The organism is Deinococcus planocerae (genome assembly GCF_002869765.1).
Lineage (GTDB): Bacteria > Deinococcota > Deinococci > Deinococcales > Deinococcaceae > Deinococcus > Deinococcus planocerae.
In genome coordinates this window covers 55,676-110,612 of record NZ_PNOR01000004.1, presented here as the reverse complement: position 1 = coordinate 110,612, position 54,937 = coordinate 55,676, and the positions used below count along the sequence as shown (strand labels likewise).

At 71.4% G+C, this 54,937-nt stretch carries 54 protein-coding genes and 1 pseudogene (2 of these 55 cut by a window edge); 35 read left to right on the top strand and 20 right to left on the bottom strand.

What is annotated here, in order from left to right; genetic code table 11:
• Positions 1-1,207: the 3' portion of a tetratricopeptide repeat protein gene (locus tag A7B18_RS03405; protein WP_102125250.1), read on the top strand. Its footprint begins 194 nt before the window's first position; only the last 1,207 of its 1,401 coding nucleotides appear in the window; its start codon lies beyond the left edge, outside the window; the stop codon is at positions 1,205-1,207.
• A 70-nt stretch (positions 1,208-1,277) separates the two neighbouring features.
• On the opposite strand, the gene A7B18_RS03400 is transcribed toward A7B18_RS03405, so the two are convergent.
• Together A7B18_RS03400 and A7B18_RS03395 are read right to left on the bottom strand one after the other, a co-directional pair.
• Positions 1,278-2,084, bottom strand: a complete 807-nt coding sequence (locus tag A7B18_RS03400) for a hypothetical protein (protein WP_102125249.1) — start codon at positions 2,082-2,084, stop codon at positions 1,278-1,280.
• Positions 2,085-2,342: 258 nt separating this feature from the next.
• Entirely contained in the window at positions 2,343-2,915 is a 573-nt protein-coding gene (locus tag A7B18_RS03395) for a hypothetical protein (protein ID WP_102125248.1), read from the bottom strand.
• Between the two features lie 119 nt (positions 2,916-3,034).
• Between A7B18_RS03395 and A7B18_RS21835 the strand changes: the two genes are divergently transcribed.
• Positions 3,035-3,490, top strand: a complete 456-nt coding sequence (locus A7B18_RS21835) for a hypothetical protein (RefSeq protein WP_180969998.1) — start codon at positions 3,035-3,037, stop codon at positions 3,488-3,490.
• 8 nt (positions 3,491-3,498) lie between these two features.
• On the opposite strand, the gene A7B18_RS03385 is transcribed toward A7B18_RS21835, so the two are convergent.
• The gene (locus tag A7B18_RS03385; protein ID WP_102125247.1) at positions 3,499-5,913 is read right to left on the bottom strand and encodes a glutamine--tRNA ligase/YqeY domain fusion protein; all 2,415 of its coding nucleotides are present in this window, start codon (positions 5,911-5,913) and stop codon (positions 3,499-3,501) included.
• Between the two features lie 71 nt (positions 5,914-5,984).
• Between A7B18_RS03385 and A7B18_RS03380 the strand changes: the two genes are divergently transcribed.
• The 6 genes from A7B18_RS03380 (at position 5,985) to A7B18_RS03355 (ending at position 10,875) form a co-directional block, all read left to right on the top strand.
• Positions 5,985-6,734, top strand: a complete 750-nt coding sequence (locus tag A7B18_RS03380; protein WP_102125246.1) for a GNAT family N-acetyltransferase — start codon at positions 5,985-5,987, stop codon at positions 6,732-6,734.
• Between the two features lie 372 nt (positions 6,735-7,106).
• On the top strand, positions 7,107-8,651 hold the full coding sequence (locus tag A7B18_RS03375) for an ABC transporter permease (protein WP_102125245.1): 1,545 nt from the start codon (positions 7,107-7,109) through the stop codon (positions 8,649-8,651).
• A 37-nt stretch (positions 8,652-8,688) separates the two neighbouring features.
• Entirely contained in the window at positions 8,689-8,946 is a 258-nt protein-coding gene (locus A7B18_RS03370) for an AbrB/MazE/SpoVT family DNA-binding domain-containing protein (protein WP_102125244.1), read from the top strand.
• Positions 8,943-9,275 (top strand): type II toxin-antitoxin system PemK/MazF family toxin, encoded by a 333-nt coding sequence (locus A7B18_RS03365; RefSeq protein ID WP_102125316.1) that lies wholly within the window; start codon positions 8,943-8,945, stop codon positions 9,273-9,275. The genes A7B18_RS03370 and A7B18_RS03365 overlap by 4 nt, the downstream gene beginning before the upstream one ends.
• The gene (locus A7B18_RS03360; RefSeq protein ID WP_102125243.1) at positions 9,272-10,252 is read left to right on the top strand and encodes an ABC transporter ATP-binding protein; all 981 of its coding nucleotides are present in this window, start codon (positions 9,272-9,274) and stop codon (positions 10,250-10,252) included. The genes A7B18_RS03365 and A7B18_RS03360 overlap by 4 nt, the downstream gene beginning before the upstream one ends.
• Positions 10,249-10,875, top strand: a complete 627-nt coding sequence (locus A7B18_RS03355; RefSeq protein ID WP_102125242.1) for a thiamine diphosphokinase — start codon at positions 10,249-10,251, stop codon at positions 10,873-10,875. Before A7B18_RS03360 ends, A7B18_RS03355 begins: the two co-directional genes overlap by 4 nt.
• Before the next feature lie 55 nt (positions 10,876-10,930).
• On the opposite strand, the gene A7B18_RS03350 is transcribed toward A7B18_RS03355, so the two are convergent.
• A complete protein-coding gene (locus A7B18_RS03350) occupies positions 10,931-12,319 on the bottom strand; it encodes an alpha/beta hydrolase family protein (protein WP_102125241.1) in 1,389 nt (462 codons plus the stop codon).
• Between the two features lie 226 nt (positions 12,320-12,545).
• Between A7B18_RS03350 and A7B18_RS03345 the strand changes: the two genes are divergently transcribed.
• The 4 genes from A7B18_RS03345 (at position 12,546) to A7B18_RS03330 (ending at position 16,641) form a co-directional block, all read left to right on the top strand.
• Positions 12,546-13,247: a hypothetical protein gene (locus A7B18_RS03345; protein WP_102125240.1), complete on the top strand. Its 702-nt coding sequence runs from the start codon at positions 12,546-12,548 to the stop codon at positions 13,245-13,247.
• 508 nt (positions 13,248-13,755) lie between these two features.
• The gene (hemL, locus tag A7B18_RS03340) at positions 13,756-15,099 is read left to right on the top strand and encodes a glutamate-1-semialdehyde 2,1-aminomutase (RefSeq protein ID WP_102125239.1); all 1,344 of its coding nucleotides are present in this window, start codon (positions 13,756-13,758) and stop codon (positions 15,097-15,099) included.
• The gene (locus tag A7B18_RS03335) at positions 15,096-15,524 is read left to right on the top strand and encodes a CoA-binding protein (protein WP_102125238.1); all 429 of its coding nucleotides are present in this window, start codon (positions 15,096-15,098) and stop codon (positions 15,522-15,524) included. Before hemL ends, A7B18_RS03335 begins: the two co-directional genes overlap by 4 nt.
• 40 nt (positions 15,525-15,564) lie before the next feature.
• Positions 15,565-16,641, top strand: coding sequence for an NAD(P)/FAD-dependent oxidoreductase (locus A7B18_RS03330; RefSeq protein ID WP_102125237.1), 1,077 nt, complete (start codon positions 15,565-15,567; stop codon positions 16,639-16,641).
• Positions 16,642-16,718: 77 nt separating this feature from the next.
• Here A7B18_RS03330 and A7B18_RS03325 read toward each other — a convergent pair whose 3' ends face one another.
• The gene (locus A7B18_RS03325) at positions 16,719-17,915 is read right to left on the bottom strand and encodes a molybdopterin molybdotransferase MoeA (protein ID WP_102125236.1); all 1,197 of its coding nucleotides are present in this window, start codon (positions 17,913-17,915) and stop codon (positions 16,719-16,721) included.
• 151 nt (positions 17,916-18,066) lie between these two features.
• Here A7B18_RS03325 and A7B18_RS03320 point away from each other — a divergent pair, with 151 nt between their 5' ends.
• Positions 18,067-18,546, top strand: coding sequence for an FKBP-type peptidyl-prolyl cis-trans isomerase (locus A7B18_RS03320; RefSeq protein WP_102125235.1), 480 nt, complete (start codon positions 18,067-18,069; stop codon positions 18,544-18,546).
• 182 nt (positions 18,547-18,728) lie between these two features.
• On the opposite strand, the gene A7B18_RS03315 is transcribed toward A7B18_RS03320, so the two are convergent.
• The 3 genes from A7B18_RS03315 to A7B18_RS03305 all read right to left on the bottom strand — a co-directional run bounded on the left by A7B18_RS03315 (position 18,729) and on the right by A7B18_RS03305 (position 22,657).
• Positions 18,729-19,520, bottom strand: coding sequence for an FAD binding domain-containing protein (locus A7B18_RS03315; protein ID WP_102125234.1), 792 nt, complete (start codon positions 19,518-19,520; stop codon positions 18,729-18,731).
• 119 nt (positions 19,521-19,639) lie between these two features.
• Positions 19,640-22,033 (bottom strand): xanthine dehydrogenase family protein molybdopterin-binding subunit, encoded by a 2,394-nt coding sequence (locus A7B18_RS03310; protein WP_102125233.1) that lies wholly within the window; start codon positions 22,031-22,033, stop codon positions 19,640-19,642.
• A gap of 123 nt (positions 22,034-22,156) precedes the next feature.
• Positions 22,157-22,657: a (2Fe-2S)-binding protein gene (locus A7B18_RS03305; protein WP_102125232.1), complete on the bottom strand. Its 501-nt coding sequence runs from the start codon at positions 22,655-22,657 to the stop codon at positions 22,157-22,159.
• A 310-nt stretch (positions 22,658-22,967) separates the two neighbouring features.
• On the opposite strand from A7B18_RS03305, the gene A7B18_RS03300 reads away from it, so the two are divergent.
• The 6 genes from A7B18_RS03300 (at position 22,968) to A7B18_RS03275 (ending at position 30,616) form a co-directional block, all read left to right on the top strand.
• The gene (locus A7B18_RS03300) at positions 22,968-24,107 is read left to right on the top strand and encodes an NAD(P)/FAD-dependent oxidoreductase (protein WP_102125231.1); all 1,140 of its coding nucleotides are present in this window, start codon (positions 22,968-22,970) and stop codon (positions 24,105-24,107) included.
• A gap of 113 nt (positions 24,108-24,220) precedes the next feature.
• The gene (locus A7B18_RS03295; protein ID WP_102125230.1) at positions 24,221-24,742 is read left to right on the top strand and encodes a DUF4388 domain-containing protein; all 522 of its coding nucleotides are present in this window, start codon (positions 24,221-24,223) and stop codon (positions 24,740-24,742) included.
• 370 nt (positions 24,743-25,112) lie between these two features.
• Positions 25,113-25,625, top strand: a complete 513-nt coding sequence (locus A7B18_RS22405; protein WP_245872722.1) for an NUDIX hydrolase — start codon at positions 25,113-25,115, stop codon at positions 25,623-25,625.
• A complete protein-coding gene (locus A7B18_RS03285) occupies positions 25,618-28,392 on the top strand; it encodes a valine--tRNA ligase (RefSeq protein ID WP_102125228.1) in 2,775 nt (924 codons plus the stop codon). Before A7B18_RS22405 ends, A7B18_RS03285 begins: the two co-directional genes overlap by 8 nt.
• Before the next feature lie 91 nt (positions 28,393-28,483).
• Positions 28,484-28,981 (top strand): hypothetical protein, encoded by a 498-nt coding sequence (locus tag A7B18_RS03280; protein WP_102125227.1) that lies wholly within the window; start codon positions 28,484-28,486, stop codon positions 28,979-28,981.
• A 219-nt stretch (positions 28,982-29,200) separates the two neighbouring features.
• On the top strand, positions 29,201-30,616 hold the full coding sequence (locus A7B18_RS03275) for a S1C family serine protease (protein WP_102125226.1): 1,416 nt from the start codon (positions 29,201-29,203) through the stop codon (positions 30,614-30,616).
• 267 nt (positions 30,617-30,883) lie between these two features.
• Here the strand turns inward: A7B18_RS03275 and A7B18_RS03270 are convergent, their stop codons facing one another.
• From A7B18_RS03270 to A7B18_RS03235, 7 genes are all read right to left on the bottom strand, one after another.
• Positions 30,884-32,017: a cysteine desulfurase family protein gene (locus A7B18_RS03270; RefSeq protein WP_102125225.1), complete on the bottom strand. Its 1,134-nt coding sequence runs from the start codon at positions 32,015-32,017 to the stop codon at positions 30,884-30,886.
• A 272-nt stretch (positions 32,018-32,289) separates the two neighbouring features.
• Complete coding sequence (locus A7B18_RS03265; RefSeq protein WP_102125224.1) at positions 32,290-33,951, bottom strand: PASTA domain-containing protein; 1,662 nt, start codon at positions 33,949-33,951, stop codon at positions 32,290-32,292.
• A gap of 427 nt (positions 33,952-34,378) precedes the next feature.
• Positions 34,379-34,675, bottom strand: coding sequence for an AzlD domain-containing protein (locus tag A7B18_RS03255; protein WP_102125222.1), 297 nt, complete (start codon positions 34,673-34,675; stop codon positions 34,379-34,381).
• Positions 34,672-35,334, bottom strand: coding sequence for an AzlC family ABC transporter permease (locus A7B18_RS03250; RefSeq protein ID WP_102125315.1), 663 nt, complete (start codon positions 35,332-35,334; stop codon positions 34,672-34,674). Before A7B18_RS03250 ends, A7B18_RS03255 begins: the two co-directional genes overlap by 4 nt.
• 47 nt (positions 35,335-35,381) lie before the next feature.
• A complete protein-coding gene (locus A7B18_RS03245) occupies positions 35,382-36,239 on the bottom strand; it encodes a zinc-dependent alcohol dehydrogenase (RefSeq protein WP_245872726.1) in 858 nt (285 codons plus the stop codon).
• A 53-nt stretch (positions 36,240-36,292) separates the two neighbouring features.
• Entirely contained in the window at positions 36,293-36,988 is a 696-nt protein-coding gene (locus A7B18_RS03240) for an amino acid ABC transporter permease (protein WP_102125220.1), read from the bottom strand.
• Between the two features lie 432 nt (positions 36,989-37,420).
• Positions 37,421-38,182, bottom strand: coding sequence for an ABC transporter substrate-binding protein (locus tag A7B18_RS03235; RefSeq protein WP_102125219.1), 762 nt, complete (start codon positions 38,180-38,182; stop codon positions 37,421-37,423).
• A 34-nt stretch (positions 38,183-38,216) separates the two neighbouring features.
• On the opposite strand from A7B18_RS03235, the gene A7B18_RS03230 reads away from it, so the two are divergent.
• From A7B18_RS03230 to A7B18_RS03215, 4 genes are read left to right on the top strand one after another with little or no spacing between them, the layout of a single operon-like run.
• A complete protein-coding gene (locus A7B18_RS03230; RefSeq protein WP_102125218.1) occupies positions 38,217-38,666 on the top strand; it encodes a peroxiredoxin family protein in 450 nt (149 codons plus the stop codon).
• Between the two features lie 15 nt (positions 38,667-38,681).
• The gene (locus A7B18_RS03225; protein WP_245872721.1) at positions 38,682-39,299 is read left to right on the top strand and encodes a hypothetical protein; all 618 of its coding nucleotides are present in this window, start codon (positions 38,682-38,684) and stop codon (positions 39,297-39,299) included.
• Positions 39,300-39,353: 54 nt separating this feature from the next.
• The gene (locus A7B18_RS03220; protein ID WP_102125217.1) at positions 39,354-40,346 is read left to right on the top strand and encodes an ADP-ribosylglycohydrolase family protein; all 993 of its coding nucleotides are present in this window, start codon (positions 39,354-39,356) and stop codon (positions 40,344-40,346) included.
• The gene (locus A7B18_RS03215) at positions 40,343-40,897 is read left to right on the top strand and encodes a nucleotidyltransferase family protein (RefSeq protein WP_102125216.1); all 555 of its coding nucleotides are present in this window, start codon (positions 40,343-40,345) and stop codon (positions 40,895-40,897) included. The genes A7B18_RS03220 and A7B18_RS03215 overlap by 4 nt, the downstream gene beginning before the upstream one ends.
• Before the next feature lie 386 nt (positions 40,898-41,283).
• Here A7B18_RS03215 and A7B18_RS21830 read toward each other — a convergent pair whose 3' ends face one another.
• The gene (locus tag A7B18_RS21830) at positions 41,284-41,679 is read right to left on the bottom strand and encodes a hypothetical protein (protein WP_180969997.1); all 396 of its coding nucleotides are present in this window, start codon (positions 41,677-41,679) and stop codon (positions 41,284-41,286) included.
• Positions 41,676-42,176, bottom strand: coding sequence for a hypothetical protein (locus A7B18_RS03210; protein ID WP_102125215.1), 501 nt, complete (start codon positions 42,174-42,176; stop codon positions 41,676-41,678). Before A7B18_RS03210 ends, A7B18_RS21830 begins: the two co-directional genes overlap by 4 nt.
• Before the next feature lie 77 nt (positions 42,177-42,253).
• Here A7B18_RS03210 and A7B18_RS03205 point away from each other — a divergent pair, with 77 nt between their 5' ends.
• The 5 genes from A7B18_RS03205 to glmU all read left to right on the top strand — a co-directional run bounded on the left by A7B18_RS03205 (position 42,254) and on the right by glmU (position 46,839).
• Positions 42,254-42,991: an SDR family oxidoreductase gene (locus A7B18_RS03205; RefSeq protein WP_102125214.1), complete on the top strand. Its 738-nt coding sequence runs from the start codon at positions 42,254-42,256 to the stop codon at positions 42,989-42,991.
• A gap of 186 nt (positions 42,992-43,177) precedes the next feature.
• Positions 43,178-43,435, top strand: a complete 258-nt coding sequence (locus A7B18_RS03200) for a twin-arginine translocase TatA/TatE family subunit (protein ID WP_102125213.1) — start codon at positions 43,178-43,180, stop codon at positions 43,433-43,435.
• An 18-nt stretch (positions 43,436-43,453) separates the two neighbouring features.
• Positions 43,454-44,239, top strand: coding sequence for a twin-arginine translocase subunit TatC (gene tatC / locus A7B18_RS03195; RefSeq protein WP_102125212.1), 786 nt, complete (start codon positions 43,454-43,456; stop codon positions 44,237-44,239).
• A gap of 98 nt (positions 44,240-44,337) precedes the next feature.
• The gene (gene lgt / locus A7B18_RS03190; protein ID WP_102125211.1) at positions 44,338-45,231 is read left to right on the top strand and encodes a prolipoprotein diacylglyceryl transferase; all 894 of its coding nucleotides are present in this window, start codon (positions 44,338-44,340) and stop codon (positions 45,229-45,231) included.
• Between the two features lie 147 nt (positions 45,232-45,378).
• Entirely contained in the window at positions 45,379-46,839 is a 1,461-nt protein-coding gene (glmU, locus tag A7B18_RS03185) for a bifunctional UDP-N-acetylglucosamine diphosphorylase/glucosamine-1-phosphate N-acetyltransferase GlmU (protein ID WP_102125210.1), read from the top strand.
• Positions 46,840-46,890: 51 nt separating this feature from the next.
• On the opposite strand, the pseudogene A7B18_RS22965 reads toward glmU, so the two are convergent.
• Positions 46,891-47,318 (bottom strand): annotated as a pseudogene (locus tag A7B18_RS22965) (DUF6756 family protein).
• A gap of 105 nt (positions 47,319-47,423) precedes the next feature.
• Positions 47,424-48,797 (bottom strand): MFS transporter, encoded by a 1,374-nt coding sequence (locus A7B18_RS03175; RefSeq protein ID WP_102125208.1) that lies wholly within the window; start codon positions 48,795-48,797, stop codon positions 47,424-47,426.
• A gap of 215 nt (positions 48,798-49,012) precedes the next feature.
• Between A7B18_RS03175 and A7B18_RS03170 the strand changes: the two genes are divergently transcribed.
• Positions 49,013-49,393 (top strand): GNAT family N-acetyltransferase, encoded by a 381-nt coding sequence (locus A7B18_RS03170; protein ID WP_102125207.1) that lies wholly within the window; start codon positions 49,013-49,015, stop codon positions 49,391-49,393.
• Here the strand turns inward: A7B18_RS03170 and rnhA are convergent.
• Complete coding sequence (gene rnhA / locus A7B18_RS03165) at positions 49,380-49,940, bottom strand: ribonuclease HI (RefSeq protein WP_102125206.1); 561 nt, start codon at positions 49,938-49,940, stop codon at positions 49,380-49,382. The two genes, A7B18_RS03170 and rnhA, sit on opposite strands and share 14 nt — an antisense overlap.
• Positions 49,941-50,163: 223 nt before the next feature.
• On the opposite strand from rnhA, the gene A7B18_RS03160 reads away from it, so the two are divergent.
• From A7B18_RS03160 to zwf, 6 genes are all read left to right on the top strand, one after another.
• Positions 50,164-50,646, top strand: a complete 483-nt coding sequence (locus A7B18_RS03160) for a DUF4870 domain-containing protein (protein WP_102125205.1) — start codon at positions 50,164-50,166, stop codon at positions 50,644-50,646.
• 79 nt (positions 50,647-50,725) lie between these two features.
• Positions 50,726-51,481 carry a PIG-L deacetylase family protein gene (locus A7B18_RS03155; RefSeq protein ID WP_102125314.1) on the top strand — a complete coding sequence of 252 codons (756 nt, stop codon included), beginning with the start codon at positions 50,726-50,728 and terminating at the stop codon, positions 51,479-51,481.
• 169 nt (positions 51,482-51,650) lie between these two features.
• Positions 51,651-52,202: an SRPBCC family protein gene (locus A7B18_RS03150; protein ID WP_102125204.1), complete on the top strand. Its 552-nt coding sequence runs from the start codon at positions 51,651-51,653 to the stop codon at positions 52,200-52,202.
• A gap of 17 nt (positions 52,203-52,219) precedes the next feature.
• A complete protein-coding gene (locus A7B18_RS03145) occupies positions 52,220-52,474 on the top strand; it encodes a hypothetical protein (RefSeq protein WP_102125203.1) in 255 nt (84 codons plus the stop codon).
• A gap of 151 nt (positions 52,475-52,625) precedes the next feature.
• Positions 52,626-53,705: a phosphogluconate dehydrogenase (NAD(+)-dependent, decarboxylating) gene (gnd, locus tag A7B18_RS03140; protein WP_102125202.1), complete on the top strand. Its 1,080-nt coding sequence runs from the start codon at positions 52,626-52,628 to the stop codon at positions 53,703-53,705.
• Positions 53,702-54,937 carry the 5' portion of a glucose-6-phosphate dehydrogenase gene (zwf, locus tag A7B18_RS03135; RefSeq protein WP_102125201.1) on the top strand. Its footprint extends 456 nt past the window's final position, so the window shows 1,236 of its 1,692 coding nt (coding positions 1-1,236); the start codon lies at positions 53,702-53,704; its stop codon lies off the right edge, out of view. The genes gnd and zwf overlap by 4 nt, the downstream gene beginning before the upstream one ends.

The following is a 54,937-nucleotide window of genomic DNA, read 5'->3' as shown; positions in this document are numbered from 1 at the left end:
GCGGGAGGCGCGCACCCTCGACCCCTCGCTTCGGGGGGACCCCCTCTACCTCGCCCTGAGCGCCGAACTCGACGCCCGCTCGCGGGGCCCGGACGCCACCCTGCCCGCCGCGCCCGTGCGTGAGGCCAGTGACCCTCTCGCCCGCTTCCACGCCCTGAGTGCCCTGGCCCTCGCCGAGCGGCCCGCGGAGGCGCAGCATATCCACCTGCCGCTCTCGGAGTTGCCGCCCCACCTGCGCTGGCGGCTGCGGAGCTGGCAGGCCGACTGCGAGGAACAGCTCGGGCACCTTCAGGAGGCCGCGCACCTGTACGCGGAGGCGGCGCACCACGCTTTTGGTCTCAACCGCGCGATCATGCTCCAGGAGGGCGCGGCGACCCTGCTGCAACTCGGGCACGCGGCGGAGGCGAATGCGGCCCTCGAACAGGCCCGCCCCCTCTACACGGGCCGCGACCCCGAGGAGGGCCTGAACCTCGCCACCTGGCATTATCTGAGCGCTCAGGCCCTCCTCGCCCTGGGCAAGCCGGAGGCCGCGCTGGAGGCGATCCGCGAGGCCGACCGCCTGGAGCGCGAGCACGGGGACCCCAGCTACGGGGTGGCGCTGGTGTGGGGACAGGTCATGACCCACCTCGGCCAGCACGAGAAGGCCCTGACCCATTTCGAGGGCGCGCTCGGCGCCGCCACCGAGGCCGACCGCCCCTACGCGCTGCACGAGCTGGGGGTGGCCCTGCTCGATCTCGACCGACCCGTGGAGGCGCGCGAGAAGTTGGAGGCCGTGCTCGCCGACCCCGACTATCCCTACCAGCCGGAGGTGCTCGCCGACCTCGCCGAGTGCGACTACCGGCTGGGGCGGCTTCAGGAGGCGCAGCAGACCGCCGAGCAGGCGCTGGCGCAGGGGGCGGTGGTGCCCGCGAGCCTGGTGCTGGGCAGCGTGGCGCTCGACTACTACCACCTCGACGACGCGCTGGAGCACTACGAGCGGGTGGTGCGCGAGGCCGCGCCCGACAGCCGCGACTGGATCACCGGGCACCAGATGGCCGCCGACGTGATGGCCCAGCAGGGCTTCAAGGACCCCGCCGCCGCCTACGCCCACGCCCAGCAGGCGCTGGAGCACACCCCCGAAAGCGACGACTGGCACGGCACCCTGCAAGACCACCTGAAAAAAGCCGCCGCCCTGATGGGGCAGAGCGGCGGGCGGATGCTGAATTGACGCAGGGGACGAGAGGGAGCGGGGCAGCGATTTACTCCGCTGCCCCGCTTTCAGGTGTGGGCCCGGCGGGTCAGTCCAGGAACGCCACGAAGCGGGCACCGGGCGCCTCGTTCTCGGTGTTCATCAGGACGCGGTGCCAGCCGGGCAGGCGCAGGGTCGCGTGGTCAGGGTGGCGGACCTCCCCGCGCACGTAGAGTTCCGGGTCACGGACCCTCGTCTCCCAGGCCCAGGTGCGGGCGCGCGGGTTGCGGTCGAGCAGGCGCGCGTGCTGGGCAGGGGTGAGGGGGCTGCGGTGGCGGCGCGACACGTACACGACCTCCCCGCCCAGCCGGGCGGCCTGCGCGCAGCGGTGCGGCTTGCTGCGGGGACCCCGCGAGAGGGGTTCGTCGTGTCGGATGCGCTCGGCGGGCACCACGAGGTCGGGGACAGGCACGAAAAACCACTCGCCCTGTCGCCACGAGGCGGGGTTGTGGCGGCGCAAGCGGTCACGGGAACGCACCCCCAGCCGCTCCTCATGCGTGCGGACGGCGGCGGGCTTGAGCGCCCGCATGGCGGTGATCACGTCGCGCACGCCCGCGCCGGGCACGGCGGCGGTGAAGAGGTGCCGTTCGTCGAGGCCACACAGGAACTTGTCCTTGCGTTCCTCCGCACGGGCGAGCAGCAGCAGTTGTCCCAACTCCGGGCGCACGTCCAGCACGCTCAGTTCGGGTGGGTCGGGCGGCAGCCGCACCAGGAAGTGCTCACCCTGTCGGTCACTCGCTACATCGATGGCAAAGGCGACGGTTCGGAGAAACCCTCGCTCGGGAAGGGCCGGGGCGACCCGGACGCGCTGATCAAGCCGCGCGAAGGAACGCTCCAGGCCGGGGAGCATGTCCATCAGAACCTCGAAGAATCGGGGAGAAGGCAAGGGGTCGGGCGGACGCGGGCGAGGTTCTTCGGGACACGGGGACACCTCCGGGCTGGATTTCCTGCGCCTTCAGGGTAGAAAGGGGCCGGTCGCCCCACATGCGCCGGATGGCGGGGCGACCGACTGGGTGAATTGGCGGAGGGGGCGGCCTGTTGGCGGCGGCTCGTCTCCGGCAAAAGGCAGGGGAGGCAGAACCTCACGCTCTGCCTCCCCCTTTTGCTCAGCGGTTTAGACGAACTGCCCGCCGTGCCGCGCCGCCACTTCCGCCACGATGTCGGCGGGAACGGAGTCGTCCACGGCGATGGCCCGGCCACCCGAGGACGTGCCGCTGCTGAGGCGGTCGTGCTGATCATCGCTGATGTCGTAGCTGCTCTGGTAGCCGCGGGTCGTGCCCGCCGTGTCGTCCGAGCCCGCCGCGCCGCCCACCGCGCCCACTCCGGCACCCACGCCCGAGCCGAGGGCGGCCATGCCCAGGATCACCGGGACCGCCGCAAGGCCGCCCGTCGCCACCGTGGCGATGGCGCCCGCGACCGTGCCCACCGCCGCGCCGACGCCCGTGCCCTTGATCGCGCCGTCGCCCGCGTCCTCGGCCACGCCGCCCTCGACGTACTGGGTGCCGCCTTCTTGCACCGTGGTCGTGGTCGTCGTGGACATGCCGCCCGTGCTGTTCATGCCGCCGCTCATCCCTCCGCTGCGGTTGAGCGAGGTCTGCCCCACCTCGGGCTGGATGACCCCGCGGGACTGGAGTTCTTGCACGAAGGCGTCGGCCTGGGCCACCGTCGGGAAAAGCAGATGTTTCATGCGTCCCAGTCTGTGGTTGGGTAGACAGCTCGGGATGAGAGGAATACCAACTCCGGTTGCGGGTCGGGAGGGCGGGGCGGGGGCTGCCGCCCCGCCTCCTCTGAGGCACACTGGCTTCCATGCCCGACCTCACAGGTCACCTTCACGGCCTCGGGCGGCGTTCCGGCCTGAGGCTGAGCGGCGGGCCGGACCACCTGACCGGGCGCCTCGGTGGCGCGAGTGGCAAGGACCTCACGCTGAGGGTGGAGGGGAAGCGGGTGACCGGGCGTGTGGGAGGCCACCTCATCGGAACCGACGTGCGGGCGACCCTGAGGGGTCACACCCTCGTCGCGCGGGTCGGCGGGAGGTTCATGAGCGTGGACCTGACGCTGACCTCCGGCTCAGGCCGCGTCACCGGGCGCTGGGGGGGCCTTTTGGGTTTCGACGTGGACCTCGCCGTGACCGGGGATGGGGTGCGCGGAAGGCTGGGCGGGCGGCACGTCGGGGCGGACGCGGCCCTGGAGGGCGACGCCCGGCCCCTGCTGCTGGCCCTCGTCGCCGCGCTGGCCTACGCGGAGCTGCGGCAGGACGACTGATGAGCTCTTCAGCCGTTCAGACGCTCGGCGAGAAGCTGCGCGACCACCCCCGGGTCCGCCTGGCCGCCCGTCGCGCGCATGACCTGACCCGTGAAAAAGCCCATCAGCCCGGTCTTGCCGCCCCGGTACGCCTCCACCTTGTCGGGATTGGCGCCGAGCACCTCGCGGACCGCGGCCTCGATGGCGCCCGTGTCGGTCACCACCCGCAGGCCCTCGCGCTCCACGAGGGCGGCGGGCGCCTCGCCGGAGACGGCGGCGCGGGCGAGCACGTCCCGGGCGATGCGGGTGCTGATCTGCCCCCTCACCAGGAGGGCCGCCAGGGCGGGCAGGCTGGCGGCCCCGAGGCGGCTCTCCCCCGAGCGCAGGGCGGGCGCGAGGTCGTTGACCGTCCACGCGGCGACCTGCGCGGCGTGTTCGCCCGCCTCCGCCCCGGCAAAGAAAGCGCCCAGCACCGGGTCGCGCACCAGGGTCCGCGCGTCGGCCTGCGCGACCCCCTGCGAGGTCAGGCGGGCGACCTCCGCCTCCTGCCCGGCGGTGAGGGGCTGAGGGGTGTGAGACGTGGACTGCGTGACCTCGGCTTTCGGCGTCGGCCTCTCGGCCTTCGGCCTTGCGCCTTCCGCCTTCTGCTCCTTGCCCCAGGTGTCCTTGAGGGTCATGATCCGCCCGAAGACGAGCGCACCCTCCCGGCTGTCCACCGGATCGCGCCAGAAGTAGCCCTGCCGCTCGAACTGGTAGCGCGTGTCCGCCGGGTCGTGCGCCACGCTGGGCTCCACGTAGCCGCGCGTGACCCGCAGGCTGTCGCGGTTCAGGAAGCGCAGGAAGCCCGTGTCCACCGGCACGGCCTCGGTCTCGTGGCTCATCCGCTCGGGGTCGAAGGGCGGGAGGATGTCGTCGGGGTTCTCGCCCTCGGGGTGGGGCACCCGGAAGAGGCGGTCGTACAGGCGGAACTCGGCGGGGAGGGCGTGCGTCACACTCACCCAGTGGATGACCCCGGCGGCCTTCGCCTCCTCGCCGAGGAGGGTGGCGTGGATGAGCGTAACGCTCCCCTCCGCGTCGGTCTCCACCCCGTCCGCGCGGATAATTCCAGCCCCGCGCAGCCGCACGGTGCCGCCCCTGGTCAGTCGCTTGTACCCTTTCGGCGGGTCGAGGGAGAAGTCCTCGCGCTCGATGTACAGCTCGCGGCCCAGGGGCACGTCGCGCACGGCCCGCTCGGGGGGAACCCGCGCTCCGGTCGGCAGGGCGACGAGGCCGTCCGGCGAATCGCGGATCACGTCGTGGGGCCAGTACGGCAGCGAAAGGGGGCGCGTCTCCCCCGCCGGGAGGTTCTGAAGCACCACGCGCACGGGGTCGAGGACCGCCATCACCCGCGGCGCCGTGTGGTTGAGGTCGTCGCGCACGGCGTGCTCGTACAGGCCGATGTCCACCGTGCGGTTCGTGCGGCTCACCCCGATCTGGGCGGCGAAGGCGCGCACGGCCCCCGGCGTCACGCCCCGGCGCCGCTGGGCCGCGATGGTGGGCATCCGCGGGTCGTCCCAGCCTTGCACCAGCCCTTCCTCGACGAGGCGGCGCAGCTTGCGTTTGCTCACGACGGTGTACTCCAGGCTGCGGCGCCCGAACTCGTACTGGTGCGGGCGCGGCCCCCCGGCGAAGAGCTGCTCCATCAGCCAGTCGTAGATCGCGCGGTTGTCGACGTACTCCAGGCTGCACAGGCTGTGGGTCACGCCCTCCATCGCGTCCTGGAGGGGGTGCTGGAAGTCGTACATCGGGTAGATGCACCACTCGTTGCCCGTCCGGTAGTGCTCGGCGTACATGATCCGGTAGAGCACCGGGTCGCGCAGCTTCATGTTGGGGTTCGAGAGGTCGATCTTCGCGCGCAGGACGTGCTCGCCTTCCCGGAATTCCCCCGCGCGCATCCGGCGGAAGAGGTCGAGGTTCGCTGAAGGGGTGCGGTCCCGGTAGGGGCTGGGCGTGCCCGGCGTCTCCACCGTGCCGCGCAGCCGCGACATCTCCTCCTGGCTCACGCTGTCGACGTAGGCGAGTCCGCGGCGGATGAGTTCCTCGGCGTACGCGTAGTAGCGCCCGTAGTGGTCCGAGGCGAAGTAGAGGTGGTCGTTCCAGTCCCAGCCCAGCCAGCGCACGTCCCGCATGAGCCCCTCGGCGAACTCCATGCTCTCGGCTTCGGGGTTGGTGTCGTCCATGCGCAGGTGGCAGCGCCCGCCGAAACCCTGCGCCGTGCCGAAGTCGAGCGAGCACGCGAAGGCGTGGCCGAGGTGCATGTAGCCGTTGGGCTCGGGCGGAAAGCGGGTCACGATCTGCGTGTGCTTCCCGCTTTCCAGGTCGCGCTCCATGATCTCGGTGATGAAATTGGGGGCCAGACGGGGAGCGTCGCCCCCGCCCGCGGTGTGGTCGTCCAGGCCGGTCATTGGTGCCAGGATACCGCCCGGTCCCCGCCCGTCACGGTTGCCCCGGCCCCCTCGGCGCTACGTTGCCGGGCATGACCTCGACCACGACCCCCTCCGCCGTGACCGTCCGCCGCGTCACCGACCCCCACGACCCGGCGCTGGAGGCCTTCGGGCGTATTCAGGAGGAGAGCTACTACGCCCCCGACATGCTCATCCCGCCCGGGGTCTTTCCCCACCTCGTCGCGGGGGAGGGCCGGGGCGAGCGGCGCGACCGCATCCTCGTCGCCGAGGACGCCGCGGGCGCCGTGCTGGGCGGCACGGTCTTCCACCTGCTGCCGGAGGCGGGCTTCAACTCCTTCCTGGCCGTGGCGCGGGAGGCGCGGGGCCGGGGCGTGGGCCGCGCCCTGCACGGGGCGACCCTGGGGGAAGTGCGCGCGCACCACCTGCCGGGTATCTTCGCCGACAGCGTGTTCCCGGATCGGCAAGACCCCGCGGACCGCGAGGCCGAGGCCCGCACGGGCGTGGACCCCCGCGACCGCCGCCGCGCCCTGCACGCCCTGGGCCTGCGCACCGTGGACGTGGCCTACTGGCAACCCGTGGGCGGCCCGGACGGCGGCCCGCTGACCGACCTCGACCTGCTCTTTCACCCCCTCGGCACAAGCGACACGGTGGCGACCGACCTCGTGGCCGCAACGATGCGGGCATACTGGGGCGCGTGGCTGGGCCAGAAACGGGCCGCCCGAGAGGCCGCCGGGCTCGCCGAGCGTGCGGGGGGGCCGGAGATTGCGCTGCTGCCCGCGACGGCGACGCCACGCTTCTGGCGGGGGCGCACAGAGGGTTGAGGGGCGCTGGGGGGCGGTTGCGGTTCACCCCCTCCCAGCCTCCCCCGCTGCTGCACGGCTCCACGAGTCAAGGTGGAGGAGCAAAAGAAGCTATGGCTTTCGCTCTTTTCAAAACGTCTCTCCAAATGCCCTCCGAGTGCCAGAGACCGAACGCCCCTGGCCCCCACGGCCCCGCCCTGCTCGCGCAGCGAGACGGTGGGCACGCAGACGGGAGGGGACAAGATCAGACCTTGCGTCTCGAAAGACACGACCACCCACTCCCCCCTGCCCCCTCCGGGGGTAGGGGGGCTGGGGGGGTGGGGGTAACCCGTGGCAAGCTCCCCTGCCCCTCCACCGCCAGCCCCGCTTCCAACCGCACCCCAGGACCCCACCATGACCTCCCGCCCCCTCGGCTGGCTCCTCGCCCTCCCTCCCCTCCTCTTCCTCCTCTTCCTCCTCGCCCTCCCCCTGGGCCGCACCCTCGCCGAGGGAGGCGTCAACCTGGGCGTCTGGCGCGACCCCTACTTCGCGGCCCGCCTCGCCTGGACCCTCGGGCAGGCCACCGTCTCCGCCCTGATCGCCCTCGCGGTCGGCGCCCCCCTCGCCTTCCTCCTCTCGCGGTACGCCCTCCCCGGCAAGGCCCTCCTGCTGCGCCTGCTGCTGCTGCCCTTCGTGACCCCGACCCTGGTGGCAGTGCTGGGCCTGAGCGCCCTCCTCGGCCCGGGCGGCTGGCTGACGGCGCCGCTGGGCCTCGACCTCAGCGAGACGCCCGCCCTCTTGATTCTCGGCAACCTGTTTTTCAACCTGCCGGTGATGATCCGGCTCGCCTACGGGGGCTTTTCCCGCGTGCCGCGGACGCTGACGGGCGCGGCGCGGACACTGGGGGCCTCGGGGCTGCGGGCGGCGCTGACGGTGGCGCTGCCCCTCGCGCTGCCGGGGCTGAGCGCGGGCTTCATCCTGGTCTTTCTGTACTCGGCGCTGAGCTTCGGGCTGCCGCTGGCCCTCGGCGGGGAGCGGTACGCGACGCTGGAGGTCGAGATCTACACCCTAACGGCCTACCAGCTCCGCCTCTCGGAGGCGAGCGCATTGATCGCCGGGCAACTCGCCCTGACGCTGGCGGCGACCTGGGCCTACGTGCGCCTGTCACGCGGGGGGGTGGGGGTGCCCGCCTCCGGCCTTCCCGCCGCACGGGGCGGCGTGAGGATGGTGCTCTGGGCGCTCGTGACGCTCGTGGGGCTGCTGTGCTTCGGGCCGCTCGTGGCCGTGGCGGCGCGGGGGGTGATCGGGTCGGACGGCCCCACCCTGAATTCCTGGCGCGGCGTGCTGAGCGACCCGGACACGCCGCTGCTCGTCGGAAACACGCTGCGTTTCGGGGGGATGGCGCTGCTGGGGGCGGCGGTGCTCGGCGGGCTGCACGCCCTCGCCGCGTGGCAGGCCCGCTCGCGCGCGCTCGACCTGCTCTCGCTGCTGCCGCTGATGGTCTCGCCCGTCAGCCTGGCGGTGGGTTACCTCCTCGCCTACCCGGCCCTCTCGGCGACGCTGCCCCTTTTGATCGCGGCGTACACGTTGCTGGGCTTTCCGCTTGTCACCCGCAGCGTGCTCCCCGCCCTGCGGGCCCTGCCGCCGCGCACGCTGGAGGCCGCCCGCACCCTGGGCGCGGGGCGGTGGGCGGCGCACCGGACCGTCACGCTCCCCCTCACCCTCCCGGCGCTGCGGGGCGGCGCGGCCCTCGCCCTCGCCACCGTCCTCGGCGAGTTCGGCGCGACCCTGGTGCTCACCCGGCCAGAGTGGGCCACCCTCAGCACCGGGCTCTATGAGCGGCTGGGCCGCCCCGGCGAGCGCAACCTGGGAGAGGCGTGCGCCCTCGCCACCGTGCTTCTCCTGCTGGCCGCGCTGAGCTTCACCCTGCTCGACGGCGGAGAAGGAGAGGTCACGTGACCGCAAACGTCTTACACTGTCAGACGGGAGGTGGAGGATGCGCGTGAAATTGAGCAGGCACGGGAACAGCCTCGGGATCGTGGTGCCCGCGAGCGTGGTGCGGGAGGGGGGGCTGGAGGCGGGGCAGGAGTATGAACTGGAGGTGACGGCGGGGGGTGAGCTTCGCCTGATTCCGGCCCGGCGGCGGCGGAGTCGGTACACGTCGGAAGAACTGCTGGCCGGTGTGCCCGAGGAACCGCTGCGGTATGAGGACGTTCCCGAATACAGCCCGGTGGGCCGGGAGTTGGAGTGGTGAGCACGCCTGAACGGGGCCAACTCGTCTGGACCGACTTCGACCCCAGGCGGGGCCATGAGCAAGGAGGCCGCCGCCCGGGCCTCGTGATCAGCAGCAGCCACTACAACCGGGTGACCGGCCTGATGGTCTGCCTGGCGGTGACCAGCCGCGCGAAGGGCTATCCCACCGAATTGCCGCTTCCCGACGGGTTGAAGACGCGGGGAGTTATCCTCACCTCGCACGTCTACACGCTGGACTGGCGGGTGCGGGGCGTGGAGACCATCGAACGTGTGCCCGAGGATGTGCTGGAGGAGGCGGTCGACCGCCTGATGGGACTGGTTAGCGGGTGAACGTCCCGCCCGCCCTCGCCCTCCACCACCTCTCCAAACGCTTCGGGCAGACAGTCGCGGTGGATGACCTGAGCCTCACCGTCGGGGTGGGCGAGACGGTCGCCCTGCTGGGCCCGAGCGGCTGCGGCAAGAGCACCGCCCTGCGCTGCGTGGCCGGACTGGAGCGCCCGGACGCGGGCCGGGTGGAGGTCGGCGGGCGGGACGTGACGAATCTGCCCCCGGAGGCGCGGCACGTCGGGCTCGTCTTTCAGGACTACGCGCTCTTTCCCCATCTCACGGTGCTCGGCAACGTCGCCTACGGCCCCCGGATGCGCGGCGCGGGGCGGGCGGAGGCCGAGGGCCGGGCGCGGGAGGCCCTCGCGCTCGTCGGGCTGGAAGACCTCGCCGGGCGCCGGATCACGGAACTCTCGGGCGGGCAGGCCCAGCGGGTGGCGCTGGCGCGGGCGGTGGCGACGGGCTCTCCCCTGCTGCTCCTCGACGAGCCGCTCTCGAACCTCGACGAGCAACTGCGCGCCCGGCTGAGAAGCGACCTGCGCGACCTGTTCCGGCGGCTGCGGGCGGGCGTCCTCCTCGTCACCCACGACCAGCGGGAGGCGCTGGCGGTGGCGGACCGGGTGGCCGTCATGCGCGCGGGCAGGCTCGTGCAGGTGGGCGCGGCCCCGGAGGTCTTCGCCCGCCCCGCGACCGCCTGGGTGGCCGCCTTCCTCGGGCACGCGAACGTCTTGCCGTGCGGGAACGGCGCGGCCCGCCTGACTCCCGGGGACGCCGTGCGGCTGGGAGAGGGTGACCCCCTCCCCGTCACGGCGCGGCGGCAGACGGACACGGGCAGCGAGGTCACCGTGGCGCACCCGCTCGGGCCGCTCACCCTGCACCTCAGCGCGCGGGAGGCGGGCGGGGTGGAGGGGGACCGGCTGCGGCTGCGGGTGGACGAGGGCCGGGTGCTCACCCTCCCCGACGACCGGGAGCCTCCCGCGTGACCGCCTGGATTCTGGTCGGCGGGCGGCTCGTGCCCACGGACGCGCTGCGCAGCCTCCCCCGCCCCGACCTCGTGATCGCGGCGGACGGGGGCGCCCGGCACGCCCTCGCTCTGGGCCTCGCCGTGGACGCCTGGGTGGGCGACTTCGACTCCTCGGACGGGCTGAGGCTGGACGCGCCGCGCGAGGTCCACCCGGCGGCCAAAGACGAGACGGACGCCGAACTCGCCGTGCGGGTGGCGCGGGAACGGGGGGCCACCGACCTCGTGTTCCTGGGGGCCTTCGGCGGGCGCTTCGACCATGCGGCGGCCCTGGTGCTCGGCGGCGTGCGGCTCGCGCGGGAGGGCCTGCGGGTGACGCTGCACAGCGGCGACGAGAGCGGCCACCCCCTCCTCCCCGGGGCAGGGGTGCGCCTGCGCCTGCCCCCCGGCGCGACGCTGAGCGTCCTCGCCCTGAGCGACCTGCGCGGGCTGAGGCTGGGCGGGGTCCGCTGGCCCCTGAGCGGAGCGGACGTGCCCCTCGGCAGCGGGTGGACGGTCAGCAACGAGGCGGCGGGCGGCGAGGTGCGGGCGAGCCTGGAGGGGGGGCTGGCCCTGGTGACGGTGCTGTGGGCCGGGGCCAAATGAGGACGGAGGGGCCCGAACCGCTCGCCCCTCCGTCCTCCCGACGGCCCGCTGTAGGTCAGGGGGTCGCGGGGCAGGCCTCGACGCCCGCTCGCACCCCGCGCGTGAAGCGGCAGCCGTAGGCCGGGTCGGCGACCACGGCGGGGGTGAGCACGTCGTCCCCGGCGGGCTTTTGCCCGGTCTGCTCCCACCGCACGAGGTCGCCAAAGGCCTCGACGATCTCCGGGCCGGTGAAGTCGCAGTGTCCGGGGGCGCGGATGGCCCGCTGGACGAGGCGGTCGCCGTTGCCGCTCGCCTGCGCCGCGAGGCGGTACCTCTGCTCGTGGGCGAAGGGCACGTAGAAGTCGCCCAGCGTGTGCAGGGTCAGGACCGGCACGCTGAACTCGCCGTTCACGCGCGGCAGCCAGCGCAGACCGCCTTGGCGGGCGCGGTTGGCCTCCGGGTCGGCCTTCACCCGCAGGATGGAGGCGTTGAAGGCGACCTCGGCGGGGGTGATGTCGCCCGTCGTCCAGCGGTAGGTCACGCCCTCGTTGCCGTAGAGGTTCTTGTTCAGGATGCCGCTCAACGTGCCGTCCGAGCCGCCCGTGCCGAACACCGCGTTTTGCAGGCTGCCCACCCGGAACCCGAGGTTGAAAACGGGACGGTCCCCACCCGTGAGGTTGCGGGCGATCTCGCGCAGCTTTGCCCCCTGCACCGCGTTCTCCTGCCAGAGCGTGCCCGAGGTGCTGTCGAAGAGCGCCGCCTTGATGTCGGGGAGCAGCGTCTGGTAGTCGCTCTGCGGGAAGGTCCGGGGCCCGAAGCCCGCGAGCTGCGCGGCGGCGAGGGTGTAGTCGCCGAGCCAGCGGAACTCGTACTCCTCGTCCATCACCCCGCACATGGGCAGGGCGGCGGCGTAGCTCACCTTGTTGCGCGCGGTGGCGAGCGTCTCCTTCTCGACGGCGGCCCCGGCCACGTGCCCGCCCATCGAGAAGCCCATAATCAGGTACTTGCCCGGCGCCGGGTACCTCCCGCCCGTGAGCTGCCCGAAGGCCAGCGCCAGCGCGTTCGTGTCCTCCACCCCGGCCCTCACGTCGTAGTAGTTCGCCGAGTAGCTGCTCGCCGCCCAGGCGTACCCCTGCGAAATCAGGTACTGCCGGATGGACGGGGGATCGACCGTCAGCTCCTTGCCCGTGCCGCGGTAGCCGTGGGTGTACATGACCAGCGTGCCGTTCCAGTTGTCGGGAACCTCGATCAGGTAGCTCGCCTGCCCCTGGATGCCCGCGTGCTGCCCCTTGTAGAGGGTGGCCCCCGCGATGGGGGCGGTGGTGGCCTCGACCGGCGTGAAGGTGCGCCCGTCGTGGGCGCGGGTCTCGGCGACCGGGGTGGTCTGTCCGCAAGCGGCGAGCGCGAGCCCGCAGGCGAGGGCGGCGAGCGCGCGGGCCGCCGTGGTGGTGGGTCGGGCAAACATAGGACCTCCAGAGGGTGAGGGCAGGGCGCGTCCACCGGAAAAGGTGGACCGGAGGGCACGGCGGGACGCCACAAAAGCCGCGCCGTCCGGCACGCCGCACACTGAGAATGGGATGAGCGCCTGTATTTAAGAGCGCCCGCCGGGCCGCTGTCAACCGAGCCTGTGCCGAACGCGTTCCGGTGGGCCTGCCGGGAACCCCGCTCATCCGGGGCCCGTATGGTGGGGCATGAGATCAAGACGTGGACTCGGCTGCGGCTGCCTGGGCTGTGGAGGCAGCTCCCTGCTGGTGCTCGGGGTGCTGGGGGCTCTGGCGTGGTTTTTCGTGATCCAGCCCGTGCGGGGCTTTCTCGCCTCGTGGCAGGCCCCCACGGCGCAGACGCAGACCCAGACGCCGCAGGGGGGCACAGCGGGAGTGCAGGTGCCCAGCCTCCCCGGCAATGGGAACGGCTCCTCCACCGGCACGACCCCCGCGCCGGGCGGCAATGTCGGCGCTCCCGTCACGCAGGCGGAGGTGCAGCGCTTCCTGCGGGTGCGCCAGGACGTGAGCACGGCCCTGGGTGGCAGCTTCACGAACCTCCAGAACGTCTGGACCGACATCCAGAACGGGCAGACGCCGAACGTCCTCACCATCGTCGGCGTGCTGCGCGACGTGGGAGGCAGCATCGGACGCGCCCGGCAGGCCCAGGCGACCGCCCTGGCCCGCGAGGGCCTGAGCCCCGAGCGCTACGCCGTGATCCGGGGCACCGTCAACCGCGCCCTGGGCGTGCCCAACATCGACTTCGCCCAGGCCGCCGCGGCCCTGGGGTCAGGCCGCCTCCCCGACCTGAACACGACCGTGCAGACCGCCACCCCGCAGGAACGCGCCGTGGTCGAGCCCTCCCGCCAGGGGCTCACGCAGACGGCGGCGCTGGGATTGCTGGGGTTGTAGGGAGCCGTCAGCGACCAGCCGGGAGGGGCGGGCCGGAAGGTGCCGCCCTCTTCGCCGTCCGGAAGTTTCACCAGGCAGGAAGCTCGCCCGAACACACCGTGCAGGGGGACGAAGACGTGAGAGAGGCGTTCGGGCCGGACCCGGTGGAGGGGTGGGGAGGCCACCCACGCCAAGGGCCTGACCGTCTTCCAAACTCATCGCCCCGCTGCGGGGACAGCCCGCATCCAGCGCAGGCGACCTGCTCGGCGTGTCGCTCCGGCACGAGGCGCAACTCCGAGCGGTTGCTCAAGAACGTCATGGTGAGCGCTTCCCCGTCACCACGGCACCGACGAACCCAGGCTTGCGACTCGGCTTTGCCCCGAAGAGGAACCCTAGCCGGGCCCGACACCTGGGGCGGAAGGTTTCGTGGTCCGCCCTCCAAAATGAACGAACTTCCCGCTCCCCGCCGCCCTTCCAACTGTCTTTTCCCTTCCCCCCGATCCCATCAGCTTGCCGTAAGGTGATCGCCATGACGACCGAGACCTTTCCTTCTGTGGCGGCCCGCAGCGAGGCCCTCTTCGCGCGGGCGCGGGCGGTGACGCCGGGCGGCGTGAACAGTCCGGTGCGTGCCTTTCGCTCCGTGGGCGGCACCCCGCGCTTCATCCGCGAGGCGCACGGGGCCTACCTGACCGACGTGGACGGCACCCGCTACGTGGACTACATCGGCTCGTGGGGGCCGATGATCCTGGGCCACGACCACCCCGCGGTGCGGGAGGCGATTGTCGAGGCCCTGGCGGGCGGCACGAGCTTCGGCGCTCCCGGCGAGCGCGAGGTGCTGCTCGCGGAGACGGTGACCCGCCTCACCGGGGCCGAGCGCGTCCGTTTCGTGAACAGCGGCACCGAGGCGACCATGAGCGCGCTGCGGCTGGCGCGCGGCTTCACGGGGCGCAATCACATCCTCAAGTTCCGCGGCAACTACCACGGCCACGCCGACGGTCTGCTCGTGGAGGCGGGCAGCGGCCTGATGACGAACGCGGAGGGCGGGCTCGGCCAGGCCGCCCCCAGCAGCGCGGGCGTGCCGGGGGAGTACGCCCGGCTGACCCTGGTGAGCGAGTACAACGACCCGGCGGCCCTCGACGCCCTGATGGCGGAGCGCGGACACGAGATCGCGGCGGTGATCTTCGAGCCGGTGGTGGGCAACGCGGGCGTGCTGATCCCCACGCCGGAGTTCCTGGCCGCCCTGCACCGCGTCCGCGACGCCGGGGCCCTCCTGATCGCCGACGAGGTGATGACGGGCTTCCGCCTGTCGCTGAACGGCGCGACCGGGCGGCTCGGCCTCAGCCCCGACCTGACCTGCTGGGGCAAGGTGATCGGCGGCGGGTTGCCCGTCGGCGCGTACGGCGGGCGGGCGGACGTGATGGACCGGGTTTCCCCGCAGGGCCCCGTGTACCAGGCGGGGACCCTGAGCGGCAATCCCCTGGCGATGGCGGCGGGGCTCGCCACCCTGTCGGTGCTGGAGGCCGACCCGGGCATCTACGAGCGGCTGGAGGGGTACACCTCGCGGCTGGCGGACGGCCTGAAGGCGGCGGCGCGGGAGGCGGGCGTCATGATCAGCGTGAACCACATCGGCTCGATGCTGACGGCCTTCCACCAAGGCGCGCCGGACGGGTCGGTGCGGACGTACGGGGACGCGGCGCGCAGCGACACGGCGGCCTTCGCCCGCTGGTTCCAGGCGATGCTCGCGCGCGGGGTGTACTGGGCGCCTTCCCAGTTCGAGAGCGTCTTTGTCGGGGCGGCACACACGGACGCGGAGCTGGAGATCACGCTGGAGGCGGCGCGCGCGGCCTACGCGGGGCTGGGGGAGGGGACATGACGCAGCTTCAGAGCACCCAGGACGTGATTCGCATCCTCACCGAGAACAGGGTCGTGGCCGTGGTGGGCTTCCACCGCGATCCCATGAAGCCCGCCTACTACGTTCCCGAGTACCTCCACCGCCAGGGGTACACGGTCATCCCCGTCAACCCGGCCCTCGCGGCGCGCGGCGAGAGCTTTTTCGGCCACCGGGCGGTCGCCACCCTCGCCGAGATCACCACGCCCGTGGACGTGGTGGAACTCTTCCGGCGCAGCGACAAGGTGCACGAGCATCTTCAGGACATCCTGAACATGGCCCCCCCGCCCCGCGTGGTGTGGATGCAGCTCGGCATCCGCGACGACCGCACGGCGCAGGCCCTCATGGGGCGCGGCATCGACGTCGTGCAGGACCGCTGCATGTTGGCGGACCACCGGGCGCTGCTGTGAGGGCGTCCAGCCTTCGGCCCTCACCCGTCCGCCGGGGCGCATGAGCACCGACCTCCTCATCGTCGGGGCGGGGCTCGCCGGGCTGGCGCTGGCGGGAGACGCCGTGCGGGACGGGATGAGCGTCCAGCTTCTCGACAAGTCGCGCGGGATCAGCGGGCGGGCCTCGACGCGCCGCGTCACGCTGGACGACGGGCGCGAGGCCCGGCTCGACCACGGGGCGCGTTTTTTCACCGCCCGCCACGACCGCACCCGGGCGCTGGCGGAGGGGGGCGTGCAGGGCGGCTGGCCGCGGGTGTGGACGCGCTCGGTGAGCGAGTGGCGGGAGGGCAGCGTCACCACCCCGCCCTCCGAGCATCCCCGGTACGTGCCCCCCGCCGGAATGAGCGCGCTGGGGCGTCACCTCGCGCGGGGTCTGTCCGTCACGACGGGCGCCGAGGTCACGAGCCTGGAGCGCACGGGGGGCGGCTGGCGGGTCCACACCCGCGACGGGGCGACCTTCGCGGCGCCGCGCCTCGTTCTGAACCTTCCCGGCCCGCAGGTCGCGCCGCTCCTGCACGACCTCATGGACGACGTTCCGGGCCTCGCCGGGGCGGCGGGGGAGGTCGGGCGCGTCCGGTACGACCCCTACTGGGCGGCGGGCGTGGTGCTGGAACGGGACCTGGAGGCCGAGTGGGTCGCCCTGCGGCTCTACGGCCACCCTGTCCTCGAGTGGATCGCGCGTGAGCATACCAAGCGGGAGCCCGGACACCCCCCCGCCCTGATGCTGCACGCCACGCCCGACTGGACCCGGGCTCAGCTCGAACGGCGCCCGCAGGAGGTGCTGCCCGACCTTCTCACCGCTGCCCGCGAGGTGGTGGGGGACTTCACGCCCCTTGACGCCTTCGCCCACCGCTGGCGGTACGCCACGCCCACCGAGCGCGCGCCCGGCCCCGCCCACTGGGACCCGGCGCTGGGCATCGGCTGGTGCGGCGACTGGCATACCCCCGACCCCAACGGCCCGAGGGTGGAGGCGGCGCTCCTCAGCGGGTGGGCGCTGGCGCGGCGGGTGCCCGGCGAGGACGAACGGGACCACACGTCCCCGCCCCCGCGTGTCCCGGAGCAGGAAGTCAACCCGTGACGGCAAAGGCAGCCGCCTTCGCACCGGGCTCGCCCTGGCGGTGACCCTGCGACGCCGACCGACTCCCAGGTAGACTCCTACAGCAGCACCACGTCCACTTCGTCCCCCGCCTCCACCCGCACCCCCTCCGGCACGACGACGAGGGCGCCCGTGTCGCTCAGCGAGCGCAGGACGCCGCTCCCCTGCTTCGGGTAGTCGTGCACCTCGCCGTCCCGAATCGTCGCCCGCCAGAACGCCGTCTTGTCGGGTAGGGTGCGAAAGGCCGTGCCCGCCCGCAGCCGGAGGGTCTGCACGGGCTGTCCGGTGAGGGCGGGGCGCACGATGACGTGGAACACGACGAGGCTGCTCACCGGGTTGCCCGGCAGCCCGAAGACGGGAAGGCCGTTCCAGCCGCCGAGGAGGGCCGGGCCGCCGGGGCGCATCCGCACCTTCCAGAAGGCGACTCGCCCGTGTTCGACGAGCAGGTCGCGCATGAAGTCGTACCGTCCCATGCTGACCCCGCCGCTCGTGAGGAGCACGTCCGCCCCGCCCGCCCGCGCGATGCTCTCCCCGAGGGCCTCCGGGCTGTCGGGCGCGTGGCCGAGCGCCGCGACCTCGCAGCCGCACTCCTCCAGCATGGCGTGCAGGCCGTAGCGGTTGCTGTCGTACACCTGCCCGGGCGACAGGGGCCCGCCGGGCTCGATCACCTCGTCCCCGGTCGAGAGCAGCGCCACCCGCAGGCGACGGCGCACCGGCACCCGGGCATGGCCCAGAGCGGCGGCCAGAGCCACCCGCGGGGGGGTGAGCACGGCGCCCGCCTCCAGCACCGTCTCCCCCGCCCGGAAATCCCCGCCCTCGGGCCGCACGTCGCCGGGGCTGGCGGGGCGCGTGAGAAGGACGTATTCGGCGCCGCCCTCGGTCAGTTGCTCGACCGGGCAGATCGCGTCGGCGCCCGCCGGGAGGGGAGCGCCCGTGTAGATGCGGACGCACTCGCCGGGACCGACCGTGCCCGCGAAGGGAACTCCGGCGCGGCTCTCCCCGACCACCCGCAGCCGGACGGGCGAAGGGGGGGCAGCACCCAGCGTGTCCTCCTCCCGGGCGGCGATGCCGTCGAGGGCGCTCTCGGTCGCGCTGGGATGGCTGACGAGGGCGCAGAGGGGCGCGGCGAGCGTGCGGCCCCGGGCCCCGGCGAGCGGCACCTCCTCCCGTCCGGGCTCGGGGAGGAGGGCGGCGAGCATCTCCCGCGCCCCTTGGACGCTGACGAACATGGGGAAGTCGGGGCGGCGGGGCGTCATGCGGGCAGGATAGGGCGGGGACGGGCGCCACCCACCCCCTCCTCACTATTTCGATTCCGTTAAGGCCGATTCTCCGGGGAGGGCGGGGAGGGTACACTCCGGGGGCAAGTCGGCTCCCATTGTGCCGTCCTTACGAGAAACGGAGAACCCCATGAACATCACGCAAGACAAGGTTGTCGAACTCGACTACGTGCTCAAGGTGGACGGCGAGGTCGTGGACCAGAGCGAAGCCGGCGAGCCCCTGACGTACCTCCACGGCCACAGCAACATCATCCCCGGCCTGGAGCGGGCGCTGGAGGGCAAGAAGGCCGGCGACAGCCTGCACGTCACCGTCCAGCCCGAAGACGGCTACGGCGAACGCGACGAGGACAACGTGGAAGACCTCGACCGCGCCGACTTCGACGACGAGGTGGAGGTGGGGGCGACCTACTACGCCCAGGCCGAAGACGGCAGCGTCCTCCCCTTCACGGTGGTCGGCGTCGAGGGCGACACCGTGCAGGTGGACTTCAACCCGCCCCTCGCCGGAATGGTCCTGAACTTCGACGTGACCGTCAAGAGCGTCCGCGACGCCACGGGCGAGGAGCTGGAGCACGGCCACGCGCACGCGGCGGGGATGCACGAGCACGAGTGAGCGTCCGTGGGTAGTGGTCCGTGGTGAGTGGAAACGAGGAAGGTGGGCCGCCCCAACCGGGATGGCCCACCTCCTTTTTTTGCTCCCTCTCCCCTTGCGGGACTCGTAGAGCCGCTTGCGGAGAGGGTCGGGAAGAGGGGTGAGGGGTGGCGAGCAACGCTCGCCGGGCGGCCCTCCTGCTTCTACACCCTCGCCGCCGCCCGCGCCGCGAGCACGTCCACCAGATGTGCCCGGTACTCGGGGCTGGCGAAGCGGTCGCCGAGGAGGCCTGACGAGTCCACCAGACCGGTGCCGACGGGTTGGCCACCGTTCACCCGCTCCTCCAGCGTGGAGAGGCGCTGGGCCTTCTCCCCCGCCCCGGTGTACGCGGCGCGAATCTGGCCGTCCGCGTGCCGGGCGAGGGCGACGCCCACGATGGCGTAGTGGCTCGCCGGGTGCTTGAACTTCTCGTAGGCGCTCGCCTGAATATTCCGGGGAATGCGGATGTGCGTCAGCAGCTCGCCCGGCTGCACCGCGCTCTCGAACATCCCCACGAACATCTCGTCGGCGGAGACGACGCGCTCGCCGTCCATTCCCCGGATCATGAACTCCACCCCCAGGGCGAGGGCCGCCGCCGGGTAGTCCGCGCTGGGGTCGGCATGCGCCAGTGAGCCGCCGATGGTGCCCCGGTTGCGGACCATCGGGTCGCCGACGTACCCGGCCACCTCGGGGAAGAGGGGCAGCCCCGAGCGCTGAATCTGCGCGTGCGTGGTCATCGCGCCCACCACGGACATGTCGCCTTCCTCCCGGATGCCCCGCAGCTCCTCGATGCCGAACACGTCGAGCACCGCGGGCGGCTGGGCGAGCCGCAGCTTCATCGCGGGCAGGAGGGAATGCCCCCCCGCCATCACCTTGAGGTCGGGGTTGGCCGCCATCGCGGCCAGGGCCTCGTCGACGCTGTGGGCCTTCTGGTAGTCGAAGTTGGTTGGGTACATGTTTCCCTCCGGGATTGGTCAGTGGCGAGTAGTGAGTGGTGAGTGGGAGCTTTGGCAAAAGCATTGGCCTTTGCCACGCTTCTTCCACTCACCACTGACCACCTCCCACTCACCGCTTCTCAGTCGTCCGCCGCCTGCCCCATCCCCGCCGTGCGCGCCGCCTGAATCGCCCGCCACACCTTCTCGCTGGTATAGGGCATGTCCAGGTGCTTGATCCCGCACTCGTGCCACAGGGCGTCCATCACCGCGTTCGCCACGGCGGCGGTGCTGGCGATGGTGCCCGCCTCGCCGATGCCCTTCACCCCCAGGGGGTTGTGGGGGCTGGGCGTCACCGTGTGGTCGATCTTGAAGTTGGGGAGGTCGTCGGCGCGGGGCACGGCGTACTCCATGAAGGTCCCGGCCAGGAAGTTGCCCTCCTCGTCGTAGGCGGCGTCCTCCCAGAGGGCCTGTCCGGCACCCTGCGCGATGCCGCCGTGAACCTGCCCCTCCGCGATCAGCGGGTTGATCAGCGGCCCGCAGTCGTCCACGCAGCCGTACCCGCGCAGGTCCACCTTGCCGGTGTCGGTGTCGATCTCGACGACCGCGACGTGGGTGCCGAAGGGGTACACGAAGTTCTTGGGGTCGTAGAAGGCGGTCGCCTCCAGGCCCGGCTCCATCCCCTCGGGGAGGTTGTGGGCGAGGTGGGCCATCAGCGCCACGTCGAAGAAGGTCTTGCTCCTCTCCGGCGCCCCCTTGATGCGGAACACGCCGCCTTCGTGCTCCACGTCCTCTTCCGAGGCTTCGAGGAGGTGCGCGGCGATCTTGCGCGACTTGGCGGTGATCTTTTGCAGGGCCATCTTCAGGGCGCTGCCGCCCACCGCGGCACTTCGGCTGCCGTACGTGCCCCAGCCGTAGGGCATCCGGCCCGTGTCGCCGTGGATGAGGTCGATGTCCTCGATGGGGATTTGCAGCTCGTCGGCGGCGATTTGCGGGAAGGCCGTCTCGTGCCCCTGCCCGTGGCTGTGCGAGCCGGTGTACAGCTCGACCTTGCCGGTCGGGTGCACCCGCACCAGGCTGCTCTCCCACTGCCCCGCCTGTGCCCCGAGCTGGCCGACGAGCGCGGACGGCGCCAGGCCGCACGCCTCCAGGTACGAGATCACGCCCACGCCCAGAATCTTGTTCGTGCCCTTCATGCGCTCCTGCTCGGCGCGCAGCTCCCGGTAGTTCATCATCTCCAGCGCCATGTCGAGCGCGGGCTCGTAGTCGCCGGAGTCGTACACGAGCGCGACGGGCGTCTGGTACGGGAACTCGTCGGCCTGAATGAAGTTGATCCGGCGGAACTCGGCGGGGTCCATCCCCAGCTCGTGCGCCATCACGTCCACGATGCGCTCGATGAGGTAGGTCGCCTCGGGACGGCCCGCGCCGCGGTAGGCGTCCACGGGCACGGTATTCGTCACCACGCCCGTCACCTTCGCGTGGATGGCGGGGAACTTGTACACCCCGTTGAGCAGCGTGCCGTACAGGTAGGTGGGCACGGCGGGCGCAAATAAGGTGAGGTACGCCCCCAGGTTGGCGACCGTGTTCACCCGCAGCCCGAGCATCTTGCCGTTCTCGTCCACGGCGAGTTCGGCCTCGGATTCGTGGTCGCGGCCCTGCATGTCCGAGACGAAGGACTCGCTGCGGCGGGCGGCCCACTTGATCGGGCGCCCGAGTTGACGCGCCGCCATCAGGACGATGACCTCTTCCTGGTACTGGAAGATCTTGGAGCCGAAGCCGCCGCCCACGTCGGGGCTGATCACGCGCAGCTTGTGCTCGGGGATGCCCATCACGAAGGCCGCCAGGATCAGGCGGTGGATGTGCGGATTCTGCGAGGTCGTGTGCAGCGTGTACTCGCCGCTGGCGGGCGCGAACTGGGCGAGCGAAGCGCGCGGCTCGATGGCGTTGGGCACGAGGCGGTGGTTGCGCAGCTTGACCTTCACGGTCTTGTGGGCGCGGTTAAAGGCCTCGTTCAGCGCGGCCTCGTCCCCGATCTCCCAGCGGAAGGCCACGTTGCCGGGCACGTCGTCGTGGACCTGCGCGGCGCCCTCCTCCAGCGCGGCGCTCCCGAGCGACACGGCAGGCAGCGCCTCGTACTCCACGTCGAGCAGCGCGGCGGCGTCTTCCGCCTGCACGCGCGTCTCGGCGATCACCACCGCCACGATGTCGCCGACGTGGTTGACCTCGCCCTGCGCGATGGCGTGGTGGGCGGGCACCAAGAGGCCGGGGAGCAGCCAGCCCACCGGAATGCTTCCGAGCCCGGCGGCCTTCACGTCCTCGCCCGTGTAGACGGCGACCACGCCCGGCATCCCCTCCACGCTCGCCTTGTCGATATTCCCGATGCGGGCGTGCGCGTAGGGGCTGCGGACCATCGCCGCGTGCAGCATCCCGTGCACCACGAAGTCGTCGGTGTACTGCCCCGCCCCTGTGATGAAGCGCGGGTCCTCCTTGCGCTTGAGGGCCTGGCCCATGTACTTCTCTTGCCTGGACTGGGTCATAAATGTTCCTCCGGAACGGGGAAGTGGTGAGTGGTTAGGAGGAAGTGGGAACTCTAGCGAGAGCATTTGCCTTTGCTGATCTTGTTCCACTGACCACTGCCCACTTCCTACTCACTGCTTTTCTCAATCGTCCGCCGCCTGCCCCTGCTCCTGTCCCTGCGCCCCGCGCATCGCCCCGGCGGCGTGCTGGACAGCCTTGACGATGTTGTGGTAGCCGGTACAGCGGCAGTAGTTGCCTTCGAGGTGGTATCTGATGTCCTCCTCGCTGGGGGAGGGGTTGTGCCTCAGGAGTTCGGCGGAGGCCATGATCATGCCGGGGGTGCAAAAGCCGCACTGGAGGCCGTGTTCCTCCCAGAAGCCCGCCTGGAGGGGGTGGAGGGCGCCGGGGGTGCCGATCCCCTCGATGGTGGTGACCTCCATCCCGTCGGCCTGCACGGCGAGGACGGTGCAGCTCTTGATGGCGTCGCCGCCGAGGTGCACGGTGCAGGCACCACACTGGGAGGTGTCGCAGCCCACGTGGGTGCCGGTCAGACCGAGTTCGTCGCGCAGGAAGTGCACGAGGAGCATCCGGGGCTCCACGTCGCGGGTGTAGGGCTTGCCGTTCACGTTGACGGTCACGTTCATGCGGGGCCTCCGGGGGGCGGGAGAGCAGCTCGGCTGGGGGGCGAAAGGGGCAGGGCCCGTGCGCCGTGGGCCTGCGGGCGGGGCGGATTGTGTGTACCCCTGCATTGAAGCATGAACCGGAGCCCCGGGGTGTGGCCCCGCGTCCGGTCTCGCCGGCGGGGGGGCGGGGCCCGATATGAAGGCCTTGCTTACACGTCCATTTCGCGTGGCGTGTAGACTGGAACGGTGACCGGAGGACCCCTCCGGCCCGTTCCTTGGGGTGACCTCCGCCTCGAAGTGAACTCGTGAATTCATTCACAGGAGTGACTGCATGAAGACCCTGATCCTCGGTGCCGGTTACGCGGGACTCGCGGCGGCCACGAAAATGAAGCCCCTGCCCGAGCTGGAAGCGCTCCTGGTGGAGCAAAACGCCTATCACACCTTCGAGACCCGGCTGCACGAGGCCGCCGCGCACAACACGCCGGTGACGCTGCCGCTCGCTCCGCTGCTGAGGGGCACGGGCGTCCACCTCGAGCAGGCGCAGGTCGAGAACGTGGACGTGGACCAGAAGGAGGTCGAACTCAAAGACGGGCGCGTCCTGACGTACGACACGCTGGTCGTGGCGCTGGGCTCGGTGACGAACTTCTACCGCATTCCGGGCCTGGCGGAGAACGCCACCGAGCTCAAGCAGCTCAGCGACGCGGACGAGATCTTCTCCTTCGTAAACCGGGCCTTTGCCAGCGACTACGAGGGCAACCGCGACATCGTGGTGGGCGGCGCGGGCCTGACGGGCGTGGAACTCGTGACCGAGCTGGCCCAGCGCGCCGAGATCCTCAGCCGCGAGCGCGGCCTGCCCCCCTTCCAGATCTACCTCGTGGAGGCTGGGCCCAAGATTCTCCCGATCCTCGACGACGCGCTGCGGCAGAAAGCCGAGCAGACCCTGCGCGAGTACGGCATCCACATCCTGGTGGGCCACCGCCTGATGGGCGCGACCGCCGACAGCGTGACGGTGCAGACGCAAGACGGCGAACAAAAGGTCTTGGCGGCGGGCAAGATCATCTGGACGGGCGGCATCGCGGCGCGCGACATCGTGCGGGGCGAGCGGCTGGAGAAGGGCCCCGGCGGGCGCATCGCGGTGGACGGGTCCCTGCGCGCCAAGAACTACCCCGACGTGTTCGTGATCGGCGACATGGGCCTGGCCCTGAACCAGGACGGCAAGCCCGTGCCCACGACCGCCCAGCACGCCGGGCAGCAGGGCCGCCTGACGGGCAAGAACGTCATGCGGCTGGCGCGCGGCGAGGAGCCCGAGGCCTACGAGCCCACCACCCTGGGCGAGTTCGTCTCCCTGGGCGGCCTGATGGCGGTGGGCTGGATGAAGCTGCCCTGGAACCAGAAGCTCGCCATCACAGGCGGCCTCGCGCACGTGATGAAGCGGGCCTCCGAGTGGCGCTGGCGCGCGAGCATCGATTGAAGCCTTTTCTCAGCGGAGCCCCGGGAGGGCGGCGAGCGTGCCGTGTCCCGGGGCTTCCTCCATTGGGCGGGGGCAGACATCCCCCCTCCCGCAGGCCCTAAACTCTTCTTCATATGGTTCGCGGTGACCTCGCGGTGTTTCCGTTTCTCTCCGTCATGCAGATGCTGCTCTCCAGCGGGCGGGGCGGGCGGCTGAGTGTCACGCACGCGCGGGGGGGAGACCTGTGGTTCGAGCCGGGCGAGGTGATCCACGCGCGGGCGGGGACCCTGACGGGCGAGGGCGCCCTGCAACTGCTGAGCAGCCTCGACGCGGGCACCTTCACCTTCGACCCCGGGGGCGCGGCCCCCGAGCGCACGCTTTCGCTCCGCCGCGACCCGGCCCTGCGCCAGATGATCGGGGAGGCGGACGCCTGGGGCCCGCTGCTGCGCGCCTTCCCCGACTGGGAGCGGCCCCTGCGCTTCACGCCGCGCTGGACGGAGGCCCAGCCCGTCACCCGGGCACAGTACGCCGCGCTGAGCCACGTCTCGGATGGGGTGCCCCTGCGCGCCGTGCTGGAGCGGGCGGGCGGCTCTCCCCGGGCCACGCTGGAGACGTTGCGGCCCTTCCTGACGGCGGGACTCATCGAGCTGGGGTGAGCCTGGCCCGCCTCCCCGGACGATGCGCCAGGTGACGCATCCTTCCCCCCGCCCGGCTCTTCTATACTGTCTCCCAGCAGTGACCGGGAGGAGTACCCGGAGGGTGCGCCCACAGGAAGGTTCCGCCGCGACTGAGAGCGGGACCGGGAGGGCCGCCGGGGAAAGTCGCCCGCGAGCAGGGCGGAAGAAGCCTGAAGAGGTGTGTAGAGCCGTCCGGGTGCGCCCGACACAGCGCAGCGTGAGCGCCGCGCCCGCATACGGGCCGGAACGGCGGTGGTACCGCGGGATCAGGAGGCAGTCGCCTCGTCTCGTCCGCACCCGGAGCGCAGGTTCCGGCGGACGAGGCGTTCTCGTTTCTGGAGGTTTCCCCGTGACCCAACCCCTGACCGGACATTCCCTGCCCCTGCCAGAGGCCCGCGCTCTGGCCCGGCAACGCGGCCTGCGGGAGCGCGCCCTCGCCTACGTCACGCGCAACGGCGAACTGCTCGTCTTCGAGCACACCCCCGAGTACCCGGACGCGGGCGTGCAGGTTCCGGCGGGCGGGCTGGAGACGGGCGAAACCTCCGCGGAGGCCGCCGTGCGCGAGACGCGGGAGGAGACGGGCCTGGAGCTGAGCGGCCCGGCCCACCTCGCCTCCTTTCCCTGGTCGAAGGGGGAGCTTGCGGAGGTCTGGCACGTCTTCCACCTGTCGGCCCCGCCCGACACTCCGGACGCCTGGGCGCACCGGGTTACGCACGGGGGAGGGGACGCCGGGCTCACCTTCCTCTGCCGCTTCGCTCCCCTCGGCGCCTCTAGCCTGACTCCCGGCGACGGCCACGACGCCGCCCTCCCCGAACTCACCCGGCACCTTCACCTCCCCCCGATGGAGCTTTCCCATGACTGACACGACCTTCGACCCCACCGAGGCGGGCTCCGGCGCCCTCGCCAAGGCCTTCGATCCCGCCGCCATCGAGCCCGCCTGGGCCGCGCGCTGGAGGAGCGAACCCTTCCGGGCGGACGCGAGCAGCGGCAAGCCCCCCTTCACCATCGTGATTCCGCCGCCCAACGTGACGGGCAACCTGCACCTGGGGCACGCGCTCGACAACACCCTGATCGACACCCTGATCCGCTTCAAACGGACGCAGGGCTTCGAGGCCCTGTACCTGCCGGGGATGGACCACGCGGGCATCAGCACGCAGGTCGTGGTGGAGCGCCAGCTCAAGCAGGAGGGCCTGACCCGCTTCGACCTGGGGCGGGGGGCGTTCGTGAACCGCGTGTGGGAGTGGAAGGCGCAGTCGGGCGGGATGATCCTCGACCAACTGACCCGTCTCGGCGTGAGCGTGGACTGGACCCGCGAGAAGTTCACGATGGACGAGGAACTCAGCAAGGCCGTGCGCGCCCAGTTCGTGCGGCTCTACCACGAGGGCCTCGCCTACCGCGGCGAGCGCATCGTGAACTGGGACCCCGCCTCGCAGACCACCCTCTCCGAACTGGAGATCGACCGCGAGGTGCGCAAGGGGAAGATGTCCACTCTGAGCTACAAGCTGGAGGACCCGTCTCTTCCCGCCAGCAACGGTGAAAGCGGTGAAATCCGCATCGCCACCGTCCGGCCCGAGACGATCTTCGCGGACCAGGCGATTGCCGTGCATCCCGAGGACGAGCGGTTCCGGCACCTGATCGGCCAGCGGGCGCGCATCCCCCTCACCGACCGGTTCATCCCGATCATCGCCGACGAGGCGGTGGAGCGGGAGTTCGGCGTGGGCGCCCTGAAGATCACCCCCGCCCACGACCCCACCGACTTCGAGATCGGGGAGCGGCATAACTTAGCGCGACCCAGCGTGATCGACCTCGACGGCAACCTCGGCTCGGACCTCGTGCCCGAACCCTTCCGGGGCATGGAGCGGTTTGCGGCCCGGAAAGCGGTGGTGGCGGCGCTGGCCGAGTCGGGCGACCTGATCGAGGAGAGAGACCACGACACCGCCATCGGCCTGAGCGAGCGGACGAAGGTGCCGGTGGAGCCCATCGTCTCGACCCAGTGGTTCGTGACCATGAAGCCGATGGCCGACCGGGTGCTCGCCGGGCTCGACGCGGGCGAGATCCGCCTGACGCCCGAGCGGTACACCAAGGTCAACCGCGACTGGCTGGAGAACATCCGCGACTGGAATATCTCGCGCCAGCTCTGGTGGGGCCACCAGATTCCCGCGTGGTACGACGACGAGGGCAACGTGTACGTGCCGAGCCCCGAGACTCCCGACCTCGACTGCGACCAGGACCCGCGCTACGCCCACCTCAACCTGCGCCGCGACCCGGACGTGTTCGACACGTGGTTTTCCTCGAACCTCTGGCCCTTCTCGACGCTGGGCTGGCCGGACACCGACTGCGAGGACTACCGCAAGTTCTACCCGACCCAGGTGCTCGTGACCGGCTACGACATCCTGTTCTTCTGGGTGGCGCGCATGGAGATGGCGGGGTACCACTTCACCGGACAGGCCCCCTTCTCCACGGTGATGCTGCACGGCCTGTACCTCGACGCCAAGGGGCAGAAGATGTCCAAGAGCAAGGGGAACGGCATCGACCCCCTGGAACTCTTCGACACCTACGGGGTGGACGCCTGCCGCTTCGCCTTCACCAGCCTGTCCACGGGCGGGCAGGACATCCGGCACGATCCCCGGCGGTTCGAGCAGGGGCGCAACTTCGCCAACAAGCTCTGGAACGCGGCCCGCTTCGCCCGGCTGCGGCTGGCCGAGGGCGTGCCGAACCTCGGCGGGGACGACGACCTGACCCGCTATGTCCGGAGCGCGGTGGAGGCGCCGGACACGCACGGCAGCGACCCCCTGCGCAGCCGGGACGCCCTGGCCCAACTCCGCGCCCGGCCCGACCTCACCCTCGCCGACCGCTGGATCATCAGCCGCCTGAACGCGGTGACGGCGGAGGTGACGGCCCTGCTGGACGAGTACGACATCGGGGCGGCCATCCGCGCCCTGTACGCCTTCACCTGGGACGAGTTCTGCGACTGGTACATCGAGGCGGCCAAGCCCGCGCTCGCCGAGGGGCGGCTCGGCACGTTGGGCACCCTCAAGGCCGTGCTGGAGCACATCCTCAAGCTGCTGCACCCCTTCATGCCCTTCATCACGTCGGAGCTGTACGCCTCTCTCGGGCACCGCCGCCAGCTCGCGCTGCACTCGTGGCCGCAGCCGGACGAGACGCTGCACGACGCCGAGGCCACCCGCGCCTTCGGGGCCCTGCGCGCCGCCGTGAGTGCCGCCCGCAGCCTGAAGAACGAACTCGGCCTCTCTCCGCAAGACCGCCTGAGCGTGGCGGTGGAGGGCGACCTCGCTCCTCTCGTGCGCGAGAACGCCCGGGTGGTGGAGGGCATCGCCCGCGTGACCCTGACGGACGTGCTGGAGGGCCGCACCCTCAGCGCCGTGGAGGCGGGTGTGACGGTGCGCGCGCCGCTGGAGGGCACGGTGGACGTGGAAGACTGGCTCGCCCGGCAACGCAAGCGCCTCGCCGAGTTCGACAAGCAGATCAGGCAGGCGCAGGGCAAGCTGCGAAGCGAAGGCTTCGTCGCCCGCGCCCCTCACGATGTGATCGAGGAGGAACGGCGCCGCGTGCAGGACTTCTCGGCGCAGAAGGAGAGGCTGGAGCAGGTGCTGGCGCAGTTCGCGTGAGGGTCAGGTGGCGAGCGTCAGGAAGTCCCCGTGCCCGGAGAGGGTGTCGGGGGCTTTTTCTTGCCCCTGCGGGGTTACGCTGGGGTGACCTATGAACCTGCTTCCCGCTGCCCTCACCGCCGTCATGCTGTCGGCGTGCAGCCCCGGCCTCGATCTGTACACGCCGCCGGATGCGCGCGAGTACATCCGGCTCTGTGCCCGTGACAAGGAGGGGCTGGGCTGTCAGGCCATCCTGCCCGTCCTGAGGACGGTGGAGGGGGAGGTCACCGTTTTGCTGCCCAATGGGGACGACCGCCCCGAACTCGCCGCAGCGCTGGCGCGTAAGGGCGTCAGCGTCGAGAACTTCCTCGCCTCGGCGGAGGCGGGAACCTTCGCACGCGCCCACATCTTCGCCGCCCCGAAGCTCCAGACCGGGCAGATGCGGACCCTCGACGGCAGGCTGCACGACGTGAATTGCCGCGCCCCGACGAGCAGCGAGAGGGAATTCTGTGACGTGGACGGTCGCATCGGGGGCTTCAACGTTTTGGACAACGCAGACGGACCGACAAGGGGCAGTGTCTACCTGATGACCGGGCTGCTGCCCTTCTGAGCGTTGGAGGTCGTGGCTCGACAGCGCGAATGAGTTGTCCAGGGATGGTGCCCTTTTCGCCCCGGGCGACAGCGCGCAATCGCACGTGCCCGCCTGGCAGATGAAGAGGTATGGGCAGCGGGTGGCTCTCCGGGTGAAGGTGTGAGGCCGGGCCCTTTCCCTGACCTTGCTCAAGGGCGCCCTGTCACACGGCACACCCGCAGAGGCGAATAATGAGCCATGAACGCACCTCACCGCCATCCGGGCCGCCCCTCCCCCCGCACGCCCGGACGGGGCTCCGCAGCGCTGCTCGTCTTGCTCAGCCTGGCGCTCGCCGGGTGTGACACCGGAACGGGCAACGCGAACAACACGAGCACTACCCAGGAGAGCACGGGCACCACGTCCCAGAACTCGGCGCAGCCCCAGCAGAGCCAGACACCGCCGGAAGCGGCGCAGGGCCAGAGCACTCCCCCCGCGGGCGCCACGCAGGGTGAGTCGCAGGCCACGTCCCCCGGGCAGACCCGGACGGCGCAGGGGCAGACCACGGGGGCGGCCCCCACCGCCTCGCAGGAGCGGATCGACCTGCTGAACTATGAGGAGAACACCGTCGAGGTGGTCGAGCGGCGACAGGACGGGGTGGTGTTCGTCACCCGCTTCGACGCGCCGCAGACCGACTTGCTCTCCAACCCCTTCGGCGGTCCGGCGCCCACCCCGGGGCCGAGCGCGGGCGGGGGCATCGAGCCGACGGGCTCGGGCTCGGGCTTTTTCATCGACAACCAGGGGTTCATCATCACCAACAACCACGTCGTCAGCGGGGCGAGCCGGGTCTCCGTGCGGTTGCACGAGAGCCAGCGCGAGTACCCCGCCCGCGTGATCGCCACCGCCCCCGACTACGACCTCGCCCTCCTCCAGGCGCAGAACGTGCCGCAAACCGCCTACGAGCCGATGGCGATGGGCAACAGCGACCGGGTACGGGTGGGCCAGAAGGCCATCGCGATGGGGGCGCCCTTCGGGCTGGAATTCACCGTCACCCAGGGCATCGTGTCGGCGAAAAACCGGGTCGTCCCCATCGGCGTGAACGACATCCCCCAGAACACCATCCAGACCGACGCGGCGATCAATCCCGGCAACTCGGGCGGGCCGCTGGTCAACAGCCGGGGCGAGGTGATCGGGGTGAACACCCAGATCCTCTCGCCCGCCGGGGCGGCGACCGGGGTGGGGCAGAGCGCCGGGGTGGGCTTCGCGGTCCCCATCAACGTCGCCAAGGCGATCTTGCCTCGGCTGCGCGCCGGGCGGGAGGTGGGAGCGCCGCGCATCGGGATCGTGGGCTTTCCCCTTCAGGCGCTCAGCCCGCAGGCGCGGCAGGGGCTGGACCTCCCCGACAACGGCGTGCTCGTGCAGGAGGTGACCCCGGCCAGCCCGGCGGCCCAGGCGGGGCTGCGGGGCGGCAGCCGCGAGGTCGCCGTGCCGGGCGGGAGCCTGCGGGTGGGCGGGGACATCATCACGCGGATCGGGGACCAGGAGGTCTCCACCGTGCAGGACCTGCAAAGTGCCCTGATCGTCCGGCAGCCCGGCGACCGGGTGACCCTCACCGTGCGGCGCGGCGGGCAGACCCGGCAGCAGACGTTGACGCTGGCGGAACCGGGCAATCCCTGAGCCGGGCCTTCGCTGAGCCTCACCCAGGGTCGGAGCGGAGCGGGATGGACCCGCTGACGGGCGAAGGCGTCAGGGGCGCGGACGCGGCGGACCCTTCCCAGGGCAGCCACGCTCGGCCACCTGGCCCCGGAGCGGCCAGAAGGGTCGGTCATGCTGAGTGAAGCGAAACCTCCCCGATGCCCCGGGCGAGACCCCTCACTTCGTTCAGGGTGACACCTCCTCCGGCGAGGGTCCTGGGAAGCAGTGTCGCCGACTTCTCTCCAGCGGTCAGCCCCGGCTCCACCCCGCCGCCTGCGTCAGCGCCCCTGCGGCGGCGTCCACCTCGGCCTCCGTGGTCGCCCGGCCAAAACTGAAGCGCAGCGTAGCGCGGGCGTCCGCCTCGCCCAGGCCGACGGCGGTGAGCACGTGGCTGGGCTGCATCGTTCCGGCGGCGCAGGCGCTCCCGGCGCTCGCGCAGACGCCGAGCAGGTCGAGGTTCATCAGCAGGGCCTCGCCGTCCGCGCCGGGAACCGTCACCGACGCGATCTTGGGGCTGGCGTCCGGGGGGTGGTTCACCCCCAGGCCAGGGATGCCCGCCACCCCGGCCAGGAAGCGCGTCCGCAGCCGGGTCAGGTGCGCGCAGGTGGACTCCCGCTCCGCCTCCGCGTGGGTGAGGGCCACCCCCGCCGCGTACACGCCCGCCGTGTTCTGGGTTCCGGCGCGCAGGCCCCCCTCCTGCCCGCCGCCGAGGGTGACGGGGGGCAGGGCCGCGCCGCGCCGCACGTACAGGAACCCCACCCCGCGCGGCCCGCCCCACTTGTGGGCGCTGAGGGTGGCATAACTGACGCCCCAGCCGGGCAGATCGAGGAGCAACACACCGGGTGCCTGCACCGCGTCGGTGTGGTAGGGAACGCCCCGCTCCAAGGCCACGGCGGCGAGCGCGGCGGTGTCCTGCACGGTGCCGATCTCGTTGTTCGCGTGGTGGATGGACACGAGCGCCGTGCCGTCCCTCAGGGCCTCGGCGAGCTGGGCCGGGTCATAGCGCCCGTGCGCGTCCGGCGTCAGGAAGGTCACGTCCCACCCCTGCGCGGCGAGCCACCGGGCGGGCGCGAGGACGGCGGAGTGCTCGGTGAGGGTGGTGACGAGGTGGCCGGGCTGCCCGTGGGCCTCCACCCACGCCCGGGCCACCCCGAGCAGGACGTGGTTGTCCCCCTCGGTGCCGCCCCCGTTGGCGACCACGGTGCGGGCGTCCACCCCCAGCGCGGCGGCGACGCGGGCGCGGCCCTCCTCCAGCCGCTCGCGGGCGGCCTGCCCCGCCGCGTGGACCGAGGCCGGGTTGCCGGGCAGCGCGGCGGCCTCGGCATAGGCGGCGAGCGCCTCGGGCGTCATGGGATGGGTGGCGGCGTAGTCGAGGTAGATCATGGGTGTCGGGTGGGCCGGAGAGAAGGTCCGGAGCCTGCCCGTCAGGGTAACGGGGGCAGGAGCGCGGGGGCGTGGAGGAGACACCTTTCGCGCCGTCTTCCCGGAGCGCCCCGCACGAGAACGCGGTCGGGCGGAGACCTTCGCTTCGGGGGCAACTCCGCGGGGGCCCGTCGCCAGGTCGGCGAGACCCTTCTCTTCGTTCAGGGTGACAGGTTTCTCGCAGAATGCTCTGGCGGGGGGAGAGGAAGCGGGAAGCTCCCCACGACCCACCCCTACGGCGTGACCGTCGTGTACTCGGCCCCGTTTTGCCGGATCACGAACACCACGTCGCCCGTGACGGGGATGTCGCGCTGCTCGGCGGTCGCGCCTGCGAGCTGGGAGCTGTCGGTGGCGGCCAGGATCTCGCGCTCCCCGTTCGCGTCGCGCACGGCGATGGTGTACGTCCCGGCGGGGAGGTCGCTCGGGAAGACGTAGCGGAAGTTCACGGTGCGGCCTTCCCCGGTGGCGGGGCTCTCCCCAGGCGAGGGGAGCGGCGTGGCGGGAATGTTCTCGGGGGCGAGAGGCTCGGCGGTGGCCCCCCCGCCTTCCGTCCCGGTGGTGGCCCCGCCCGGCTCTCCGGGCACCGCCTCCGGCGTGGCGGGCTGCTCGGGGGTGGGGGGCGGCGGGGGCAGGGGCAGGCTCCCCGCCGGGCGGCTGGGGGCGACGAAGCGGGCCACGGCGACCGTGAGCGTCACCGGGCTGCCCACCGCGACGCGCACGTAGGGGGCGGGGGTCTGCTCCAGCACGGTGTTCTCGGGAGCGTCGCTCGTGCGCTCCACCACCCGGTTGACGACCAGCCCGGCGGCGCGGGCGTGTTCGCGGGCGGCCTCGAAGGGCAGGCCCGTCAGGTCGGCGATCCAGGTGTCCTCGCCGCGCACGCCCGTCGAGACGAGAAGCTGCACGGGTTGGCCGCGTTGCAGGTTCGCGCCCGCCTCGGGCACCTGGGCGACGATGCGGCCCTCGGGCGTGTTCGTCAGCGTCCCGTCCACCCGGTAGACCTGCCCCAGGGTCAGGGACGAGTCGCGCAGCGCCCCGCGCGCCTGGGCCACCGTGAGCTCTTCCAACCTGGGCACGCTCAGGCTGGGCGGGTTGTTCACGGTCAGGGTGACCAGGCGCCCCACCGGGAGCTGGGTGCCCGCCGCCGGGTCCTGGCGGATCACGGCGCCGATGGGCACGTTGTTCGCGTCCCCCAGGGTGTACTCCACCCGGAAGCCCGATCCCGTGAGGCTCTCGGCGGCGGCCTGCGCCCCCCGGCCCGCCACCGCCGCGACCTCGCGCACGGGGGGATTGAGGTAAATCTGCGCCGCCTGGGTCCCCAGGTAGGCGGCCCCGCCGAGCAGCAGCAGCCCCGGCACGAAGGCGAGCCACGCGCCCGGCTGCCGCTGGCGTTTGGGCCGAATCCGCCCCCTGGCGAGGCCCGCGAGGGCCACCTCGCTCAGCCGGACGACCTCCTCGGGGGAGCGCCCCCCCGGCGCGGGCCGCAGGTAGGCGACGCGGGGCTCGCGGCCCTCGATCACCACGTCCGCGTCGGGCAGGGCGTACCCCTGCTCGGCGAGCCGGGCGGCAAGCGAGCGCACGGCGTCGACCGTCTCCTCCTGCTTGTTGGGCTGGTCGGCGAACTCGGCCAGGGGCATTCCCGCCACCGGCTGCCACACGGCGTAGTACGCGCCGGGGCGGGCCACCACGTCGGTCAGCCCCGCGGGTTCGATGGCGCGCAGGGCCGAGCGGTAGGCGTGGAAGCCCTGCCGGCCCTCGGGGGTGGAGACCTCGAACCAGGCCAGGCGCCGGGTCACGCCCTCCCCCGAGCGCACCTCGCTGAGGGTCACGTTGCCCTCCCGCCCGAGTTCGCGGACGACCTCGTACTTCCCGTCGATGACTCCTGCCTGTGCCGTCATTCACCGCCAAGATAGCGCGACCGGGTGAGGGAGAGGTGTTTCGGCAGTCGGCCTTCGGTGGGGGTGGGAGGCGCACTGCCGGGTCAGACCGTCCCCGACATCCTGTGGAACGGATGCCCTCCCCAGACGATCAAGGTTCATCCTGGCAGGAATCGTTCGCCGTCCGGCACGAATGGCGGTCCCCACCCTGCCCTCCCGGCGTGGGAAGCGTGGACCTCGTGATGTTGGACGCGGATGTGGCAGGGCTGCTCGTGCGACTTTCCCGGAACGCTGGTGCCAGGGACGCCCCGACCCTCCACCTGCCGCGAGACTGTCAGGGAAAGCTCGCCGGGGTGGTCGGAAGGTTGTCCGGCGAGTGCCGCGACTATTTAGAGGCTCTGGAGGACATCGTTCTTCCAGTCTTTGAGGACGACTGAGGTGCCACCCTTCACAACCCCGCCAGCCGCGCCGCCCAGGACGCCGCGAAGCCGACCAGGATGCCCAGGGCGAGGTTGCGGGTGCGCCACATCAGCAGGCCGCCGACCGCGCAGCCCACCAGGCGGCGGGCCCACTCGGGGCTGCCGAGCACGTCGGGGACGATGAGCGCCGCGAAGACGCTGACGGGCACGAAGCGCAGGAAGGCGAGCCAGAAGGGCGGCAGCCGCAGGCGACCCAGGCTGAGGCCGAGCAGCCGCGCGGGGTAGGTCACCGCCCACATCAGCAGGATGACGACCGGGACGCTCACGCGCTCTCCCCCGCCTGACCTCCTCTGGTGACCAGGAAAGCCCCGAGCAGGGCCCCACCCACCCCGGCGAGCAGCACGACGAGCCCGCCCGGCAACGCGCGCCCGAGAACCCAGGCCCCCACACCGGAGAGCAGCGCCACGAGGACGCTCACCCGGTCACGCACCATCGGCACCAGCAGCCCGAGGAAGGCGAGCGGGAAGACCACGCCCACGCCGAGGGCGGCGGGGTCGGGGAGCACCGCGCCCGCGAGCGCCCCGGCGAGGGTCGCCGCGTTCCAGATCACGTACAGGCTGAGTTCGGCGCCCAGCAGGAAGCCGAAGCTCAGGCCTCCCGGCTCCCCCGGCCCGCGCACGACCGCCACCCCGTACGCCTCGTCGGTGAGGAACTGGGCGGCGATCATTCGCTCCCCCCGCCCCAGGGGAAGCTGCCGCGCGAGGCTCAGGCCGTACAGCACGTGCCGGGCATTGAGCAAGAAGGTGGTCGCCACGATGCCCCACCCGGAGGCCCCCGCCCCGAACAACCCCGCCGCCGCGAACTGCGAGGCGCCCGCGAAGACAGTGAGGCTGAGCAGTTGCGTCTCCCACACCGTCAACCCCGCCGCCCGCGCCGTGACCGCGTAGGCGACCGCAAAGGGGATCAGGCCGAGCCACAGCGGCATCAGGGCCCGGAAGCCGCGCCAGAAGGCGGGCCGGAAGGGGAGCGGAGTCAACCCTCCCCCCTCCAGTCGGCGACGAGCGAGACAGGGCGCGGCAGGAACCGCAGCCGGTTGAAGGAGGCGGGCAGGTCGCCAGGGCGGACAGTCACCTCGAACAGACGCTCCAGCACCGGGTCAGCGTGCCCCCACAGCCAGCGGGCATAGGCGGCGTAGTCCTCTCCGTCGCTCGACGCCGTGACGGTCAGCTCGCGGGTGTGGAAGGCGGGGGGCAGGGTCAGCGCCCCCCAGTTGCCATCCGAGAGGACGCAGACCCGCCCGCCGGGGCGCAGGCAGGCGAGCAGTTCCGCGAAGGCGGCAGGGGACGCGCTGCACTCGAACCCCACGTCGAAGTCATCGCGGCCCACTGTACCGGGCGGCAGGGCCTCCCGCGCCCCGAGCGTCCGGGCCAGCTCTCGGCGCCCTGGGTCCGGTTCGGTGACGGTGACCTGAGGCGCGCCGCGCCGGGTCAGGTTGAACACGGTCAGCAGGCCCAGCAGCCCCGCCCCCGCCACGAGGACGCGCTCGCCGGGGCCAGGGGCGACCCTGCGGACACCCTTGGAGGTTTCCTCGCCCAGGATGACGGCGAGGGCCACCCGGCTGGGCACCCCGCCGGGGACGGGGACGACGTTTGCCTCCCGGTGAACCCCGCCCCCCGCGTGCCCCAGCACCGTGACCACCCGCGTGCCGGGCGCGAGCCGGACCCCCTCCCCCGCCGCCTCGACCACCCCGAGCGTCTGGTAGCCGAGCGGGCGGGGATAGGCGCCACCTGGCACCCGGCCTTCCACCACCCCAAGTTCCGACCCCACGCTCACGGCGCTCAGGTGCGTGCGGACGCGGACCTCACCGGGGCCGGGTGGGGGCAAGGTCACCTCCTCCCACCGGAAAGCGCGCGGAGCCGTCAGGACGAGGCGGCGCACCCGCATCAGATCACCCGCCGCGCAGGCAACGTCTGCCCGCGGCTCAGCCGCCGTTCGAGCGCCCGCACCAGCCGGGTCAGGGTGAAGGTCAGGACGAAGTACACCGCGGCGAGCACGGCGTAGACCTCGAACTGGCGGTAGGTGACCCCCGTGATGTACTTGCCCTGCGCGAAGAGTTCTTGCAAGGTGACGGCGCTGGCGAGGCTGCTCCCCAGAATCAGGCTCACGAACTCGTTGCCGAGGGCGGGGAGTGCGACCCGCCACGCCTGCGGGAGAATCACGAAGCGCAGCGCCTGCGCGCGGCTCAGCCCCAGGCTGCGGGCCGCCTCGACCTGCCCGTGCGGCACCCCCGTCAGGCCCCCGCGCACGATCTCGCTCGTGTACGCCGCCGAGTACATCCCGAGCGCGATCACCGCCGCCGGAAAGCCCTCCAGCGTGACGCCCAGCGCGGGCAACCCGTAATACACGACGCTGAGCAGCACGATCAGGGGAATGCCGCGCACGACCTCCACGTAGGCGTTGCCGAACGCGCCGAGGACGGGCAGCCGGAACACCCGCGCCACCCCCAGCGCCGTACCCAGCACGACCGACACCCCGAGCGCGCACAGGCTGACGGCGAGCGTGAGGCCCAGGCCGGAGAGCAGGAGCGCCGGATAGTCGCCCGCGAGGACGGTGCGGAAGCCGGTCAGGAGGTCGGCCATGCGGGGTCAGTCTAGTACCACCAAAGAAAAAACCGCCCGGCGAGGGCGGCGGGCAAGTCAGGCGGGGCGCGAGAGGCTTAAACCCAGTTCAGAGCGGCTAAGAACCGCTCCGATGACCATGCTCCCATAGAAACCGGAAGACGCTCCAGACCAGCGAGGCGAGGCCGATCAGCTCCTTCCACGGGGTGACCCGCTTGGGTTGCTTCCTGGCTTTCCTGCGTGGCTTGGTGCGCTTTCTGGTATGCTGTGGCTTGGGCATAGCAGTACCGGGCCGGACACCCTCTTGCCAGAGCGTCCGGCCACTTCCTTTCCTGGTGAGAGGTTCAGGTCGTGGGCTGACGTGACGCCCCAGCGTGCCCCGCATTGTCAGGCTGCCCGCCCGTCGCCGGACGCTCCGAGTCGACTTCAAACCCATCTTCTTGCTTCAGCCGCCTACTTCTGGACGATCCACTTGTTCAGGAGCTTCTGATATTCCCCGCTCGACCGCAGCCGCGCCAGCGTCCGGTTCGCGGCGGCGGCGAGGTCGCTGCCCTTGGCGAAGACCATCCCGTAGTCCTCGGCGGCGAGGTCCTGGCCCGCCTGCGCGAACTGGCCCGGCAGCCGCTTCCCGAGGTCGGCGACGGTGGGGGCGTCCCCGATCAACGCGGCGACGCGGCCCGCCTTAACGTCGGCGAGTCCGGCGGCGAAGTCGTCGTAGACCTTGATGCTCGCGCCCTTGGGTTTGAGGAGGTCGTTCGCCGCGTACTGCCCGGTCGTGTTCGCCTGCACGCCGATGGTCTTGCCCTTCACGTCGGCGGGCCAGGTGAACCCCCCGGGGTTGCCGCCCCGCACGATGAAGACCTGCGCGCTGCGGTAATACGGCTGGCTGAAGCTCACCACCTTCGCGCGCTCGGGGGTGATCGTGATGCCGCTCATCGCCATGTCCACCCGGCCCGACGTGACCGCCTGGGGCATCAGGGCGCCGAAGCCCACCGGGCGTATCTCCAGCCTCACCCCGAGGTCTTTTGCCACCGCGCGGGCGATGTCGATGTCGAAGCCCTGCACCTCACCGCCCGGTCCCTTGAACTCGAAGGGGGCGAAGGTGGGATCGGTGCCCAGGACGAGCACGCCCTTTTTCTTCACGTCCGCGACGGTGGCGGCGAGCGACACGGAGGACAGGACCAGGGCCGACAGGACGAGGAGGGCACGCTTCATGGGTCCAGCATAGGGGAGCGGTAGACTCCACCGTATGGACTGGCCCGCCCCCGCCGACTTCGTGCACGGCGAGCCGCTGCCGCCCCCCGGCGAGTGGGACAGGCCGGGGCTGGTGATGGTCTTCAACCTGGAGTGCCCGGGGTGCGTGTCGCGCGGCATTCCCTTCCTCAAGCGCCTGCACGCCGAGTTCGGCGAGCGGGTGGGGCTGATGGCCCTGCACACCAGCCGGGGCCACCGCCGCCTCCCGCGCGAGGACGTGGAGCCGACGCTGGTGCGATTCGCAAAGGACTTCGCCCGGCTGCCCTTCCCCGTCGCCCTCGACGTGGGCGGCGACCTCGCCCGAGCGTGGGGGACGGAGGGCACGCCGCACTGGTTCGCCTTCGCGCCGGGCGGCGCACTCCTGCGCAGCGTGTACGGCAGCCAGGAAAATGCGCAGACGCGGCTGGAATATCTGCTGGAGGAACTGGCGGGGGGCACGGCGTAGACCGTGCGGGCCTGGATGCTCGAAGCTCCGCCGCTCGATCTGCCGGAAGGGGCGGTGGAGAGCTTCCGCGCGGCTCTGGATGGCCGGGACCTCTCACGGCTCCCGGCAGACGTTCCCATCTGGGCCTTCCTCGCGTGGCTGGCCGGGGCGGGCTGGCTGCTCCACGGCTCGGCGCGGGGCGACCTCACCCTCTTCGAGCCCCGCACGCCGCACGACCTCAGCCCAGACGAGTTCAGCAAACGCACGGGCGTCTTCGCCGCGTCGGACGGGCTGTGGGCGATGATGTACGCCCTCTGTAACCGTTCGCACGTGGCTCGGATGCTGAACACGGCGGTGCAGGTGCGGGAGGCGAACGGCGGATGGTCCACGACGCGCTACTTTCTGTCCCTCGCGCCGCGTGACCCGGGGGTGACGGACGGGTGCTCGCTCCTCTCCCCCGGCTTCGTGTACGTGCTGCCCAGAGACGGCTTCGAGCCCATGCCGCCCTACGAGTGGCCCGGACTGGGAGAGGTCCGCGAGCCCCACTGGATCAGTCCGGCCCCGGTCCGGCCCCGGTCCGGCCCGTGCTCGCCGTGCCCGTCACGCCCGCCGACCTCCCGCTGCCGGTCCGCACGCACGATGCGGCGCGGGTAGACGCTCTCTCCAGGCTCGACCCCTGGGGCTTCCCCTGGCTGGAAGAATAAGGGCGTGACCGACCCCCACCTCCACACCCTCCTCTCGCTGACCGCCGCCGACGCGCTGGGGGCGGCCACCGAGTTCAAGACCCCCGAGGCAATCCGCGCCCGCTACGGCGACCACTTCACCGATTACCAGCCCGGCAGCGTCTTCGGCTTCGCACCCGGCGAGGGCACCGACGACAGCCAGATGACGGTGGCGACTCTGCTCGGCTATGCGCGGGGGGAGGGGCTGGAGGGCGTCCGGGTCGCCCTGAGCGCGTGGCTGGACGCCGGACCACCGGACGTAGGTCATCTGACCCGCGCGGCCCTGCGCCACAGGACACTGGACGGCGGCGCCCGGGCCTGGACGGAGAGCGGCCACCAGAGCGCGGGAAATGGCGGCCTGATGCGCGTCGCCGCCGTGTGGATCGCGGGCTTCACGGGTGGAGACCTCGCCCGCGAGTCGGCGGCGGTCACGGCCCTCACGCACGCCGACCCCCGCTGCGTCCACGCCTCGGTGTTCCTGACGGCCTTTTTAGACGCCTTGCAAGGCGGAGTGCCGTATCGGGAAGGGGCGGAGGTCGCCCTTGCCGCGATGGATACTCGCGACGCCCGCGCCGCGCTGCTCGACGCCGGAATCTTCGGCCTGGACACCCGCGAGGCCCACGCCGCCTTCCGCGAGCGGGACCGCGCCGCCCGGGCCCAGGTGCGTGCCCGCGTCCGCTCGGGGCTCGACGGGCACGTCACCTCCCAGAGCGGCTTCGTGCTCGACACGTTGGAGGCTGCCGTCGCGCACGCCCGTAAAGACACCTGGCTCGGCTGCGTGGAGCCCGCCGTCCTGGGTGGAGACGACAGCGACACGGTGGCCTGCGTGGTGGGGGCCATCATTGGGGCGCGCGGCCTGCCCGTTCCCGAACACCTGCTGCCTCCCCTGCGCCTGGGACACTCCTGGCCCGGCTGGGAGCGCGGCTGGGCCTGCGCCGAGCACCTTCCGGCGGTGGTGGCGGGGGCTCGGCAGGCATGACCGAGGGGGAATTTCTCCAGATCGTCCGGCTCAACCCGGTCAACGCCGCCCTCCTCGACCGCTTACCCGACCTCGGCGTTTTGCAAACCCACCTCGTCGCCGGGGCTCTCTTTCAGACCGTCTGGAATGTTCTTGGCGGGCAGCCGCCCGGGGCCCACATCCGCGATTACGACGTCTTCTACTGGGACCCCGACCCGAGCTACGAGGCCGAAGACGCCGTGATCCGCCGCGCCGACGCCCTCTTCGCCGACCTGGGGGCCCGGGTCGAGGTCCGCAACCAAGCGAGGGTCCACCTGTGGTTCCCCGAAAAGCACGGCCTCCACCGCCCGCCCCTGCGCAGCGCCCGCGAGGGCATCGACCAGTTTCTCGTCGAGTGCACCTGCGTCGGCATCGACACGGAGGGCCACCTCTACGCTCCCTCCGGACTGGGCGACCTCGCGGCGGGCCGCCTGCGGCGCAATCCGCGCAACCACACGCCGGGGCTGTACGCGGCCAAAGTGGCGGATTATCGGGCGAGATGGCCGTGGTTGAAGGAGGTGGAGGAAGGTTGAGGGTAGGCGTGGGGTCGGTTCCCTTGGAGAGGGCGTGTTGGGCGGTAAGGGGCACCGGGGGACGCTTGGTTCACCCCCTCCCAGCCTCCCCCCTCAAGGGGGAGGAGTAAAAGAAGCTGAGGCTTTTGTGCTGTTCAAAACGCCAATCCGGACACCCTCTAAGCGCCAGAGAATGAACGCTCCTGGCCCACAACCACGTCGGCTCGCGCAGCGAGACGGTGGGCAAGTGACTGGGACGCGACAAGATCAGACCTTGCGCTGAGAAAGACCCGACCACCCGCGCTGTCCCTTTGCCCTTGCCGAGCGCAGCGACAAGCTCCCCCTGCCCCCCCTGGGGGTAGGGGGCTGGGGGGTGGGGGTAAACCGCAGCAAGTCACCCCGCCCCCTCACGCCATCCGACCCTGCTCCCCATAGCTGGAGATCACCCCCGCCGTCCACACCACTTCCCGCAGGTGGCCGAGCAACAGGGCCTCCACCGTCACACCCGGCTCCACCCCCACCCGAAGCTGCTCCGCCGTGAGCGACCGCACCGCCCCCCCCTCCCACTCCGCCAACCGCGTGAGCCCCGCGTCACCGGGCGGCGGCGGGGTGCCCGTCGCGTCCGCAATCCGCCCCCACAGCGCCCGCTTGCTCGCCGTGAGCCGCGAGACGAGCGCGGCCACCCGGGGCGAGGGCTGCCCGTCGACGAGCGCCAGCGCCGCCCGAACGCTGTGACGCGTCCCCCCCTGCGCGTCTTCGAGCAGGCGGGCGAGATCAAGAGGCGACAAGGGCACCGCGCTCACCGCACCAGCCGGAAGGTCTCGCCGTCGCGGGCGAGGCGGCCTTCCTCCTGCATCCGGCGGGTCACGTCCCGCGCCTGCTCCTCGGTGAGGGGGGAGGAAACCGCGAGGTCGCCCAGGGTGAACTGCCCCCCCTTGCGGTACGCGAGCCGCAGCACCATCCGCTCCTGCACGTCGGCCCTCGGGGGGCGCTCGACCCGAGACCCGAACAGCCGCCACACCCCCCACGCGACGAGCAGACCGATCAGCAGGGCGACGGGCAGCATCCGCGCGGCGAGGTCGGGCGCGGCGATCTGCTCGGCCAGCGCCGCGAGGCTTTGCCGGGCGGCCTCGACCTCCCCCGGCCCCGCGCCACTCGCCGCGAGCTCGCGCACGTCTCCGCGCTCCCGCAGGTAACGCATCACCCCGGCGGTGTCGCCGCGCACGTAGAACGCGCTGTAGGCGATCAGGGCGCTGCTCAGGCCCGCGAGCAGGGTCAGGGCGACACGCGGCAGGTTCATGGGTCCATGCTAGCGGGAGGAAAGCGTGGCCTTCGCGCCCGGAGTCACGGTGGCCCGGCTGCGGTACGGTGTCTGCCATGACCCTCTTCAGGCTGGACGGACGGCACGCCCTCGTCACGGGCGGCAGCAAGGGCATCGGGCTCGCGGCGGCGCACGCGCTCGTGCGGCTGGGCGCCCACGTGACCCTCGCGGCGCGTGGGGCGGAGGCCCTCAAAACGGCGGCAGACGCCCTCGGCGCCCACTGCGTGGTGGCGGACGTGGGCACCCCGGACGGCGTGCGGGCGGCGGTCGAGGCCGCGGGGGCGGTCGGCCACATCGACATCCTCGTGAGCAACGCGGGCGGGCCGCCCCCCAGCCTCCCCAGCGGCGTGACCGAGGACGCGTGGCAGCGCGGCTTCGAGGTCACCTTCCTCTCCACCGCACGCCTCGCCGGGGCCGTGCTGCCGGGGATGCGGGAGCGCGGCTGGGGCCGGATCATCGCGGTCACCAGCCTGACCGTCGGGCGGCCCTCGCTCAACCTGCCCGTCAGCAACGCGCTGCGCGCCGCCGTGACGAACCACCTGCGCACCCTCGCGCTGGAGGTCGCCGCCGACGGGGTGACCTGCAACACGGTCGCGCCCGGCTACACGGCCACCGACCGCCTGAGGGCCCTGCACGCCGACCCGGAGGCCGCCGAGCGTCTGAGCGCCCGCATTCCGGCCCGCCGCTTCGGCCAGCCGAACGAGGTCGGGGCGGCGGTCGCCTTCCTCGCCACGCCCGAGGCCGGGTACATCACCGGGCAGGAGCTTCTGGTGGACGGCGGGTGGAGCATCTGAGGGGTCGGCCCAGGTCGAGAACCCAGGTTAAGAAATGGCCGGGTCATCCGAAGGGGCGACGCGGGCATATATCCGGGCAAGTCTGACCCGTGAGTGTCTGACCCTGCACAGGCCGTTCACACACGGGCGCTAGGCTGAGGCCACACGGGAGCCCGCCGCCCGATCGCCCTTTCAGGAGGAAGCCCTATGTCCCTCGGACCATTTGAAATCATCTTGATCGTTGCCGTGATCGCCCTGATCTTCGGGGCGCGCAAACTCCCCGAACTCGGCAAGGGGCTCGGGCAGGGCATCAAGGAGTTCAGGAAGGAGACGCGCGACCCCGCCTCCCCGGCCCAGCCCCCCGTGACGGACGTTCAGGCCCGCCCGCTCGACCCCGTACAGGTGGCCCGGCCCGAGGCCCCGCGCGTGGTGGAGACGCCCGCCGACCGCGACCACCGCGCGTAGGGCCGGGGGCGAGGGCGCATGACCAAGCCGTCCGCCGAACTCCAGAGCGCGCCGCTGCTCGACCACCTGGAGGAACTGCGCAAGCGCATCTTCCTCAGCCTGATCTTCCTGGCGGTCGGGATGGTGGTCGCCTTCCAGTACCGGCTGGGGCTCATCGAGCTGATCAAGGGGCCGCTGCGGTATTCGCAGCAGTACCAGGCGGGCAACGTCCAGCTCGTCACGGTGAACCTCACCGACCAGTTCCTGCTGAGCATCAACCTGTCGTTCTGGGTGGGGCTGGCGCTGGCGCTGCCCCTGATCCTGTGGCAGGTCTGGGCCTTCATCGCGCCGGGGCTCTACCCCCACGAGCGGCGCTGGGCGCTCCCCTTCATCGTGGGGGCGGGGCTGTCCTTCGTGCTCGGGGCGGCCTTCGGGTACACGTTCGTGCTGCCCGCGATGGTGCGCTTCCTGCTCGACTTCCTGGGCGGCGCCGTCGAGCAGATGCAGAGCCTCTCGAACTACATCGGCACGGTGACGACCTTCCTCGTGGCCTTTGGCCTCGCCTTCGAGCTGCCCATCCTGGCGGTGATCCTGACGCGCATCGGGCTCGTCAACCACGTGATGCTGCGCCGGGCCTGGAGGCTCGCCCTCGTCGGGGTGCTGCTGCTGGCCGCCGTCATCACGCCCACGCCCGACCCCATGAACATGTTGCTCGTCGCGCTGCCGCTCTACGCCCTTTACGAACTGGGGGTGCTGCTCTCGCGGGTGTTCCGCGTCCGGCCCGCGGAGGACCCCACCGACGGAGGCGCCCCGCTCGGCACCTGAAGGCCCCTGCCCTCCCCCACCCACCCGGCTCCCGTGGCCGGGTTTTTGCTGGGCAGCGGTCCGGGGAGGGCCCGGGGGCTTAGACTGCCTGACGGCTTATGGACCCAGTTTTCCTTCAGATCGGCAATTTCACGGTTGCCTGGTACGGCGTGCTCATCACGCTCGGCATCGTCGCGGGCGTGTGGGTGGGCACCCGGATGGCCCGGCAACGCGGCCTGAACGTCGACCTCTTCAACGACATGATCCTGTGGATGATCGTCTGGGGCCTCGTCGGCGCCCGGCTGGTCTTCGTGGCGACCTCGTGGGAGCAGTTCGCGAACATCCCCTTTCCGCGCGTGCTGCTCGACATCATCAACCTGCGGCAGGGCGGCATCTCGATCCACGGCGGCCTCATCGGCGGCATCCTGGTCTTGATCTACTACACCCGGCGCTACCGGCTCAACTTCTACGAGTACGCCGACCTGTGCGTGCCCGGCGTGGCCTTCGGGATCATCGGCGGGCGGATCGGCAACATCATGAACGGGACCGACACGGTGGGCCGGGTGACGGGGTGGCCCGTCGGCTACCGCTGGCCCGACTCGGCGCGCGCCTTCCACGAGGGCATGTGCGTGCGCAACCCCAACCCCGACATGGACCTCTCGCGCTACTGCCAGGAGATCGGCGGGCAGCTCGTGATGACGGCCCCCGTCCACTTCACCCAGCTCTACGGGGTCTTCATCGGGATCATCCTCGCGGTCGCCTCGTACTTCTGGCTGCGCTCGCGCAAGGCGGGCTGGGCCTTCTGGCAGTTCTGGCTGTGGTACTCGATTCTGCGCGCCGGGTTCGAGGAGACCTTCCGCCTCAACCCCCTCGCTGTGAAGTCCTACCTGAACCAGGGCCTCCAGGCGCCCGGGATCGGGTTGTGGACGGACACGCACCTCATCAGCTTCCCGCTGATCATCGCCAGCATCGTGCTGCTGCTGAGGCTGCGCAACCGTCCGAACACGCGGTAAAGGCCGCCAGCTTCCAACGACCAGCACGGGCGGGCCGGAGGGACGGGGGGGAGAGGAGGCGTTCGCCCCGGTCCCCTCTTCCTTGCTGGTGGCTGACCGCCCCCTCACACCGCTTGCCTTACACTGGCTCCCGACAGGTGACAAGGTATGACTGACAACAATCGTCCGCTGGACGTGGTGATTCTCGCGGCGGGGCAGGGCACCCGCATGAGGTCGGCCCTGCCGAAGGTGCTGCACCCCGTGGCGGGCCGCCCGATGGTAGCCTGGGCGGTGAAGGCGGCGCAGGAACTCGGCGCCCGCAACGTGGTCGTGGTGACCGGGCACGGGGCGGATCAGGTCGAGGCCGCCTTGAAGCACACGGGCGTGCGCTTCGCCCGGCAGAACCGGCAGCTCGGCACCGGGCACGCTTTCTTGTGCGGGGCGGAGGCGCTGCCGGGAGACGGAGCGGACCTCCTCGTGCTGTACGGCGACACGCCCCTGCTGCGCACGGAGACGCTGGGCAGGCTTCTCGGCGGCCACCGGGCCCTGGGCTCGGCCCTCACGGTCCTGACGGGCGAGCTGCCCGACGCGACGGGCTACGGGCGGATCATCCGCGACGCGGACGGCGACGTGCAGCGCATCGTGGAGGAGAAGGGCGCGACCCCCGAGGAGAAGGCCGTGCGCGAGTTCAACTCCGGCGTGTACGTGATGGATGGCCGGGCCCCGGGCCTCGCCCGGCGGATCACGAACACGAACGCGGCGGGCGAGTATTACCTCACCGACCTGCTGGCGCTGTACCGGGGCGAGGGTGCGCGGGTCCGCGCCTTCCGCCTGGACGACCCCGACGAGGTGATGGGCGCCAACGACCGCACCGGGCTCGCCGGGGCCGAGGCCATCTTGCGCCGCCGCATCAACCTCGCCCACATGCGCGCCGGGGTCACCCTGCAAGACCCCGACACCACCCGCATCGAGGACACGGTGACCCTGGGCCGCGACGTGACGGTCGAGCCCGGCGTGATCCTGCGCGGCCAGACGCAGGTGGCCGACGGCGTGACCCTCGGCGCCTACAGCGTGGTGATCGACTCCGTGCTGGACGCGGGCGTGGTCGTGAGGCCCCACACCGTGCTGGAGGGGGCACGGGTGGGCGCGGGCAGCGACGTGGGCCCCTTCGCCCGGTTGAGGCCCGGCACGGTGCTGGCGGAGGGGGTCCACATCGGCAACTTCGTGGAGACGAAGAATGCCCATCTGGAGGGGGGGGTCAAGGCCGGTCACCTCGCCTACCTGGGGGATGTGACTGTCGGCGCGGAGACGAACGTCGGGGCCGGGACCATCGTCGCCAACTTCGACGGGGTGAACAAGCACCGGACCCGAATCGGCGCGGGCGTCTTCATCGGCTCCAACACGACGGTGATCGCCCCGCGCGAGGTCGGCGACGCCGCCTTCGTCGCGGCGGGCAGCACCCTCCACGAGGACGTGCCCGAGGGGGCGCTCGCCGTCGCGCGGGGCAAGCAGCGCACCCTGGAGGGCTGGTCGCGCCGCTACTGGGGCGGGATGCGGGAGAGGGTGGGGCAGAAATTGCCGTGGCTGGCGGGGTGGCTGGAGCGGCAGGGGGAGGAGGGTCAGTGGTGAGTGGGAAGTGGTCAGTGGAGGGTTGCCCCCGCTGACCATCTCCTTTTGTCTTCACGGGGAGGCAGTGGCTTGCATCCGTTCCACGATAAGTTGCCCTACCCCGATCAGCATGTTGTGGTGCGTCTCGCACAGGAGCCAGCCGTAACCCTTGTCCACGATGTAATACTCGAACAAGAAGAGTTCGTCCAAGACGGCCTTCACCGCCTCGACCTGCCCTCGAACACCCAGAAATTGCCTTCTCTCTTGTGTCTATCCCAGTCCTCGGCGATGAACCAGACCCGCTGCCGGGGTGAAACGAGACGGGAGAGGAGGGCGTGCCCCGGTTTGGCTGGAAGGGCGTATCTGGGCTCCTTGAAATCTTCCCAGAGCCAAAGCCGATCTTCGCCCCCAGCCCCAAGGGTGGTGAAGGACTCAAGAACCCGCCGAAGCACCTGCCGGTAGTGCGTCAGGCGAACCGGCGCCAACGGGTCTGGGGTCACTCCGGCAGCCCTGCTCGCCTCGGCAATACGGTCGCGCACCGCGCCTCCTGATCTCAAAGCTTCGGTTGTTTCCACTCACCACTGACCACTTCCCACTCACCGCCCTCAGTCCCCCGCCCGCACCCCCGCCAGTCCCTCCATGTACTCGCGGTCGTCCAGGCGGCGCATCGCGGGGTTGAGCAGTTGCAGGGCGGCGAGCAGGGCGACGAGGACGCCGAGGGCGGCGATGACCGGGGCGGGCGGCAACCGGGTGGAGAGGAGGCTGATCAATCCCATGCCGAGCGGGGCAGTGAAACGCGCGACGAGGCGGCGCACGGCGAAGACCCGGCCCTGCATCTCGCGGGGCACCTGCGCCTGCCAGATGCCGCCGCTGTGGGCGGTCGCCACCGGCATCAGGAACACGGTGCAGGCCAGGGCCGCCGCCGTGACGTACAGGTGGTTCGACAGCCCCACCCCGAGCAACCCCAGCCCCATCAGCCCGAGGGGAACGAAGATGCCGAGGTACTTGCGCCGCCTCAGCCCCCCCCAGGTGGAGATGGCGAGCCCACCGAGGAACATCCCCGCGCTCGTGGCGGTCTGAATGATGGCGAGGGCGGCGGTGAAGCTCATGCCGCGCGCCTCCAGATCGGGCGCGAGGGTGAAGCGGGCGAGCAGGACCTGATAGCTCGGGATGGCGGCCAGGGCGAGGTTGAGCACCGCGAAGACGATCAGGAGGTGCAGCAGGGGCGGGCGGCGCAGCAGGTACGTCCAGCCCAGGTGGGTGTCGGCCTTCACGTTCGCGGCGGCGCCCCCGTGACTCTCGGCGGGGGGCGGGCTGGGGATGGCGAGGCGGGCGAGCACCCCAGCCGCGACGAGGAAGCTCAGGCCGTCCATGAGCAGCGCGAAGGGCACCCCGTCACGCAAGGTGGCGAGCCAGCCCCCCCCTCCCCCGCGCGCGAGCAGGGCGGGCAGGCCGATGAGGAGGGTGGCGAGCGCCGGGCCGATCAGGTAGCTCAGGGTGCGGGTGGTTTGCACCATGCCGTTGGCGCGCGTGAGGGCCTCGTCGGGCAGCAGCATCGCGTAGCTCGTCTCGAAGGCCGCCTCGTGCGTGATGTCGAGCGTCTGGGTGACGGTCACGTACGCGAGCAGCGCCCACAGCGGCAGCACCGTGGTGAGCATCAGCGCGGCCACGGCCAGGGTCACCACGCCGGAGAGCGTGTCACACACGAGCATCACCCGCCTGCGGTCGTGGCGGTCGACGAGCGAGCCCGTGACCGGCGCGAGGATCACGGCGAGCGACGTGGCGAGAATGAACACCGCGCCCGTCGCCAGGGCGAGCTGCGCCTTCTGGTCCTCGCCCGGGTACAGCGTCTGCGCGAGGTAGACGATCAGGGCGAAGTACGCCACCGCGCTGCCCACCCGGCTGAGCGACTGCGAGCCCCACAACGCGAGAAAGGTTCTCCAGCCGGAGGCCGGAAGAGGTGAAGATGAGGGGGACATGGAGAGTCAGTGTAGACCGGGCGCTGTGAGGAGATGCCGGGAGGTCAGTTGCGCCCTCTGTCTCCTTCACAGGGACAAAGGGAGGCGTGCCGGAGGAGGTTTTTCGTCCCGTTTCCGAGTGAGGGCGATAGGGTCCGTGGGAAGACAGCCTGGATGGAGGCTCCTGGGTCACAGCGGGGGCAGGGTCAAGAGAGGCCGGGCGTTAATCTGCGCCGATGCTGACCCAGGCCGACGTCCTCTCCGCCGAACTGGAGGCGCTTCTCGCCCGATCCATGTTTCCCGACCCCGAACACATCCGCCGCATGCTGGAGACTTACCAGACCGATCCCACCCGCTGCGTCTTCACCTGGGGGGTGGAGGGACGCCCCGTGAGCGCGGCGGGCATCCGGCAGCACGACGGGGAAGTGGAGGTCTTACACCTCGGCACTGCTCCGCCCCTCCTGCATACCCTGGCCGCCCACCTGAGCGCAGCTCGCATGGTCGCGGAGACGGACGACGGGGCGGCGGAGTTCTACCGGCGGGCCGGATTCGAGGTGAGGCCCATTCCCTCCCGCTGGGAGCGGGCGCGATACCGCTGCGTCCTCATCTCTCCCTGAGTTTCTTGCGCTCCTCGACCGCGAGCCGGTCCACCCGCTCGTTTTCCTCGTGCCCGTCGTGGCCGCGCACCCAGACGAAGGTGAGGGCGTGTTTCCTCGCCTGCTCGATCAGCTCCTCCCACAGCTCGCGGTTTTTCACGGGCTCGCCGCCCGCCGTTCGCCAGCCGTTGCGCTGCCACTTCAGAATCCAGCCGTCGGTGAAGGCCTTGCGGAGGTATTGGCTGTCGGTCACCACCCGCACCTGGCAGGGGCGCTTGAGGGCCCTCAGCCCTTCGAGCAGGCCGCGCAACTCCATGCGGTTATTCGTCGTCTCCCGCTCGTGGCCGCTCAGGACGAGTTCCTGGCCTCTGTACTTCAGGAGGGTGGCCCAGCCGCCGTGCCCCGCCGCCGTGTCGCAGGCGCCGTCGCTGTAGAGGTACACGAGTTCCCCGGCGATGGGCTGGTCGGGCTGGATTCCCGCCTTGATGGGCAGGAGGTCCCGCGCCGCGTCCTGCGCCTTCTGGGCGGCGGACTTGCGGAAGGGAGGTTTGCCGCCGGGCTTCGTCATGGCCCCGGAACTGTAGGGAGGGCCGCCCCGTACTGTCAAGGACGTGAGCCGCCAGCGGCCAGAGTCGATCAGTTTTCTCGGAGGGGAAGATGCACAGAGCGAGCACCGGGAATCAGGGACACAGTGAGGTCACCCAGGCCCACCGCGCCTGCCCTCCGAGCACGGGTGAGGTGGACGGTCTGGCTGGCACAGCCCGGGCCGCTGGGTTCCTGGAGGCCCTTCGATGAGCCTTCCCCCGGCGTCCCACCCGCCGCTCGCCCCCCTCATCCCCGAGGCCGAGCGGACGCCCGCGCTGCTCATCCACCTCTCGCCGCTGCTGGGCTTCGTGCTGCCCGTGCTGGGCAACGTGCTGGGGCCGCTCGCCGCGTGGCTGGCCTACCGCGACCGCAGCCGAGTCCTCGACCACCAGGGCAAGGAGGCGCTGAATTTCCAGCTCAGCGTGTGGCTGTACTCGTTCGTGTTCGGGCTGGTGTTCTTCGTCCTGCTGAGCCTGGGGTTGATCGGCGGGGCCTTCGGCGCGGCAGCGGGCGCCCCGGGGGCGGGGGCCGTGGCGGTCTTCGGGTCGCTCGCCGCGTTCTTCGCCTTCTTCATCCCGCTGAGCCTCGTGTTGTGGGCCTTTCCGCTGGTGGTGATGGTCCTCGCGGTGCTCCGGGTGACCCAGGGGCGGGCGTACCGGTATCCGCTGCGGCTGCGGTTCCTGAGGTAGCAGGATGTGGATGCCGCTCAGGAGGCTGGCGCTCCGGCTCGTCCACACCTCACCCCCCACAACCCCTATCCTCTTCCCCATGCGAATCATGGCCGTCTTTGCCCACCCCGACGACGAGATCGGGTGCATCGGCACGTTGAGCAAACACACGGCGCGCGGCGACGAGGTGCTGCTGGTCTGGACGACGCTGGGCGAACTCGCCTCCCAGTTCGGGGACGCCTCCCACGAGGAGGTCACGCGGGTACGCCGGGAGCACGGGGCGTGGGTGGCCAGCCGGATCGGGGCGCGGTGCCACTTCTTCGACATGGGAGACAGCCGGATGACGGGGGGCCGCACGGAGGCCCTGCAACTCGCCCGGCTGTACGCGCAGTTCCGCCCCAACGCCGTGATCACCTGGAGCGACGACCACCCCCACCCCGACCACCGCATGACCGCCAAGATCGCTTTCGACGCGATCACGCTCGCCCGCATCCCCAAGATCGTCAACGAGTCGGGTGGCGGCGCCGCCATGCCCCCCGCCCCCGACCTCAGCGGCGACGAGGCGGTCGAGAGCGGCGAGGACGTGACCCGGCTGGAGGCGTGGCGCGAACCCGTGCGCTTTTACCAGTACTACGCGCCCGCCAGCCCCTACCCCGAGGTCTTCGTGGACACGACCGACACCTTCGAGGCCGCGGCGGACGTGGCGGGCTACTACCGCGACTTTTACAAGTGGGCCTGGACCGCCGAGCAGTTCCGCGAGGGCCGCGCGGGGGCCGGACGCCTCGCGGGCGTGAAGTACGCCGAGCGGTTCAACCTGCGGGCGGGCCACCTGCGGGCGCGGGAGTACCTGGACTGACGGGTGAGTGGGAAGTGGTGAGTGGTCAGTGGAGGGTGGCTGTCATTCCTTGACCGGCGGTCTAAGCCGATCCCAGCGCGCGAAAGACCGTTGCAAGCCCTCTTTTCACCACTGACTACTTCCCACTGACCACAGACCGCGCGCCCCCGCGCGCTACATTGACCCCGACATGGCCGAACCCATCAACATCAGGCAGAGCATCGTGGTGCGGTCGCGCCCGGACGTGCTGTACCGGCTGGCGCTGGAGCCGAGGCGCCGGGTCAGGTGGGACCCCAACCTCGTGCGGGCGGAGTACCAGGGCGGGGACGGGCGGCTCTCGAACAACGTCCTCGTGCGCTTCAAGTTCTCGCGGCGGCTGCTGGGCCTCTCGTTCACGGCGAAGTATGGGCAGCTTCAGGCCCCCCTGCGCGGCGGCTGGGAGAGCGTGCGCAACGTCGGGCCGCTCGAAAGGCTCACCCAGGGCTGGAACTTCAAGGCGATGCCGGGCGGCACGGAGGTCACCCTGACCGTGAATGGCCGGGTGCGCTTCAACTGGGTGCGGCGGCCCATCGAGCGCATCCTGCACAACATGGTCGCCTCCACCCTGCTCGAACTCCAGCGTCAGGTGGACGCGCAGGGGGCGCAACTGATGGAGGACATGGGCCGCGAGATGCAGCGCAAGCAGCAGGAGGAGAAGAAGGCCGCGCGGGAGGCGGCGAAGGCGGCGCGGCGCAAGAGGTAGCCGGGCGGGGGGCAACCGTGGACCTCTGGGACTTGCGGGACGAACTCAACTTCCGGGACCTGCGCCTCACGCTGGGGCGGCACCCGCAAACGGGGCAGCCCTGCTTGCTCTTCATGGTGCAGTGCGGCATCGGGGAGTACCCCGCCCGGCTCCGGCTTGACGAGGACGCCTTCCGGCACTACCGGCAAGACCCTCTCCTCGCCGCGCGCCTGACCGACCGCTACCAGGGCCTGACGCGCGAACAGGTGCGCGAGGCGGGGGGCGAGTGCTGAGCGGGCCGGGCCGAACGCGGGCGCCGGGCCGCACCTAAACCTCCCATTCAGGAAGGGAAACGCCCTGTGGGCCGCGCGTATGATGCCCCTCATCAGGCGCCGGGGGCTGGAACCGCTTCCGGGCTCCCCCCCGGCGCCGGGGAGGTCCCCTATGAAGATCGGCATGATCGGCCTGGGCAAGATGGGCGGCAACATGGTGCTGCGCCTGACGCGGGGCGGCCAGCAGGCGGTGGGCTACGACCGCAACGAGGAGAACGTGGCTCTGGTCGAGTCCGAAGGCGCGCAGGGTGCCCGCACGATGGAGGAGCTGATCGCGGCCCTCGGCGAGCCGGGGCAGAGGGCCGTGTGGGTGATGGTGCCGTCCGGGCCGATTACGCAGTCGGTCATCGACGACCTCGCGGGGCGCCTCTCGCCCGGAGACATCGTGATCGACGGGGGCAACTCCAACTTCAAGGACACCATGCGCCGGGGCGAAGAGCTGGCGCGCCGGGGCATTCACTTCGTGGACGTGGGCACCTCGGGCGGCGTGTGGGGCCTGACGGAGGGCTACGCGATGATGGTAGGCGGCACGCAGGAGGCCGTCGAGCGGCTGCGGCCCGTGCTGGAGGTCCTGGCCCCCGCGCCGGATAGGGGCTGGGGCCGCATGGGGCCCGTGGGCTCGGGGCACTACGTGAAGATGGTCCACAACGGCATCGAGTACGGGATGATGCAGGCGTACGCGGAGGGCTTCGAGCTGCTGCACGCCAAGGGGGAGTTCGGGCTCGACATGGCGCAGATCGCCGAACTGTGGCGGCACGGCTCGGTCATCCGCTCGTGGCTGCTCGACCTTACCGCCGAGGCGCTGAAAAACTCCGCCGACTTCTCGCAGCTCTCCGACTATGTGGCCGACTCGGGGGAGGGGCGCTGGACGGTCATCGACTCCGTGGAACTCGGGGTGCCCACGCCGGTCATCACGCTCGCCACGCAGATGCGTTTTCGCTCGCAGCAGGAGGTCAGCTACGCGGGGCAGATGCTCAGCGCGATGCGGCGGGCCTTCGGCGGCCACGCGGTCAAGCTGCTCGAACAGACCCGCCAGGAGTCGGTCGTGCCCGAGGTGCAGCCCGGCGAGCACCCGCTCGCCGCCGCGCCGCAGAACATCCCGGTCGAGGCCGCCCAGCCTGTCACCGACAGCGCGGGTGAGGCGCAGGACCTCGGCGAGGCCGGGAAGCGGCGCGTCCTGGGGGACTCGTGACGCGCGGAAGGAAGAAAGCGGGGGCGCAGGACTCCCCCGAGCCCACGACCGGAAACGTCCGCCGCGCCGTCCGGCAAAAAGAGGCCGCGCGGGGCGACGACCTCGACCAGAGCCAGCTCTCCTCCGCCCCGCCCGCCCGCAAGAGCCGCAAACGCACCCCCGGCGCGGGGGCGGGCGCCGACGGGCAAAACCCCTTCCGCGCCCTGATGCGCCGCAGCCGCGCGCCCGAGCCCGCCACCCTGGTGATTTTCGGCGTGACGGGCGACCTCGCGCGGCGCAAGCTCCTCCCCGCCGTCTTCGGGCTGTGGCAGGACGGGCTGCTCGGGAGTGCCTTCAACATCGTCGGCGTCGGGCGACAGGAGATGACCGACGAGGCCTTCAAGGACTTCGCCGTCGAGGCCCTGAAGTCGAGCAAGGAGACGGACGCTCCCCAACCCGGCGCCCTGGAGAAGTTCCGCGAGTTGCTGTACTACGAGTTCGGCGATTTCGGCGGCGACGAGGTATACGACCTCGTGGGCCGGGAACTCGACCGGGCCGAGGAGGCGCACGGGGGGCGCAAGAACGCGCTCTTCTACCTCTCCACCCCGCCCAGCCTCTTCGAGCCGATCTCGAACGGGCTGGGGCGCCTCGGCCTCGCCGACCAGTCGGAGGGGTGGCGGCGCATCGTGATCGAGAAACCCTTCGGGCGGAACCTGCAAAGTGCCCGCGAGCTGAACGACGCGATCCACCACGTCTGGGACGAGTCGCAGGTCTACCGCATCGACCACTACCTCGGCAAGGAGACGGTGCAGAACCTGATGGCGATCCGCTTCGGGAACTCGATCTTCGAGCCGCTGTGGAACCGCGGGTACGTGGACCACGTGCAGATCACCGCCGCCGAGGACCTGGGGTTAGAAGGCCGCGCCGGGTACTACGAGGAGGCCGGGGTGGTGCGCGACATGCTGCAAAACCACCTGATGCAGCTCTTCGCCCTGACCGCGATGGAAGCGCCCGCCGCCTTCGACGCCGACGCCATCCGCGACGAGAAGGTCAAGGTGCTGCGGGCGGTCAAGGAGATTCCGCGCGGGCGCGTGAGGCAGGTCGCCGTGCGCGGGCAGTACGGCCCCGGCACCCTCTACGGAGAGCAGGTTCCCGGCTACCGCGAGGAACCCAACGTCAAGCCCGGCAGCACCACCCCGACCTACGTCGCGGCCAAGCTGGAGATCGACAACTGGCGCTGGCAGGGGGTGCCC

Excerpts from the sequence above, each read along its gene's own strand:
- A7B18_RS03400 (WP_102125249.1), bottom strand. The coding sequence starts at position 2,084 with ATGGACATGCTCCCCGGCCTGGAGCGTTCCTTCGCGCGGCTTGATCAG.
- A7B18_RS03250 (WP_102125315.1), bottom strand. The coding sequence starts at position 35,334 with ATGCCGCTGTGGCTCGGCCTGATCCCCTTTGCGGTCGCCTACGCGGTC.
- A7B18_RS03150 (WP_102125204.1), top strand. The coding sequence starts at position 51,651 with ATGGCCGAACCCATCAACATCAGGCAGAGCATCGTGGTGCGGTCGCGC.
- A7B18_RS03275 (WP_102125226.1), top strand. The coding sequence starts at position 29,201 with ATGAACGCACCTCACCGCCATCCGGGCCGCCCCTCCCCCCGCACGCCC.
- A7B18_RS03160 (WP_102125205.1), top strand. The coding sequence starts at position 50,164 with ATGAGCCTTCCCCCGGCGTCCCACCCGCCGCTCGCCCCCCTCATCCCC.
- A7B18_RS03205 (WP_102125214.1), top strand. The coding sequence starts at position 42,254 with ATGACCCTCTTCAGGCTGGACGGACGGCACGCCCTCGTCACGGGCGGC.
- A7B18_RS03155 (WP_102125314.1), top strand. The coding sequence starts at position 50,726 with ATGCGAATCATGGCCGTCTTTGCCCACCCCGACGACGAGATCGGGTGC.
- A7B18_RS03310 (WP_102125233.1), bottom strand. The coding sequence starts at position 22,033 with ATGACCCAGTCCAGGCAAGAGAAGTACATGGGCCAGGCCCTCAAGCGC.
- A7B18_RS03325 (WP_102125236.1), bottom strand. The coding sequence starts at position 17,915 with ATGACGCCCCGCCGCCCCGACTTCCCCATGTTCGTCAGCGTCCAAGGG.
- A7B18_RS03225 (WP_245872721.1), top strand. The coding sequence starts at position 38,682 with ATGCTCGAAGCTCCGCCGCTCGATCTGCCGGAAGGGGCGGTGGAGAGC.
- A7B18_RS03280 (WP_102125227.1), top strand. The coding sequence starts at position 28,484 with ATGAACCTGCTTCCCGCTGCCCTCACCGCCGTCATGCTGTCGGCGTGC.
- A7B18_RS03315 (WP_102125234.1), bottom strand. The coding sequence starts at position 19,520 with ATGTACCCAACCAACTTCGACTACCAGAAGGCCCACAGCGTCGACGAG.
- A7B18_RS03385 (WP_102125247.1), bottom strand. The coding sequence starts at position 5,913 with ATGACCGGCCTGGACGACCACACCGCGGGCGGGGGCGACGCTCCCCGT.
- tatC (WP_102125212.1), top strand. The coding sequence starts at position 43,454 with ATGACCAAGCCGTCCGCCGAACTCCAGAGCGCGCCGCTGCTCGACCAC.
- A7B18_RS21835 (WP_180969998.1), top strand. The coding sequence starts at position 3,035 with ATGCCCGACCTCACAGGTCACCTTCACGGCCTCGGGCGGCGTTCCGGC.
- A7B18_RS03320 (WP_102125235.1), top strand. The coding sequence starts at position 18,067 with ATGAACATCACGCAAGACAAGGTTGTCGAACTCGACTACGTGCTCAAG.
- A7B18_RS03200 (WP_102125213.1), top strand. The coding sequence starts at position 43,178 with ATGTCCCTCGGACCATTTGAAATCATCTTGATCGTTGCCGTGATCGCC.
- A7B18_RS03305 (WP_102125232.1), bottom strand. The coding sequence starts at position 22,657 with ATGAACGTGACCGTCAACGTGAACGGCAAGCCCTACACCCGCGACGTG.
- A7B18_RS03270 (WP_102125225.1), bottom strand. The coding sequence starts at position 32,017 with ATGATCTACCTCGACTACGCCGCCACCCATCCCATGACGCCCGAGGCG.
- A7B18_RS03235 (WP_102125219.1), bottom strand. The coding sequence starts at position 38,182 with ATGAAGCGTGCCCTCCTCGTCCTGTCGGCCCTGGTCCTGTCCTCCGTG.
- A7B18_RS03285 (WP_102125228.1), top strand. The coding sequence starts at position 25,618 with ATGACTGACACGACCTTCGACCCCACCGAGGCGGGCTCCGGCGCCCTC.
- A7B18_RS03300 (WP_102125231.1), top strand. The coding sequence starts at position 22,968 with ATGAAGACCCTGATCCTCGGTGCCGGTTACGCGGGACTCGCGGCGGCC.
- lgt (WP_102125211.1), top strand. The coding sequence starts at position 44,338 with ATGGACCCAGTTTTCCTTCAGATCGGCAATTTCACGGTTGCCTGGTAC.
- A7B18_RS03375 (WP_102125245.1), top strand. The coding sequence starts at position 7,107 with ATGACCTCCCGCCCCCTCGGCTGGCTCCTCGCCCTCCCTCCCCTCCTC.
- A7B18_RS03210 (WP_102125215.1), bottom strand. The coding sequence starts at position 42,176 with ATGAACCTGCCGCGTGTCGCCCTGACCCTGCTCGCGGGCCTGAGCAGC.
- A7B18_RS03380 (WP_102125246.1), top strand. The coding sequence starts at position 5,985 with ATGACCTCGACCACGACCCCCTCCGCCGTGACCGTCCGCCGCGTCACC.
- A7B18_RS03345 (WP_102125240.1), top strand. The coding sequence starts at position 12,546 with ATGAGATCAAGACGTGGACTCGGCTGCGGCTGCCTGGGCTGTGGAGGC.
- A7B18_RS03215 (WP_102125216.1), top strand. The coding sequence starts at position 40,343 with ATGACCGAGGGGGAATTTCTCCAGATCGTCCGGCTCAACCCGGTCAAC.
- hemL (WP_102125239.1), top strand. The coding sequence starts at position 13,756 with ATGACGACCGAGACCTTTCCTTCTGTGGCGGCCCGCAGCGAGGCCCTC.
- A7B18_RS03265 (WP_102125224.1), bottom strand. The coding sequence starts at position 33,951 with ATGACGGCACAGGCAGGAGTCATCGACGGGAAGTACGAGGTCGTCCGC.
- A7B18_RS03295 (WP_102125230.1), top strand. The coding sequence starts at position 24,221 with ATGGTTCGCGGTGACCTCGCGGTGTTTCCGTTTCTCTCCGTCATGCAG.
- glmU (WP_102125210.1), top strand. The coding sequence starts at position 45,379 with ATGACTGACAACAATCGTCCGCTGGACGTGGTGATTCTCGCGGCGGGG.
- A7B18_RS03370 (WP_102125244.1), top strand. The coding sequence starts at position 8,689 with ATGCGCGTGAAATTGAGCAGGCACGGGAACAGCCTCGGGATCGTGGTG.
- gnd (WP_102125202.1), top strand. The coding sequence starts at position 52,626 with ATGAAGATCGGCATGATCGGCCTGGGCAAGATGGGCGGCAACATGGTG.
- A7B18_RS03350 (WP_102125241.1), bottom strand. The coding sequence starts at position 12,319 with ATGTTTGCCCGACCCACCACCACGGCGGCCCGCGCGCTCGCCGCCCTC.
- rnhA (WP_102125206.1), bottom strand. The coding sequence starts at position 49,940 with ATGACGAAGCCCGGCGGCAAACCTCCCTTCCGCAAGTCCGCCGCCCAG.
- A7B18_RS03175 (WP_102125208.1), bottom strand. The coding sequence starts at position 48,797 with ATGTCCCCCTCATCTTCACCTCTTCCGGCCTCCGGCTGGAGAACCTTT.
- A7B18_RS03240 (WP_102125220.1), bottom strand. The coding sequence starts at position 36,988 with ATGGCCGACCTCCTGACCGGCTTCCGCACCGTCCTCGCGGGCGACTAT.
- A7B18_RS03395 (WP_102125248.1), bottom strand. The coding sequence starts at position 2,915 with ATGAAACATCTGCTTTTCCCGACGGTGGCCCAGGCCGACGCCTTCGTG.
- A7B18_RS03170 (WP_102125207.1), top strand. The coding sequence starts at position 49,013 with ATGCTGACCCAGGCCGACGTCCTCTCCGCCGAACTGGAGGCGCTTCTC.
- A7B18_RS03230 (WP_102125218.1), top strand. The coding sequence starts at position 38,217 with ATGGACTGGCCCGCCCCCGCCGACTTCGTGCACGGCGAGCCGCTGCCG.
- A7B18_RS03330 (WP_102125237.1), top strand. The coding sequence starts at position 15,565 with ATGAGCACCGACCTCCTCATCGTCGGGGCGGGGCTCGCCGGGCTGGCG.
- A7B18_RS03335 (WP_102125238.1), top strand. The coding sequence starts at position 15,096 with ATGACGCAGCTTCAGAGCACCCAGGACGTGATTCGCATCCTCACCGAG.